47 protein-coding genes, 1 tRNA gene and 2 pseudogenes (1 of these 50 cut by a window edge) are annotated in these 57,472 nt (G+C 72.2%); 25 read left to right on the top strand and 25 right to left on the bottom strand.

Annotated features, from left to right (window positions below; all coding sequences use genetic code 11):
• A protein-coding gene (locus ABZ154_RS14165; protein WP_356832297.1) for a beta-N-acetylglucosaminidase domain-containing protein crosses the window boundary here: on the top strand, positions 1–1,636 show its 3' portion. 1,376 nt of this gene lie to the left of the window's left edge; the window shows 1,636 of its 3,012 coding nt (coding positions 1,377–3,012); the start codon falls outside the window, past its left edge; it ends in the stop codon at positions 1,634–1,636.
• 116 nt (positions 1,637–1,752) lie between these two features.
• Here ABZ154_RS14165 and ABZ154_RS14160 read toward each other — a convergent pair whose 3' ends face one another.
• Positions 1,753–2,289, bottom strand: coding sequence for an HNH endonuclease (locus ABZ154_RS14160; RefSeq protein ID WP_356832295.1), 537 nt, complete (start codon positions 2,287–2,289; stop codon positions 1,753–1,755).
• Positions 2,290–2,603: 314 nt separating this feature from the next.
• Here ABZ154_RS14160 and ABZ154_RS14155 point away from each other — a divergent pair, with 314 nt between their 5' ends.
• The 14 genes from ABZ154_RS14155 to ABZ154_RS14090 all read left to right on the top strand — a co-directional run bounded on the left by ABZ154_RS14155 (position 2,604) and on the right by ABZ154_RS14090 (position 22,262).
• A complete protein-coding gene (locus tag ABZ154_RS14155; RefSeq protein ID WP_356832293.1) occupies positions 2,604–3,671 on the top strand; it encodes a mechanosensitive ion channel family protein in 1,068 nt (355 codons plus the stop codon).
• Positions 3,672–3,864: 193 nt separating this feature from the next.
• Positions 3,865–5,070, top strand: a complete 1,206-nt coding sequence (locus ABZ154_RS14150) for an ROK family transcriptional regulator (protein WP_356832291.1) — start codon at positions 3,865–3,867, stop codon at positions 5,068–5,070.
• Positions 5,071–5,148: 78 nt separating this feature from the next.
• Positions 5,149–6,480 (top strand): ABC transporter substrate-binding protein, encoded by a 1,332-nt coding sequence (locus tag ABZ154_RS14145; protein WP_356832289.1) that lies wholly within the window; start codon positions 5,149–5,151, stop codon positions 6,478–6,480.
• A 6-nt stretch (positions 6,481–6,486) separates the two neighbouring features.
• A complete protein-coding gene (locus ABZ154_RS14140; protein ID WP_356832287.1) occupies positions 6,487–7,428 on the top strand; it encodes a sugar ABC transporter permease in 942 nt (313 codons plus the stop codon).
• A gap of 3 nt (positions 7,429–7,431) precedes the next feature.
• Complete coding sequence (locus ABZ154_RS14135) at positions 7,432–8,334, top strand: carbohydrate ABC transporter permease (protein ID WP_356832285.1); 903 nt, start codon at positions 7,432–7,434, stop codon at positions 8,332–8,334.
• Positions 8,335–8,336: 2 nt separating this feature from the next.
• Entirely contained in the window at positions 8,337–9,602 is a 1,266-nt protein-coding gene (locus ABZ154_RS14130; RefSeq protein WP_356832283.1) for a 6-phospho-beta-glucosidase, read from the top strand.
• Positions 9,593–10,567 (top strand): BadF/BadG/BcrA/BcrD ATPase family protein, encoded by a 975-nt coding sequence (locus ABZ154_RS14125; RefSeq protein ID WP_356832281.1) that lies wholly within the window; start codon positions 9,593–9,595, stop codon positions 10,565–10,567. Before ABZ154_RS14130 ends, ABZ154_RS14125 begins: the two co-directional genes overlap by 10 nt.
• Positions 10,568–10,981: 414 nt before the next feature.
• Positions 10,982–12,370: a hypothetical protein gene (locus ABZ154_RS14120; protein WP_356832279.1), complete on the top strand. Its 1,389-nt coding sequence runs from the start codon at positions 10,982–10,984 to the stop codon at positions 12,368–12,370.
• 86 nt (positions 12,371–12,456) lie between these two features.
• Positions 12,457–13,431: a glutamate ABC transporter substrate-binding protein gene (locus ABZ154_RS14115; RefSeq protein ID WP_356832390.1), complete on the top strand. Its 975-nt coding sequence runs from the start codon at positions 12,457–12,459 to the stop codon at positions 13,429–13,431.
• 122 nt (positions 13,432–13,553) lie between these two features.
• Positions 13,554–14,924 carry a hypothetical protein gene (locus ABZ154_RS14110; RefSeq protein WP_356832277.1) on the top strand — a complete coding sequence of 457 codons (1,371 nt, stop codon included), beginning with the start codon at positions 13,554–13,556 and terminating at the stop codon, positions 14,922–14,924.
• Positions 14,921–17,848 carry a tetratricopeptide repeat protein gene (locus ABZ154_RS14105; protein ID WP_356832275.1) on the top strand — a complete coding sequence of 976 codons (2,928 nt, stop codon included), beginning with the start codon at positions 14,921–14,923 and terminating at the stop codon, positions 17,846–17,848. The genes ABZ154_RS14110 and ABZ154_RS14105 overlap by 4 nt, the downstream gene beginning before the upstream one ends.
• 2 nt (positions 17,849–17,850) lie before the next feature.
• Positions 17,851–19,293: a protein phosphatase 2C domain-containing protein gene (locus ABZ154_RS14100; protein ID WP_356832273.1), complete on the top strand. Its 1,443-nt coding sequence runs from the start codon at positions 17,851–17,853 to the stop codon at positions 19,291–19,293.
• A gap of 19 nt (positions 19,294–19,312) precedes the next feature.
• Positions 19,313–20,692 carry a VWA domain-containing protein gene (locus ABZ154_RS14095; RefSeq protein WP_356832271.1) on the top strand — a complete coding sequence of 460 codons (1,380 nt, stop codon included), beginning with the start codon at positions 19,313–19,315 and terminating at the stop codon, positions 20,690–20,692.
• An 82-nt stretch (positions 20,693–20,774) separates the two neighbouring features.
• A complete protein-coding gene (locus ABZ154_RS14090; protein WP_356832269.1) occupies positions 20,775–22,262 on the top strand; it encodes an FHA domain-containing protein in 1,488 nt (495 codons plus the stop codon).
• 29 nt (positions 22,263–22,291) lie between these two features.
• On the opposite strand, the gene ABZ154_RS14085 is transcribed toward ABZ154_RS14090, so the two are convergent.
• Positions 22,292–23,290: a methyltransferase domain-containing protein gene (locus tag ABZ154_RS14085; protein WP_356832267.1), complete on the bottom strand. Its 999-nt coding sequence runs from the start codon at positions 23,288–23,290 to the stop codon at positions 22,292–22,294.
• A 129-nt stretch (positions 23,291–23,419) separates the two neighbouring features.
• On the opposite strand from ABZ154_RS14085, the gene ABZ154_RS14080 reads away from it, so the two are divergent.
• Positions 23,420–23,824, top strand: coding sequence for a globin (locus ABZ154_RS14080; RefSeq protein WP_356832265.1), 405 nt, complete (start codon positions 23,420–23,422; stop codon positions 23,822–23,824).
• A 30-nt stretch (positions 23,825–23,854) separates the two neighbouring features.
• On the opposite strand, the gene ABZ154_RS14075 is transcribed toward ABZ154_RS14080, so the two are convergent.
• The 7 genes from ABZ154_RS14075 to ABZ154_RS14045 form a co-directional block, all read right to left on the bottom strand.
• A complete protein-coding gene (locus tag ABZ154_RS14075; protein WP_356832263.1) occupies positions 23,855–24,556 on the bottom strand; it encodes a hypothetical protein in 702 nt (233 codons plus the stop codon).
• Positions 24,553–24,975, bottom strand: coding sequence for a thioesterase family protein (locus tag ABZ154_RS14070; RefSeq protein ID WP_356832261.1), 423 nt, complete (start codon positions 24,973–24,975; stop codon positions 24,553–24,555). Before ABZ154_RS14070 ends, ABZ154_RS14075 begins: the two co-directional genes overlap by 4 nt.
• A 5-nt stretch (positions 24,976–24,980) precedes the next feature.
• Positions 24,981–26,645 carry an energy-dependent translational throttle protein EttA gene (gene ettA, locus ABZ154_RS14065; protein WP_356832259.1) on the bottom strand — a complete coding sequence of 555 codons (1,665 nt, stop codon included), beginning with the start codon at positions 26,643–26,645 and terminating at the stop codon, positions 24,981–24,983.
• Positions 26,646–26,771: 126 nt separating this feature from the next.
• Positions 26,772–28,322 (bottom strand): Cys-Gln thioester bond-forming surface protein, encoded by a 1,551-nt coding sequence (locus ABZ154_RS14060; protein WP_356832257.1) that lies wholly within the window; start codon positions 28,320–28,322, stop codon positions 26,772–26,774.
• 207 nt (positions 28,323–28,529) lie between these two features.
• Complete coding sequence (locus ABZ154_RS14055) at positions 28,530–29,003, bottom strand: single-stranded DNA-binding protein (RefSeq protein ID WP_356832255.1); 474 nt, start codon at positions 29,001–29,003, stop codon at positions 28,530–28,532.
• 110 nt (positions 29,004–29,113) lie between these two features.
• A complete protein-coding gene (locus ABZ154_RS14050) occupies positions 29,114–31,069 on the bottom strand; it encodes a GTP-binding protein (protein ID WP_356832253.1) in 1,956 nt (651 codons plus the stop codon).
• A complete protein-coding gene (locus ABZ154_RS14045) occupies positions 31,066–32,709 on the bottom strand; it encodes a dynamin family protein (protein WP_356832251.1) in 1,644 nt (547 codons plus the stop codon). Before ABZ154_RS14045 ends, ABZ154_RS14050 begins: the two co-directional genes overlap by 4 nt.
• A gap of 329 nt (positions 32,710–33,038) precedes the next feature.
• Between ABZ154_RS14045 and ABZ154_RS14040 the strand changes: the two genes are divergently transcribed.
• Positions 33,039–33,111 (top strand) — tRNA-Arg (locus tag ABZ154_RS14040).
• A 302-nt stretch (positions 33,112–33,413) separates the two neighbouring features.
• On the opposite strand, the gene ABZ154_RS14035 is transcribed toward ABZ154_RS14040, so the two are convergent.
• Complete coding sequence (locus tag ABZ154_RS14035; RefSeq protein ID WP_356832249.1) at positions 33,414–33,599, bottom strand: hypothetical protein; 186 nt, start codon at positions 33,597–33,599, stop codon at positions 33,414–33,416.
• Between the two features lie 352 nt (positions 33,600–33,951).
• On the opposite strand from ABZ154_RS14035, the gene ABZ154_RS14030 reads away from it, so the two are divergent.
• Entirely contained in the window at positions 33,952–34,827 is an 876-nt protein-coding gene (locus tag ABZ154_RS14030; RefSeq protein ID WP_356832247.1) for a peptidoglycan-binding protein, read from the top strand.
• A 102-nt stretch (positions 34,828–34,929) separates the two neighbouring features.
• Here ABZ154_RS14030 and ABZ154_RS14025 read toward each other — a convergent pair whose 3' ends face one another.
• The 5 genes from ABZ154_RS14025 to ABZ154_RS14005 all read right to left on the bottom strand — a co-directional run bounded on the left by ABZ154_RS14025 (position 34,930) and on the right by ABZ154_RS14005 (position 41,696).
• The gene (locus ABZ154_RS14025) at positions 34,930–35,397 is read right to left on the bottom strand and encodes an anthrone oxygenase family protein (RefSeq protein WP_356832245.1); all 468 of its coding nucleotides are present in this window, start codon (positions 35,395–35,397) and stop codon (positions 34,930–34,932) included.
• 78 nt (positions 35,398–35,475) lie between these two features.
• Positions 35,476–37,044 carry a von Willebrand factor type A domain-containing protein gene (locus ABZ154_RS14020; RefSeq protein WP_356832388.1) on the bottom strand — a complete coding sequence of 523 codons (1,569 nt, stop codon included), beginning with the start codon at positions 37,042–37,044 and terminating at the stop codon, positions 35,476–35,478.
• Positions 37,045–37,306: 262 nt separating this feature from the next.
• On the bottom strand, positions 37,307–38,218 hold the full coding sequence (locus ABZ154_RS14015) for an ABC transporter permease (RefSeq protein WP_356832243.1): 912 nt from the start codon (positions 38,216–38,218) through the stop codon (positions 37,307–37,309).
• On the bottom strand, positions 38,215–40,920 hold the full coding sequence (locus tag ABZ154_RS14010; protein WP_356832241.1) for an alpha/beta fold hydrolase: 2,706 nt from the start codon (positions 40,918–40,920) through the stop codon (positions 38,215–38,217). Before ABZ154_RS14010 ends, ABZ154_RS14015 begins: the two co-directional genes overlap by 4 nt.
• A 170-nt stretch (positions 40,921–41,090) precedes the next feature.
• Complete coding sequence (locus ABZ154_RS14005; protein WP_356832239.1) at positions 41,091–41,696, bottom strand: DUF4291 domain-containing protein; 606 nt, start codon at positions 41,694–41,696, stop codon at positions 41,091–41,093.
• A gap of 244 nt (positions 41,697–41,940) precedes the next feature.
• On the opposite strand from ABZ154_RS14005, the gene ABZ154_RS14000 reads away from it, so the two are divergent.
• Positions 41,941–42,117, top strand: coding sequence for a hypothetical protein (locus tag ABZ154_RS14000; RefSeq protein WP_356832236.1), 177 nt, complete (start codon positions 41,941–41,943; stop codon positions 42,115–42,117).
• Positions 42,118–42,119: 2 nt separating this feature from the next.
• Positions 42,120–42,344 (top strand): DUF2283 domain-containing protein, encoded by a 225-nt coding sequence (locus tag ABZ154_RS13995; protein ID WP_356832386.1) that lies wholly within the window; start codon positions 42,120–42,122, stop codon positions 42,342–42,344.
• Positions 42,345–42,374: 30 nt separating this feature from the next.
• Here ABZ154_RS13995 and ABZ154_RS13990 read toward each other — a convergent pair.
• The 7 genes and pseudogenes from ABZ154_RS13990 to iolC form a co-directional block, all read right to left on the bottom strand.
• A pseudogene (locus ABZ154_RS13990) lies at positions 42,375–42,656 on the bottom strand (ATP-binding protein); the annotation flags it as partial.
• A 67-nt stretch (positions 42,657–42,723) separates the two neighbouring features.
• Positions 42,724–42,911, bottom strand: a pseudogene (locus ABZ154_RS13985) (response regulator); the annotation flags it as partial.
• 114 nt (positions 42,912–43,025) lie between these two features.
• On the bottom strand, positions 43,026–44,528 hold the full coding sequence (mmsA, locus tag ABZ154_RS13980) for a CoA-acylating methylmalonate-semialdehyde dehydrogenase (RefSeq protein ID WP_356832234.1): 1,503 nt from the start codon (positions 44,526–44,528) through the stop codon (positions 43,026–43,028).
• Between the two features lie 40 nt (positions 44,529–44,568).
• Complete coding sequence (gene iolD / locus ABZ154_RS13975) at positions 44,569–46,464, bottom strand: 3D-(3,5/4)-trihydroxycyclohexane-1,2-dione acylhydrolase (decyclizing) (RefSeq protein WP_356832384.1); 1,896 nt, start codon at positions 46,462–46,464, stop codon at positions 44,569–44,571.
• Between the two features lie 131 nt (positions 46,465–46,595).
• Positions 46,596–47,534, bottom strand: a complete 939-nt coding sequence (gene iolB, locus ABZ154_RS13970) for a 5-deoxy-glucuronate isomerase (RefSeq protein ID WP_356832232.1) — start codon at positions 47,532–47,534, stop codon at positions 46,596–46,598.
• 9 nt (positions 47,535–47,543) lie between these two features.
• Positions 47,544–48,485: a deoxyribose-phosphate aldolase gene (locus ABZ154_RS13965; protein WP_356832230.1), complete on the bottom strand. Its 942-nt coding sequence runs from the start codon at positions 48,483–48,485 to the stop codon at positions 47,544–47,546.
• Positions 48,482–49,501 (bottom strand): 5-dehydro-2-deoxygluconokinase, encoded by a 1,020-nt coding sequence (iolC, locus tag ABZ154_RS13960; protein WP_356832228.1) that lies wholly within the window; start codon positions 49,499–49,501, stop codon positions 48,482–48,484. The genes ABZ154_RS13965 and iolC overlap by 4 nt, the downstream gene beginning before the upstream one ends.
• 132 nt (positions 49,502–49,633) lie before the next feature.
• On the opposite strand from iolC, the gene ABZ154_RS13955 reads away from it, so the two are divergent.
• The gene (locus ABZ154_RS13955) at positions 49,634–50,569 is read left to right on the top strand and encodes a sugar phosphate isomerase/epimerase (RefSeq protein ID WP_356832226.1); all 936 of its coding nucleotides are present in this window, start codon (positions 49,634–49,636) and stop codon (positions 50,567–50,569) included.
• Positions 50,570–50,579: 10 nt separating this feature from the next.
• On the opposite strand, the gene ABZ154_RS13950 is transcribed toward ABZ154_RS13955, so the two are convergent.
• Complete coding sequence (locus ABZ154_RS13950) at positions 50,580–51,104, bottom strand: DinB family protein (protein WP_356832224.1); 525 nt, start codon at positions 51,102–51,104, stop codon at positions 50,580–50,582.
• A 266-nt stretch (positions 51,105–51,370) separates the two neighbouring features.
• Here ABZ154_RS13950 and ABZ154_RS13945 point away from each other — a divergent pair, with 266 nt between their 5' ends.
• Positions 51,371–51,562, top strand: a complete 192-nt coding sequence (locus tag ABZ154_RS13945; RefSeq protein WP_356832222.1) for a MerR family transcriptional regulator — start codon at positions 51,371–51,373, stop codon at positions 51,560–51,562.
• A gap of 24 nt (positions 51,563–51,586) precedes the next feature.
• On the opposite strand, the gene ABZ154_RS13940 is transcribed toward ABZ154_RS13945, so the two are convergent.
• Together ABZ154_RS13940 and ABZ154_RS13935 are read right to left on the bottom strand one after the other, a co-directional pair.
• Positions 51,587–52,336, bottom strand: coding sequence for a class I SAM-dependent methyltransferase (locus ABZ154_RS13940; protein ID WP_356832382.1), 750 nt, complete (start codon positions 52,334–52,336; stop codon positions 51,587–51,589).
• A gap of 244 nt (positions 52,337–52,580) precedes the next feature.
• Complete coding sequence (locus ABZ154_RS13935) at positions 52,581–54,944, bottom strand: MMPL family transporter (protein ID WP_356832220.1); 2,364 nt, start codon at positions 54,942–54,944, stop codon at positions 52,581–52,583.
• A gap of 157 nt (positions 54,945–55,101) precedes the next feature.
• Between ABZ154_RS13935 and ABZ154_RS13930 the strand changes: the two genes are divergently transcribed.
• The 3 genes from ABZ154_RS13930 to ABZ154_RS13920 all read left to right on the top strand — a co-directional run.
• Positions 55,102–55,857, top strand: a complete 756-nt coding sequence (locus tag ABZ154_RS13930) for a TetR/AcrR family transcriptional regulator (protein WP_356832218.1) — start codon at positions 55,102–55,104, stop codon at positions 55,855–55,857.
• A gap of 177 nt (positions 55,858–56,034) precedes the next feature.
• Positions 56,035–56,358 carry a heavy-metal-associated domain-containing protein gene (locus tag ABZ154_RS13925; protein WP_356832216.1) on the top strand — a complete coding sequence of 108 codons (324 nt, stop codon included), beginning with the start codon at positions 56,035–56,037 and terminating at the stop codon, positions 56,356–56,358.
• Between the two features lie 92 nt (positions 56,359–56,450).
• Positions 56,451–57,472 (top strand): cation transporter (locus tag ABZ154_RS13920; RefSeq protein ID WP_356832214.1); only part of this gene is annotated, 1,022 nt, incomplete at its 3' end.

Raw genomic sequence — 57,472 nt, 5'->3', positions numbered from 1 at the left:
GCTCTTCACCGCCGCCGACTTCGCCTGGAACCCGAAGGGATACCGGGCGGACGAGTCCTGGCAGGCGGCCATCGACGATCTGGCGGGCGGGGACGCGGGGGCCCGGGAGGCGCTGCGGGCGCTCGCGGGCAACAGCGCGGACTCGGTGCTCGGCTCGGCGGAGTCCGCCTACCTGCAGCCCCTGTTCGCCGCGTTCTGGCAGTCCCGGGCGGCCGCCGCTCCGGTACGGGACCGGGCGGCGCGCGAGCTGCGGGCGGCCTTCACCGCGATGCGGCAGGCCCCCGACCGGCTCGCCACCCCCGCCGAAGGGCGCCTCGCCGACGAGGTGCGCCCGTGGACCGAGCAGCTGGCCCGCTACGGCCACGCCGGTGAGCTCGTCCTGGACCTGCTCCAGGCCCAGGCGGCCGGCGACGGGGCGGGCGCCTGGCGGGACCGGCTGGCCCTGGAGCCGCTGCGGCAGGAGATCGCGGCGGCCAGGGCCACGGTCGGCAAGGGGGTGCTCGACCCCTTCCTGGACCGGGCCGAGAAGACCGCCGACGGCTGGAACGGGGTCGACCGGTCCAGCGGCAGGGTCACCAAGGACACCCACAGCTACACGGTCCGCCTGGACCGGACCCGCCCGGTGGAAGCCGTGACGGCGCTCGCCGAGCCCGGATCCGGCCTGACCGGCGCGGTCGTCGAGGCCCATGTGCCGGGCGAGGGGTGGCGGGCGCTGGGGCAGCTGTCCCCGACCGGCTGGACCCAGACCGCCGCGAAGGGGCTGCGCGCCGACGCCGTACGGGTCACCGTGCCCGAGGCGGCCCGGACCACGCCCCCGTCGTACCTGAGCCCCAGCCTGCCGCCGGCCCCCGCGATCCCGGCGGGGACCCCGCGGCTGCGTGCCCTGGTGCCGTGGTTCGGGGACGAGCCGGACGCCGTGCTCGACCTGGCGCACGGCGAGACGGACGCGGAGATCGGCGGCGGGCCGAAGCGGGTGGCGGCGCGGCTGGCCGGGCGGCGTCCGGCCGAGGTGAAGGGCGCGCTGACCGCGAAGGCACCCAAGGGCATCGAGGTGCGGGTCCCGAAGCAGACGACCGTGCCGCGTGGATCCCGTACGGAGGTGCCCGTGGACATCACCGTTCCGGCGGACACCCCGGCAGGTGAGTACGAGGTCCCGCTGACCTTCGGCGGCCAGGAGTCCACGCTGACCGTGCGGGCCTTCCCGCGTACGGGCGGCCCGGATCTGGCGCGTACGGCCACGGCCTCCTCCTCCGCCGACGAGACCCCGGACTTCCCCGCGTCCGCCGCGTCGGACGGCGACCCGGAGACCCGGTGGTCCTCGCCCGCGGAGGACGGGGCGTGGTGGCAGGCCGAACTCCCGCAGCCGGTGCGGCTGGGGCAGGTGGTGCTGTCATGGCAGGACGCGTACGCCTCCGGCTACCGCATACAGGTCTCCGCCGACGGCCGCACCTGGCGCACCGCGGCGACCGTCCGGGAGGGCCGGGGCGGGCGCGAGTCGGTGCGGATGGACGCGAAGGACACCCGGTTCATCCGGGTGCAGGGCGACGCCCGGGCGACGCAGTACGGCTACTCGCTGTGGTCGGTTGAGGCGTACGCGGTCGCGGAGCAGGCCTCCCCACGTGGGGACACGGAGTAGGCCTCCCCACGTGGGGACACGGAGTAGGCCTCCCCACGTGGGGACACGGAGTAGGCCTCCCCACGTGGGAACACGTAGTAGGCGCCTCCTCACGTGGGGACGGCAGAAGCCCGGTCTCAGGCGGAGACGCCGTCGATCCGGGCCATCACGTCGTCCGCGCCGAACGGTTGCAAGTACGGCAGCCAGCGCGGGTCGCGGTGTCCGGTCCCGATGATCCGCCAGGCCAGGCCGGTCGGCGGGGCGGGCGGGTGGCGCAGCCGCCAGCCGAGCTCGGGGAGGTGGCGGTCGGCCTTCACGTGGTTGCAGCGGCGGCAGGCCGCCACCACGTTGTCCCACGCGTGCTGTCCACCGCGGCTGCGTGGAATGACGTGGTCGACGCTGGTGGCGGCGGCCCCGCAGTACATGCAGCGTCCCCCGTCCCGGGCGAAGAGCGCCCGGCGCGTCAGGGGAACGGGCCCCCGGTAGGGGACCCGGACGAAACGCTTGAGCCGGACCACGCTGGGCGCGGGCACGGCGCGGGTGGCACTGTGCAGGAAGGCGCCGGTCTCCTCGAGGCAGATCGCCTTGTTCTCGAGGACGAGGACGAGCGCGCGGCGGAGCGGTACGACGCCGAGCGGCTCGTACGACGCGTTGAGAACCAGGACGTGCGGCACGGTGGATGCCTCCTTGTACGCCGGCGGCGCGTGGCTCGCGCCGGGACGATCCGATCTCAGTCTCTCCTCATGCCTGGTCGAAGCGCCACCACGTAGGGGTAACGGGCCGGGAGGATTTTTCTCACCCTCCGGCGGGCGGGCGCCCGCCCCACTCCGGAGAGGTGTCTCACCAGGGCGGCCGTACGGACTGTGCGATCGGCCACAGCACACGTATCCCCGGTGAGACCTGTCTCTCCTCCGAAGACGGCAACGATCCACTCCCCCGGCTTCGTTAGTGTTATCGGTCAACCGTCGTCCCTCTGGAGGTCCTCACCGTGCACCTGTCCGTCCTGTTGGCCGCAGCCCCGTCACCCGAGCCGGGCGGCTCGCTGGAGGAAGCCGCCGAGCAGGCCGGGAACGCCGCGGGGTGGGTCGAGGAGAACTGGTCCACCTGGCTGAGCACCGGTCTGCGGATCCTGCTGATCGTGGCCGTCGCGGTCACGCTGCGCTACCTGATCCGGCGTGCCCTGACCAACCTCATCGACCGGATGAACCGCAGCGCCCAGGCGGTGGAGGGCACGGCGCTGGGCGGTCTCCTGGTGAACGCGGAGCGAAGACGCCAGCGCTCGGAGGCGATCGGCTCGGTCCTGCGGTCGGTGGCCTCCTTCATGATCATGGGAACGGCCGCCCTGATGGTCCTGGGCGCCTTCAAGATCAACCTGGCCCCTCTCCTCGCCTCCGCGGGTGTCGCGGGTGTGGCGCTCGGCTTCGGCGCCCGCAACCTGGTCACGGACTTCCTCTCAGGCGTCTTCATGATCCTGGAGGACCAGTACGGGGTCGGGGACACGATCGACGCGGGTGTGGCCTCCGGTGAGGTCATCGAGGTGGGCCTGCGGGTCACCAAGCTGCGCGGCGACAACGGCGAGATCTGGTACGTCCGCAACGGCGAGGTGAAGCGGATCGGCAACCTCAGTCAGGGCTGGTCCACGGCCGGGGTCGACGTCACGGTGCGCCCGACGGAGAAGCTGGAGCACGTCCGCGAGGCGATCACCACGGCCGCCGAGACCATGACGAAGGAAGAGCCCTGGTCGGAGCGGCTGTGGGGCCCGGTGGAGGTGCTCGGGCTGGACGCGGTCCTGCTGGACTCCATGACGGTCAGGGTCACCGCGAAGACGATGCCGGGCAAGTCGGTGGGCGTGGAGCGCGAGCTGCGCTGGCGCGTCAAGCAGGCCTTGGACGACGCGGGCATCTCGATGATCGGCGCGGTGCCGCTCCAGACGCGGACCGAGTCCACGGCGGACCCGACGGCTGCGATGGCGGCCCCCTCGGCGTACGCCTCGGCGACCTCCCCGCAGTCACTGGCGGCGACGCCGATACCGCCGCCGACCAGCCTGAGCAAGTAGACCCTTGCCGTCACGCCCCCGGCCGCCCCTGGAATCCAGGCAGGCGGCCGGGGGCGTTCGCGTACCACTCCGTCCGAGGTAACGCTTTGATTGCCGGACGGGCGGTCCCCATTGACGCCCCGGCAACCCGCGTCTTACGGTCTCCCGGAATAGGAAACTTTCCTAACAGAGTCGACGAGGGTGGGCATCCACGATGACGGGAACCACACCGGGCACCCCCCGGGTGCTGCGGGCCATGAACGACCGGGCCGCCCTCGATCTGCTGCTGGAACACGGCCCCCTCTCCCGGACCCGGATCGGCAAGCTGACCGGCCTGTCCAAGCCCACCGCCTCCCAGCTCCTGGCCCGGCTGGAGGCCGCCGGGCTGGTCGTCGCCACCGGGACCAGTGAGGGGCGGCCGGGGCCCAACGCGCAGCTGTACACCGTGAACGCGCGCGCCGCCCATGTGGCCGGGCTCGATGTGAACGAGCGGCGCGTCATCGCCGCCGTCGCGGACGTGACCGGGGCGAGCGTCGGGGAGTTCGAGCTCGCGACCCCGGGGCGCCGCGCCGCCGGCGTGGTGCGCCAGGTCGCCGACGCGCTGGACGGGGCGGTCAAGGAGGCCGGCCTCACCCGCGCCGACATCCACCGGGTCGTCATCGGCACCCCGGGCGCCTTCGACCCGGGCACCGGGCGGCTGCGGTACGCCTCGCACCTGCCCGGCTGGCACTCCCCCACCCTCCTGGACGAGCTGGCCGCGTTCCTGCCGATGCCGGTGGAGTACGAGAACGACGTCAACCTGGTCGCCGTGGCCGAGCAGCGCCTGGGCGCGGCCCGCGGCCACGAGGACTTCGTGCTGCTGTGGAACGAGGAGGGGCTCGGCGCCGCCCTCGTCATCAACGGGCGCCTGCACCGCGGCTTCACCGGCGGCGCGGGCGAGGTCGGCTTCCTGCCGGTGCCCGGAACCCCCCTCGTACGCCAGGTCGTCAAGGCCAACAGCGGCGGCTTCCAGGAGCTGGCGGGCGCCCAGGCGGTGCCCCGGATCGCCAAGGCGCTCGGCATCGACCCTCCGCAGCAGCCGTACGCCAAGGCCGCCGCGATCCTGCTGGAGCGGGCGGCCGCCGCGTACGAGCAGGACGAGGCGCTGACCGAGCTTCTCCGCCAGTACGCGCACCGGCTCGCCACCGGCCTCGCTTCCGTCACCGCCGTCCTTGACCCGGGGCTGATCGTGCTCTCCGGCGGCGCGGTCGCCGCGGGCGGCGAGGTCCTGCGCTCCCTGATCCAGTCCGAGCTGGCCGAACTGGCCGCCTCCCGGCCCCGCCTGGTCGTCGGCGAGATCGACCGCACCCCCGTCCTGCGCGGCGCCCTGGAGAGGGCGCTCGCCGACACCCGCGACGAAGTGTTCGACACCTCGCGCTGAGCCCGTCTCTTTCCCGTCCCTGCCGCTCACCCCCGTCCCTGCCGTCTGCTTCTCTTCCCCGTCCCTGGGAGCTTTGTCATGCGCACAAGCCGTCTCACCACCACCGCTGTCGCCGTCGCCGCGATATCGGTGCTCGCCACCGCGTGTACCGGCCAGTCCGAGGCCGGGGCCACCGACGACCCGAAGGCGAAGACCACGATCAACTTCTGGCACGGCTGGAGCTCGCCCGCCGAGGTCAAGGCCGTTCAGGACAACATCGACCGGTTCGAGAAGGCCCACCCGAACATCACGGTGAAGGTCTCCGGCAACATCAACGACGACAAGCTCAACCAGGCGCTGCGCGCGGGCGGTTCGAACGGGCCCGACGTGGTCTCCTCCTTCACCACCGCCAATGTCGGCAAGTTCTGCTCGTCCGGCGCCTTCGCCGACCTGAAGCCGTTCATCGAGAAGTCGAAGCTCGACCTGGAGAAGACGTTCCCGAAGGTCCTCCTCGACTACACCCAGTTCGAGGGAGACCGCTGCGCCCTGCCGCTGCTCACGGACGCCTATGGCCTCTACTACAACAAGGACGCCTTCAAGAAGGCGGGTATCACCGCGCCGCCGAAGACGATGTCCGAACTGTCCGGCGCTGCCAAGAAGCTGACCGTGGAGAAGGGCGACACCTACCAGCAGCTCGGCTTCATGCCGAACTTCCACGGTTACGAGACCGTCGCCGACCACTACCTGTCCTCGTGGGACCACACGTACTTCGACGAGAACGGCAAGTCCAACATCGCCAAGGACCCGGCGTTCGCGAAGATGTTCACGTACCAGAAGAAGCTCGTGGAGGACCTCGGCGGCTACGCGAAGCTGGAGAAGTACCGCGGCACCTTCGGTGACGAGTGGGGCGCCAAGCACCCCTTCCACACCGGCCAGGTGGCCATGCAGCTGGACGGCGAGTGGCGACTCGGGATGGCCGAGGACGCCGGGGCCGGTTTCGAGATCGGCGTCGCGCCGATGCCCGTCGCCGACGACGAAGTCGACAGCTACGGCAAGGGGTTCCTCTCCGGCACCATCGTCGGCATCGCCCCGGCCAGCAAGAAGCAGAACGCCGCCTGGGAGCTGGTGAAGTACATGACCAGCGACACGGAGGCGGTCGTCAACTTCGCCAACGGCATCCGCAACGTGCCCTCGACCTTCGAGGCGCTGAAGTCGCCCGACCTGAAGTTCGACCCGCGCTTCAAGACGTTCCTGGACATCGCCCAGCACCCGAAGTCCAGCACCCCGGACGGGGCCGTCAACGGCTCCACGTACCAGCAGACGCTCCAGGACTTCGGCTACCAGTACGAGAAGGGTGCGGTGAAGGACCTCCAGGCCGGCCTGGAGAAGACCGCGAAGCAGATCGACACCGATATCGCCAAGGCCAAGTAGCCGACGATGACGACGCATACTCTCCGCTCCAAGCGCCGCAGGTCGGCGCTGCGGAACGCGGCCTTCATGTCGCCGTGGCTGATCGGGTTCTCGGTCTTCTTCGCGTACCCGATGGTCTCGACGGTCTACTTCTCCTTCACGGAGTACGACGGGTTCGGGGCGCCTGTCCTCAACGGGCTGACGAACTGGACGTACGTCTTCCGCGACTACCCGATGTTCTGGCCGTCGCTGTGGAACACGCTCTGGCTGGTGGTCGTCATGGTCACCTGCCGGGTGGTCTTCGGGCTCGGGATCGGGCTGCTGATCACCAGGATCAAGACGGGGACGGGCGTCTTCCGGACGCTGTTCTACCTGCCGTATCTGGCCCCGCCCGTCGCCGCGACGCTCGCCTTCGTCTTCCTGCTCAACCCCGGCACGGGGCCGGTCAACGCGATCCTCGGGGAACTGGGGCTGCCGACGCCCGGCTGGTTCAACGACGCCACCTGGTCCAAGCCGGCCCTCACCATGCTCGCGGTCTGGGGCATCGGGGACCTGATGGTCATCTTCATGGCCTCGCTGCTGGACGTGCCGGCCGAGCAGTACGAGGCGGCCGAGCTGGACGGCGCCTCCGCCTGGCAGAAGTTCCGCTTCGTGACCCTGCCGAACATCGCGCCGATCGTGCTCTTCGCCGTGGTGACGGGCGTCATCCAGGCGATGCAGTACTACACCCAGCCACTGGTCGCCGGAAAGGTCGCCTCCGGGGTCATCGGGGGCTCGGGACAGTCCTTCGAACCCGGCTATCCCGACAAGTCGACACTCACGCTCCCCCAGCTCGTCTACAACCTCGGCTTCCAGCGCTTCGACTACGGCGCCGCCTGTGTCGTCGCCCTCGTCCTGTTCGCCCTGGCCATGGCCTTCACCGCGCTGCTCATGCGGGGCCGCAACAGCCTGATCCAGGCCGGTGACTGAGCCATGACCCAGACTCTCGGCAAGCCCGCCTCCGCCTCCCCGGCGAAGGTCCCGTCCACGCCCGCCGCGCGCACCGCACGCCGCAAGGCGCTGCTGCACTGGATAGCCGTCCACTCGCTCGGGATCGCCGCCGCGCTCTTCTTCGTGCTGCCGTTCGTCTTCGTGGTGCTCACCTCGCTGATGAACGACCAGCAGGCGCTGACCCGCGACCTCACCCCCAACACCTGGGAGTGGGGCAACTACAGCCAGGTCTTCGAGACGCCCGGCTTCCTTGTCTGGTGGCGCAACACCCTCCTGTACGCGGGACTCGGCACCGTACTCACGGTCGTGTCGTCCATCCCCGTGGCGTACGCGCTGGCGAAGTTCCGCTTCCGGGGCCGCAAGCTGTCGCTGATGCTCGTCATCTCGATGATGATGCTGCCGCCGCAGGTCGTCATCATCCCCATGTACCTGTTCTGGGCGAAGCAGATGGACCTGTCCGGCACCCTGTGGCCGCTGATCATCCCGATGGCCTTCGGTGACGCGTTCTCCATCTTCCTGCTGCGGCAGTTTCTCCTGACCATCCCGAACGAGTACCTGGACGCCGCCAAGGTGGACGGCTGCGGTGAGTTCCGTACGCTGATCAAGGTCGTCCTGCCGATGGCCAAGCCCGGTATCGCGGCCATCGCCCTCTTCCAGTTCTTCGCCGCCTGGAACGACTACTTCGGACCACAGATCTACGCCTCCGAGAACCCGGCCGCCTGGACGCTCAGTTACGGCCTGGAATCCTTCAAGGGCGCACACCACACCGACTGGAACCTGACCATGGCCGCGACCGTTCTGGTCATGGCCCCTGTGATCGCCGTCTTCTTCTTCGCTCAGAAGGCATTCGTCGAGGGCGTCACACTCACCGGAGTGAAGGGCTGACAATGAAGCTCGCAGTAGTTGGTGGCGGGTCCACCTACACCCCTGAACTGATCGACGGCTTCGCCCGGCTGCGGGACACGCTGCCGGTCGAGGAGCTGGTGCTCGTCGACCCGGCGGCCGACCGGCTCGAACTGGTCGGCGGCCTCGCCCGGCGGATCTTCGCCAGGCAGGACCACGCCGGGAAGATCACCACCACCACCGACCTGGACGCGGGCGTGGACGGCGCCGACGCGGTCCTGCTCCAGCTGCGCGTCGGCGGACAGGCCGCGCGGAACAAGGACGAGACCTGGCCGCTGGAGTGCGGCTGCATCGGCCAGGAGACCACCGGCGCCGGCGGCCTCGCCAAGGCCCTGCGCACCGTGCCGGTCGTCCTGGACATCGCCGAGCGGGTGCGCCGCACCAACCCGGACGCCTGGATCATCGACTTCACCAACCCGGTCGGCATCGTCACCCGGGCCCTGCTCCAGGCCGGGCACAAGGCGGTCGGCCTGTGCAACGTGGCGATCGGCTTCCAGCGCAAGTTCGCCCGGCTGCTGGACGTGAGCCCCTCCGAGGTCCACCTGGACCACGTGGGGCTCAACCACCTCACCTGGGAGCTGGGCGTGCGCCTGGGCGGCCCGGACGGCGAGAACGTGCTGCCGAAGCTGCTGGCCGAGCACGGTGACGCGATCGCCGACGACCTGCACATGCCGCGCCAGATCGTGGACCGGCTCGGCGTGGTCCCCTCGTACTACCTGCGCTACTTCTACGCCCACGACGAGGTCGTACGGGAGCTCGGCACCAAGCTGTCCCGGGCCGCCGAGGTCGCGGCGATGGAGAAGGAGCTGCTGGCGATGTACGGCGACCCGACGCTGGACACGAAGCCCGAGCTGCTCGCCAAGCGCGGCGGCGCGTTCTACTCCGAGGCGGCCGTGGACCTCGCGGCCTCCCTGCTGGGCGGCGGCGGTTCGCCGGTCCAGGTGGTGAACACGTACAACGACGGGACGCTGCCGTTCCTCCCGGACGACGCGGTCATCGAGGTGCAGGCCCGGGTCGGCCACGACGGGGCGACCCCGCTGGCCGTGCCCGCGCTGGACCCGCTGTACGCCGGTCTGATCGCCAACGTGACGGCGTACGAGGACCTCGCCCTGGAAGCCGCGCTGCGCGGCGGCCGGGACCGGGTCTTCAAGGCGCTGCTCTCCCATCCGCTGATCGGCCAGTACGACTACGCCGAGCAGCTCACCGACCGGCTGATCGCGCACAACCGGGAGCACCTGGCGTGGGCGTGAACGTCTCGGTCGTCGCCGTCGACGCGGGCAACAGCAAGACCGATGTGGCGTTGATCGGTGAAGACGGAACGGTTCTCTCGAGAGCCCGGGGCGGGGGCTTCCAGCCGCCCTACGTGGGGGTGGAGGCGGCGCTCGACGTGCTGGCCGCGGCACTGGACGAGGCCTTCGCGGCGCTGCCCGGCCCCGTCGGCTCCGTCGGCCATGTCTCCGCGTGCCTGGCCAACGCCGACCTGCCGGTCGAGGAGGCCGAGCTGGCCGAGGCCCTGGAGGCCCGTGGCTGGGGAAGGTCGGTCCAGGTGCGCAACGACACCTTCGCGATCCTGCGCGCGGGGGTGGACGAGCCCCGGGGCGTCGCGGTGGTCTGCGGGGCCGGGATCAACTGCGTGGGCATGGTGCCGGACGGGCGGACGGCCCGCTTCCCCGCGATCGGCCGGATATCCGGTGACTGGGGCGGCGGTGCGGGGCTCGCGGAGGAGGCGTTGTGGTTCGCCGCGCGCGCCGAGGACGGGCGCGGTGAGCCGACCGAGCTGGTCCGTGCGCTGCCGGGGCACTTCGGGCTCGACTCGATGTACGCCCTGATCGAGGCGCTGCACCGGGGCACGATTCCCCTGGCCCGGCGGCACGAGCTGACGCCGGTGCTGTTCGCCACCGCCGTCGCCGGGGACCCGGTGGCGGGCGCGCTGGTGGAGCGGCTGGCGCAGGAGGTGGTGGCGATGGCGTCGGTGGCGCTGACCCGCCTCGGGCTGCTGGAGGAGGAGGCTCCGGTGCTGCTGGGCGGCAGCGTGCTGGCCGCGCGCCATGCGCAGCTGAACGACCGGATCGCCGGACTGCTCTCGGCCCGCGCCCCGAAGGCCGTGGTGCGGGTGGTGTCCGAGCCACCGGTGCTGGGGGCCGCGCTGCTGGGCCTGGACGTCACGGGGGCGGTACCGGAGGTCCACCGGCGGCTGCGGGCGCAGTACGCCTGATCTCCCGGAAGACCGGAACGAGGGGCGTCCTGTCGCGTTCGACGCGGTGGGGCGCCCCCTCCCTCGTTCGGGGGAACGCGGACGGGCGAGGGAACCGATCGCGCGCCCCACACGTGTACCTGATGGGGAGTCCGCAACGCACGGGGATGGCTGGGCGGTCGGGGAGGCTCGGGGCGGATCCGGAGCGGTGTGAAGAGGCCGGCGGGACCGCCGGTTCGCTTATGGGGATGTTTCGGGGCACGTTGCGCCGATCGCCTTGATCGGCCGCGTCCGCCCTGATCGAATGCGTTGACCGGTGCGGGATCCAGGCGTTCGTGATGTGCGGGTCCGTCCCCGCGGCCATACTTCTGGCCGTGCGCCCGCCCCCGATCGGCCGGGGTCCGGGACACCGTCAGTGACCGAGGGGGAGGTCGAGTGACACAGCTGCCGCAGGGCGGCCCGCAGACGCAGCGCGCGCCGGAGCAGGCGCCCGCGCCCGTCGGCCTGCCCGCTCGGCGACCGAGCTCCTGGGCCGTGCAGAGCCGCCGGCTGCGCGCCGTGGCGACGACCGAGCCCGGCCGCCTCCAGATCATCGGGGCCGTGTTGGCGCTGCTGGTCGTGGCGTTCGGAGCGGTGACGGCCCTGGAGATCTCGCACCGCGCCTCCGCCGCCGACGACGTGGTGGGGCGCAGCCAGCCGCTCAGCGCGGACGCGGCGAACATCTACCGCTCGCTCGCCGACGCGGACACGATGGCGGCCAGTGGCTTCCTCGCGGGGGGGCAGGAGCCGAAGGCCGTACAGGACCAGTACCGCAAGGACATCGAGGAAGCGGCCCGGCTGCTGGTGAAGGCGTCGGCGAACACCGACTCCTCGACCAGCTCCTGGCAGGAGATCACCACCCTCAACGAGCTGCTGCCCGTCTACACCGGTCTGATCGAGCGGGCCCGCGCCAACAACCGGCAGGGCCTGCCCCTGGGCGGCGCCTATCTCCGGTACGCCAACCAGAAGATGACCAACGAGCTGCTGCCGGCGGCCGAGCGGCTGTACGCGGCGGAGACGGGCCGGCTCGACCGGGACTCCGCCGACGCCCGGCGGTGGCCCTTCCTCTCACTCACCGCCGGACTCGTGGTGCTGGGTGCGCTGGCGTGGACGCAGCGCCGCAACTACCGCCGCACCAACCGGGTGTTCAACCACGGTCTGCTGGTGGCGACGGCCGCCGCCTCGGTGGTGCTGCTCTGGCTGGCGGTCGGGCACACGGTGGCCCGCACGGAGCTGCGGTCCGCGATGACGCACGGTCAGGCGTCACTCGATGTGCTCAACAACGCGAGGATCAACTCCCTGAAGGCACGCGCCAACGAGAACCTGACGCTGGTCGCGCGCGGCGCCGTGCTGACCGCCGACGGTTCGGCCGACCAGTACGAGACGGACTACACCACGGGTATGAAGGCCCTTCGATCACAGCTGAAGAAGGCCGAACGGCTCGCCGACGACGAGAGCGGCAGGACCCCGGTGGCCAAGGCCGCCAAGAGCGTCACCGAGTGGCAGGACCGCCACCGCAAGGCGCGTGCCACGGACGACAAGGGCGACTACGACGGCGCTCTGAAGCAGATCATCGGGGCGGAGGACTCAACGGGGCAGGCCTTCCAGCAGGTGGACACCGCGCTGCGGACGGCACTCGCCCATGAGCAGGGTGAGTTCACCGCAGCCGCCGAGGACGGGCGCGGAGCGCTGCGCGGCCTGCCGACAGGAGCCGCCGCGCTGGCGGTACTGGGAGCGGTCGCCGCGATCCTCGGGATCAACCGCAGGCTCTCGGAGTACCGGTGAGAGGGGCAGCGATGGCCAGGGCGAGGGCATGGGCACGGCGCTGCACCCCACGGGGCGGGCTGCGCGGCTGGGGCGGCGTGACGGCGATGGCCCTGGCGTGCGTGATCACCGCCGCGCTCACCCTGCTGCCGCTCTCCCAGCACGGCGGGCGGACCTCCGGGGCGGACACGGTGGGCGGTGGGGCGACGGCGACCGTGCCGGTGCGGGCCGAGGTGTGCACCGATCCCGAGGCGAGCCTGCCGCCCTCGTCGGCGGACGGGCCCGGCATCGCGAAGATCAAGGCACGCGGCAAGCTGGTCGCGGGCGTCGACCAGAACAGCTACCGCTGGGGCTACCGCAACCCGTACAGCGGCGAGCTCGAAGGGTTCGACATCGACCTCGTGCGGGCGCTGGCCAAGGACATCCTCGGCGACCCGGACGCGGTGATCTTCCGGGCCATTCCCACCAACCAGCGCATCGCCGCCCTGGAGAGGGACCGGGTCGACGTAGTCGTGCGGACGATGACCATCAACTGCAAGCGGCTGGAGCAGGTCTCCTTCTCCACCGCCTACTTCCGGACCGGGCAGCAGATCCTGGCCCCCAAGGGCTCCCCCATCACGGGGTACGACGATTCGCTGAAGGGCAAGCGAGTCTGCTCCGGCGAGGGCACGACCGCGTACGAGGCGCTGGAGAAGGAGTCGTACGGGGCGATATTCAGGGACGAGTTCGACGGTTCCGAGCGGGACCCGGACCGGCTGACCGTCCCCAACCAGCTGGACTGCCTGGTGCGGCTGCAGCTCGGCGAGGTCGACGCCGTCCTCACGGACAACGCCCTCGGCGCCGGGCAGGCGGCGCAGGACCCGGCGGTGGCCCTCAAGGGCGCGGGACCGTTCACCACCGAGTTCTACGGCGTGGCGGCGAAGAAGGGTGCCGACGATCTGGTGGCCCGGGTCAACAAGGTCCTGGTCGACTATCGCGCGGGCGGGAAGGACAGCGCCTGGATGGTGTCGTACCGCAAGTGGCTGGCGGCCGGACTGCCCGGCATCACGGCGCCGCCGGCCCCGAAGTACCGCAGCGAGTGAACCCGGCGCGCCGGAACACGTACGTACCTGAGGGGACGCGTGCCGGAGTGCACGCGTACCTACCGGAGCAACTGACCCCGTCCGGGCCCATCGGCCCGGCGGCGAGAGCGGAGAGGTGATCGATGGGCGTCGCGGGATCCTTCCCCAGCTTCGCGGGGAGGCCCCCCGGCCCGGTCATGGACCGGGAAGAGGCGGACCGTGCGCTGGCCCGGCTCGGCGCGGAGCACGAGGCCATCGAGACCTCGCTCCTCGCCCTGCAGGACCATGCGGGCCGCCGTCTCCTGGAGGGCGCCGAGCTGACCGGTCTCACCCGGGAGCGCTGGGCCACGACCGAGCAGTCGATCACGCTGCTGTGGGGGTACTTCGACGCCTACGCGGGCGCGCTGGAGGAGGCCAGGGACATACGGGCCCGCCGCCGCTACCCGAGCCGGGAGGATCTGGCCGCCCTGACCGAGCTGCTGCGCGGCGACGCGGTCACCGTGGCCAACCCGGGCGCGGTGCCGCCCTCCCCGGCGACGGGCCCGGCCCGGCTCTCGGAGCGGTTCTCGCTCCAGGAGCTGGTCGCCCGGATGAACGAGCTGTACGCCAGGTCGCTGGACATGGTCGTCGCCTCGGACTCCGTCTGGTCGGCGCTGCCCGCCCGGATCGACCTGCTCGCCGCCGAGCTGCACCGCACCCGTTCGCTGGCCCACTCGGTCGGCGTGCGGCCCGGTGAGCACCCGGCCGGGGACGACCTGGAGGAGATCACCGAGGAGCTCACCACGCTGCGCGTACAGGTGATCTCCGATCCGCTGGCGTTCTGGCTGCCGGGCCCCGGCAGCGCCGCGCCCGGCGGGGGACGCCCGGACACCTCCCGCTACGACCGGGCGGCCCGCGCCCTGGAGGACGTGCGGCGGGAGATCGAGGCGGTGCTCGCGGTGCGGCAGGACGCCGAGGCGCGGCTGATGCGGCTGCGGGACGTGCTCTCGCGGGCCGACCGCACGCTGACCGAGGCGCGGGCGGCGCGCGGCGAGGTGCTGGCCAAGATCGCCGCATCCGAGGTACCCGCCGTCAGCGGACCGGCGACCGCCCTCCAGGAGCGGCTGGACATCGCCGCCGAGTACCGCAGACGCGCCCAGTGGAACCGGCTCTCCCCGCTCCTGGAGTCCCTGGAGCGGGAGGCCGAGGAGGAGCTGCTGCGCGCCCGGGAGTCGCTGACCTCGGTGACTGCCCCGCTGGCGGTCCGCGCCGAGCTGCGCGGCCGGCTCGACGCGTACAAGGCGAAGGTGGCCCGGCACGGTCTGGCGGAGGACCCGCTGCTGATCGAGCGGTACGACGCGGCGCGCCGGATGCTGTGGAGCGCCCCGTGCGATCTGCGGGTCGCCGAGCAGAACGTGCTGCGCTACCAGCAGGCGGCCGCCGAGCTGCTGACACCGCGCCCGCCCGAGGGGTCCGACGGGCCCGAGGACCGGCGGGGCGGGGCCGGGCCGGGCGATCAGGGGGAGACACGATGAGTACGCAGTGCCAGCGCCCGGCGTGCGAGGGCGCCTACGAGGACATGGGCGGCGGTGAGCTGTACTGCGACACCTGCGGTCTGGCCCCGGTCGTCTCGCCGACGGGCATGGTCTCCTCACCGCCCACCGGGATCACGGGCGGCGCCAGGGCGAGCAGCCGGCCGAGCAACCGCAACAGCTCCTCGCAGCGCTCCGGCTCCCGTGCCTCCGCACGTTCCTCGTCGCGTTCGTCGACCTCCCGGCGCTCGGTGTCGGGGCGGCTCTCGCGCTCGCTCTCCGGCTCCTCCGCCTCCCGTTCGGTCTCGGTGCGCTCCTCGGGCTCGTCGGCCGCCTCCTCCGCCCGGGGCCGGCTCGGCGTCGGCCTGGTGCAGGTCCCGGACGTCCCCCGGCCCGACCCGCGCACGGCGGTGATGGAGAACCCGGAGGTGCCCGAGCGCAAGCGGTTCTGCTCCCGCTCGGACTGCGGGACCCCGGTGGGCCGTTCGCGCGGGGACCGGCCGGGCCGCACCGAGGGGTTCTGCACGAAGTGCGGCCACCCCTACTCCTTCGTGCCGAAGCTGACCGGCGGCGACATCGTGCACGGCCAGTACGAGGTCGTGGGCTGCCTGGCCCACGGCGGGCTCGGCTGGGTCTACCTCGCGGTGGACCGGGCCGTCTCGGACCGCTGGGTGGTCCTCAAAGGCCTGCTGGACACCGGCGACCAGGACGCGATGGCGGCGGCCATCTCCGAGCGCCGCTTCCTGGCCGAGATCGAGCACGCCAACATCGTGCGGATCTACAACTTCGTGGAGCACCTGGACCAGCGGACCGGTTCGCTCGACGGGTACATCGTCATGGAGTACGTCGGCGGCAAGGCGCTCAAGGAGATCGCCAACCAGCGCCGCACCCCGGCCGGGAAGCGCGACCCGCTCCCGGTCGAGCAGGCCTGCGCGTACGGGATCGAGGCGCTGGAGGCGCTCGGCCACCTGCACAGCCGCAACCTGCTCTACTGCGACTTCAAGGTCGACAACGCGATCCAGACCGAGGGCCAGCTCAAGCTGATCGACATGGGCGCGGTGCGCCGGATGGACGACGACGAGTCCGCCATCTACGGCACCGTCGGCTACCAGGCACCCGAGGTCGCCGAGGCCGGTCCGTCGGTCGCCTCCGACCTGTACACGGTGGCGCGGACGCTGGCGGTCCTCACGTTCGACTTCCAGGGGTACACGAACGTCTTCGTGGACTCGCTGCCGGACCCGGACAACATCGAGGTGTTCCGCACCTACGAGTCCTTCTACCGGCTGCTGGTCCGGGCGACCGACCCGGACCCGGGCCGGCGGTTCGCCTCCGCCTCCGAGATGGCCGAGCAGCTGACCGGGGTGCTGCGCGAGGTCGTGGCGCTCCAGACGGGGCGGCCGAGACCGGCGCTGTCCACGCTGTTCGGTACGGAACCGCGGGTGACCGACACGGAGTTGTTCGCCGAGCAGGTGGACGATGTGTCGCGGCTGGGCACCCGGTCGACGGCCTCGGGGCGCGGTGGCCGCTTCGGGCGCCGCAAGGGCGGTACGGGTCCGCTGCCGGGCATTCCGGCGCAGGGCGGTGACCGCGCGGGCCGGGGCGGTGCGATGCCGGTGGCTCCGGGAGCCGTGACGTCGGCGGTGGCGGGCGCGCTGCCGGTGGGTGCGCAGCCCGCCGGCCCGGGCGGCGTGGCCGCGTGGCCCGCCGCTGGGGCGGCTCCGCTGACGGCGGCGGCGACCCATGTGCGGGGCGGCCCGCAGGGCGGTACGGGCACCGGTTCGTACGCCGGTCCGCAGGGCGGCGTCCCGGCGGCGTACGCGCCTCGGGCACCTGCCCCCGCACCGGCGCACACCCCCACCCACCCCCGCCCGTACGCCCCCGTGCCGGCGCCGCGGGAGGCCTCGCCCGCCGCCGCGCAGCCCGGCCCGGCCGGCCCGTACGGCCCCTTCGGGGTGACGGCCGGGGGTGTCCGGCTCGCCCTGTTCGACGCCCGGGCCACCTCCCTGGCGCTGCCGGTCCCCCGGGTCGACGCGACCGACCCGAACGCCGGTTTCCTGGCCGGACTGATGGCCTCCGCCCCCGCTGAGCTGATCGCGGCCCTGCAGGCGGTGCCCGCCGCCTCGCTGGAGACCCGGCTGCGGGAGCTGCGGGCCCGGCTGGAGATGCGCGATGCGGACTCCGCGCTCGCCGCGCTGACCGCCCTGGAGGCCCGGCACCCGGACGACTGGCGGGTCGTCTGGTACCGGGGCATCACCTCGCTGGTGACCGGTGACCACGAGGTCGCGGCGCTCTCCTTCGACGCGGTGTACGACGCGTTCCCCGGGGAGCCCGCGCCCAAGCTGGCGCTGGGGATCTGCGCGGAGGTGCTGGGCCAGCTGGACAACGCCGCCGAGTACTACCGCCTGGTGTGGGCGACCGATCCGAGCTTCGTGAGCGCCGCGTTCGGTCTGGCCCGGGTGCAGATCGCCGCCGGGGAGCGGGCGGAGGCGGCGCGCACCCTGGAGTCCGTACCGGAGGCGTCGATCCACTACACCGCGGCCCGGGTCGCCGCCGTCCGCGCCCGGCTCCGTGAGCGGGACCCCGCCGAGCCCCTGCTGACCGACCTGACGGCCGCCGCCGTCCAGGTGGCGGCGCTGACCGGGTTCGGCCTTGACCCGATGCGGCGCGAGCAGTTGACGACCGAGGTACTGGGCAAGGCGCTGGACTGGGTACTCTCCGGTGGTCCCGGCGCCCCGCCGCCGGGCGGATCGGCAGTCGCCGGAGCTTCGGGCTCCCGGAAGCTCCTCGACGCCGAACTGGACGAGAAGGGGCTGCGGTTGGGCCTGGAACGCTCGTACCGCATGCTCGCCCGGCTCGCACAGCGGGGCGACGAGAGGATCGAACTGGTGGAGCGGGCCAACCGTTTCCGCCCCCGGACGTGGGTGTGAAGATGTCAGAGAGCCACCAGCAGCCCGCCTTGGCGAGGTGCCCCGGCTGCGAGGAGCCGCCGGCGTCCGGCGACCTGTTCTGCGGTGCGTGCGGCTACGACCTCTCGGCCGTGCCGGCCCGCCCCGACGACCGGCCGACGATGGCCATCACCGTGCCCCCGGCGGCCCCGCCCGCACCTGCCGTACCGCCGGTGCCACCGCCCGCGCCCGACGCACCCGCGCCGCCCGTGGCGGCCGTGCAGTGGCCCGCGGCCTCCGAGACGGACAGCTCCGACGTGCCTGTACCCGTGCACCGGGCGACGGACCTCCCCGGCACGGACCCGGGCGGCGAGCCGCTGCCGGCGTCGCCTCCGGTGCGCCACGACGACCGGGCGGTGAAGGGAGGCCCCGCCGCTGCCGAGCCCGCTGCCGTACCCGTCGAATCCGTCGAACCCTCGGACCACTCGGGCGACTTCGCGCTCCCCGCCCCCGACCCCCGTACGGCGGAGCCCGCCCCGGCACCCGCCGCCGGGACGAAGGTCTGTGTGGCCTGCCGTTCCGGCCGGGTCGACCCCGACGGGTACTGCGAGAACTGCGGGCACGCCCAGCCCCGCGAGCGCGACCACATGGAGCAGGAGCTCGGCTCGGTGGCCGCCGTCAGCGACCGGGGCCTGCGCCACCACCGTAACGAGGACTCCTTCGCCATCTCCTCGACCGCGCTGCCGGACGGTTCGCCCGCCGTCGTCGCGATCGTCTGCGACGGCGTCTCCTCGGCGAGCCGGCCCGACGAGGCGTCGGCCGCCGCGGCGGTCGCCGCCAACGAGGCGCTGCTGGAGTCCCTGCCACGCGGTACGCACCCGCAGCAGGCGATGCACGAGGCGATCGTCGCCGCGTCCGAGGCGGTCAACGCGCTGGCCCAGGACCCGCCCGGGTCGGCCGAGCACGAGGCGCACCGCCATCAGAACGCCCCGGCCTGCACCCTGGTCGGAGCGGTCATGGCGGGCGGTCTGCTGGTCGTCGGCTGGGTCGGCGACAGCCGGGTCTACTGGGTGCCGGACGACCGGACGGGCCCGCCCGCCCGGCTCACCGAGGACGACTCCTGGGCCGCGCAGATGGTGGCGGCGGGCCTGATGAACGAAGCCGAGGCGTACGCGGACGAGCGCGCCCACGCCATCACCGGCTGGCTCGGCGCCGACTCCTACGAACTGGAGCCGCACACCGCCTCCTTCAAGCCGGACCGCCCCGGCCTCGTCGTGGTCTGCACGGACGGCCTGTGGAACTACGCGGAATCCGCCGAGGAGATGGCCGCGGCCGTGCCCCCGGAGGCCCACCGGCGACCGCTGCACGGCGCACAGGTGCTCGTCGGCCACGCACTCGACGGCGGGGGCCACGACAACGTAACAGTGGCTCTGCTGCCGTTCGCCGTGGAGCCGCAAGGGGCAGGATCGGCCTGCATCACCGTTTGAGTCTCAGGGAGCAGACCGGATGGCCAACTTCTCGAAGTCGAACGTGCCGCAGTTCTCCGTCGAGGTGTACCAGAACGCGTTCCTGCCCGAGGGCGGCCGCGAGGTCAACGCGATCGTCACCGTCACCTCGACCGGCGGCGGCACCACCGGCGGCATCCCGCTGCCCGGTGCGGCGGCCTCGCCCGGACACGTGCCCGGGTACGGGCCTGGGCCGGGGCGGGGGGCGAGCGCCGCGGTGGTGCTGATGGTCGACTGTTCCGGTTCGATGGACTATCCGCCCACGAAGATGCGCAACGCGCGCGACGCGACGGCGGCGGCCATCGACACCCTGCGCGAGGGCACACGGTTCTCGGTGGTCGCCGGTACGCATGTGGCCAAGGACGTCTATCCCGGCAACGGGCAGCTCGCGGTCGCCGACGCGCAGACCAAGGCCCAGGCCAAGGAGGCGCTGCGGAGGCTGAGCGCGGGCGGCGGGACCGCGATCGGCACCTGGCTGCGGCTGGCCGACCGGCTGCTGGGCGCCGCCGACGTGGACATACGGCACGGCATCCTGCTGACCGACGGCCGCAACGAGCACGAGGCGCCCGAAGATCTGCGGGCCGCGCTGGACTCCTGCGCGGGGCGGTTCACCTGTGACGCCCGGGGCGTCGGCACCGACTGGGAGGTGAAGGAGGTCACCTCCATCGCCTCCGCGCTGCTCGGCACCGCCGACATCGTCGCCGACCCTGCCGGTCTCGCCGCCGACTTCACGCAGATGATGGAGAACGCGATGGGCAAGGAGGTCGCGGACGTGGCGCTGCGGCTCTGGACGCCCGTCGGGGTGGAGATCCGGTTCGTGAAGCAGGTGGCGCCGACGGTCGAGGACCTGACCGGCCGGCGCACCGAGGCGGGCCCGCGCGCCGGGGACTACCCGACCGGTTCCTGGGGCGACGAGTCCCGCGACTACCACGTCTGCGTCCTGGTCCCCGAGGCCGGGATCGGCCAGGAGATGCTGGCGGCCCGGGTCTCGCTGATGCTGCCCGACCCCTCGGGCGCGGACGCCCCGCAGGTCCTCTCCCAGGGGCTCGTACGGGCGGTGTGGACGGACGACATGGTCGCGTCGACCTCGATCAATCCGCAGGTCGCGCACTATACGGGCCAGGCGGAACTGGCACAGGTCATCCAGCAGGGGCTGGATGCCCGGAAATCGGGCGACTTCGACGGCGCTACGGCGAAACTGGGCCGTGCGGTGCAATTGGCATCGGCGTCCGGGAACCAGGACACTGCGAAACTGCTTTCGAAGGTGGTCGACGTCGTCGATGCGGCGACCGGTACTGTGCGACTGAAAGCGAAGGTCGCGGAAGCGGACGAGATGACCCTCGAAACGCGCTCGACAAAGACTGTTCGCGTCAAGAAGTAGCAGCACCGGTGGCCGAACGGTCACGACCGATCGACAGCATGACGGCCCCCGGGGCCGGACGAGGAGAGGGGGAAGCGCCGACATGCCGACCTGCCCGAACGGACACCAGTCGGGTTCCGAGGACTGGTGCGAGGTCTGCGGACACCGCATGACCGGAACGGGCGCCCCCGCCGGCGCCGTCCCCCCACCGCCTCCTCCGCCCCCCGCGCCCGGTTACGGCTACCCGCCGCCCGCCGCCGACGACGGCGGTCCGGCGACGATGCAGGCCGAGCTCTGCCCGCAGTGCCGCACGCCCCGCGAGGCGAACGCGCCGTACTGCGAGGAGTGCCGGTGGAACTTCCTCACCAACACGGCGACCTCGTACACACCGCTGGCCCCGCAGCCCGGTGCGCCCAGCGGCCCCCCGCCCGGTCTCAACCTGCCGCCCGGCTTCCTGGCCCAGCAGGGCCCCGGAGGACAGGGCGGACAGGGCGGACAGGGTGGTGGACAGAGCGGTCCTGGGGGCCAGGGTGGCCCTGCCGGTCCCGGTGGTCCCGGTGGTCCTGGTGGTCCTGGTGGTCCTGGTGGTCCTGGTGGTGCGCCGCGGCCCCAGCAGCATGACCCGTTCGAGTTCCAGGCTTCGCGGCCCTCACAGGTGAACCGTCCCGCCGAGCCGCTCGCTCCGGAGCAGACCGGTCACGGCGGTCACGGCGGCCAGACCGGTCACGGCGACCAAGGCGGTCACGGCGGCCAGGACGAGCGCGGTGGCCAGGGCGGCCCTCCGCCGAACGCGTTCCAGCAGGGCCCGCCGCCTCCGCCGGTCTTCCAGCAGGGGCCGCCGCCCTCGCACCAGCAGCAGTCGGCGCCCTCACCGTTCGAGCCGCAGCAGCCCTCGCCCTTCGCGCCGCCCCAGCAGCACCAGTCGGCGCCGCCGCAGCAGCCCCCGCACGGTGGCGGGGGCGACGACTGGGTCCTGTCGCCGCCTTCCCAGGCGCAGGCACAGCAGGCACAGCAGCCGCCCCAGGCGTTCCAGCAGCAGGCCCCCTACCAGGGCCAGAGCCAGCAGCAGGGCCAGGGCCAGGGCCAGGGCCAGGGCCAGGGCCAGCAGCAGGGTGGGCACCCCGAGCAGCATCAGGGGAATCAGGGGTACGGCCAGGTCCCCGGCCAGGGGCAGCCGCAGCAGGCCACGTCCTGGACCGCCGTCATCGCGCCGGACCGCGCGTACTTCCTGGCGATGATGCAGCGCAGCGGCCCCGAGGCGACCGGGCTGAACCTGCCCGCGTACTCCCCCGAGCAGCGACTGCCGCTCACCGGGAGCCAGGTCACCATCGGCCGCCGCCGGCACAGCACCGGGGAGTCCCCGGACATCGACCTGTCGGTGCCGCCGGAGGACCCGGGCGTCTCCCATCAGCACGCGGTGCTCGTGCAGCAGCCCGACGGCGGCTGGTCCGTGGTCGACCAGAAGTCCACGAACGGCACCACGCTCAACGGCGCCGATGAGCCGATCCAGCCGTACGTCCCCGTCCCCCTCCAGGACGGCGACCAGGTGCACGTCGGGGCCTGGACGACGATCACGATCCGCCGGGACTAGACGGGACCGGACGGGCGTCCTTGCGGTTCTCACCCCGCCAGGGACCAGGTGTACGGCCCCTCCGGGTCGTCCAGCCAGGCCCACTGCCGGCCCTGCGCCACCGTGACGCCGTACCTCTCCCGCTGCGGGTGCTCCTCGCGCTCCCAGAGGGAGAGGGCGTCGCGCGGGTCGAGGCTGCCCGCCGTCAGGGTCAGCAGGAACCGGAAGAGCTCGTTCCCTATCGCGCGCCGCGGCACACCACCGGGGCGCGCGACCGGTTCCGGAAGTGGTGAGGCTCCGCGTAGGGGCACGAAGTACGCCGGGGTGTGCAGGAAGTGCCCTTCGGCGCGTGGGCCGTGCGCCGTCGCGCGTACCTCCAGCGAGACGAGCCCGGTCGCGACCGGTGCCAGGATCCGCGCCCCTGGAGAGCACTGTTCCGGCCACGCGGACGGCACGAAGGGCAGCGTGCAGGTCGCGATGATCCTGTCGTACGGGGCTCGCTGCGGGCTACCCCGGGCCCCGTCGCCGGTGATGACCGTCGGGCGGTATCCGGCCGCGGCGAGATGGCTGCGGGCCGCGTCCGTGATCTCCGGGTCCAGATCGACGCTGGTCACCGCCGCGTCGCCGAGCCGGTGGGAGAGCAACGCCGCGTTGTAACCGGGGCCGGTGCCGATCTCCAGGACCGTGTGCCCGTCCCGCACGTCGAGGGCGTCGAGCATCAGGGCCATCAGTGAGGGCTGGCTGGAGGACGAGACGAGCTCGCCGTCGCGCATCCGGGTGGCCAGCGCCTGGTCCCCGTACACCCCGCGGATCCACCGCCGACGTCGTACGGGATCGGGGTCCTCGCCCCAGAGCCGCTCGTAACCCCGGCTGCCGTGCACGTAGTAGTACGGAACGAACAGGTGGCGCTCCACCTCCTCGAAGGCTTCACGCCAGGCGGGGTCGGTGAGTCCGCCCTGCGCGACGATGTCCCGCACCAGGGCCTGGCGCGCCTCGTCGGCCTCGGGGTCGGTCTCGGCCTCTGGTGGGACTTCCCGGTGTGCGCCCATGCCTCCACTGTCCTGCGGCGGGACGGCGGGGGCGACTGCGGGCGACCTCGGGCGAGTGGGCGGCAGGCGGTCCCGGCCATTGGTCCTAGGACCCCTGACCCCGGCCGGTGCGTCTGCGACCATGGACGGGTGACAGAGATTCCGCGCGACACGCTTCAGGAGCAGACCTTTTACGAGCAGGTCGGCGGCGAGGAGACCTTCCGGCGCCTGGTCCACCGCTTCTACGAGGGGGTCGCGGGCGACGAGCTGCTGCGGCCGATGTACCCGGAGCAGGACCTGGGCCCGGCCGAGGAGCGCTTCGCCCTCTTCCTGATGCAGTACTGGGGCGGCCCGCGCACCTACAGCGATCACCGCGGCCACCCGAGGCTGCGGATGCGGCACGCCCCGTTCCGGGTGGACCGGGCGGCCCATGACGCGTGGCTGGCCCATATGCGGGTGGCGCTGGACGAGCTGGGTCTCGCGCCCGAGCACGAGAAGCAGCTGTGGGACTACCTGACGTACGCGGCGGCCTCGATGGTCAACACCGCCGACTGACGGCTGGGGCGGGCAAGCGGCCCTACCGGCTCAGCGGTGCCCGACGGTCAGGTCCAGCGAGCCCAGCCCGCCGACCGGGTCGCGGCGCAGGGCGACCGACCCGAACGGGGTCCGCAGCCGCAGCCAGCCGCCCGAGGCGAAGAGCGAGACGGGGAAGCCGGGGTCGGCACGCAGGAAGCCGAGGGACTGGGCGGCGTGGACCGCGCGCAGCGGCAGTTCGGTGGCGCCGACCGGGCGGGCCCAGATCTCCCGGCCGATACGGTCACGTTCGGCGCGGGTGCGCAGCTCTTCGGGCAGCGCCTCGTCCCGCGTACGGAATTCGGCGACGGCCGCGTCGAGAGCAGCGCGCAGGACGTCCGGCCGGGGCAGACCGTCCTGTTCCCGCCAGGGTCCACGGGGCGGCAGGACGCCGGTCCAGGGCGGCCCGGTGACGGGGGCGGGCAGTGCACCGCCACGCTCCCCCGGCCCTTCCCCGTCCACGTCCAGGGACTCCAGCAGCTCACCGGCCGACACCGTGACGTCGAGCGTCCCGGGGCGGGCCAGGCGGGCCGTGCGGATCGCGAGGACCTCGAAGGAGGGCGGGCGGCCGAAGACGGCCAGTGCGTCGCCGCCGCCCGCCTGCAGCCGGACCGCTGCGGCCCGGTCGTAGTGGAGCAGCCGACCGAGGAAGGCGGCGAGATCCGCCGCCTCCCCCGGGTCGGCGAACAGCAGCGACTGCACAGGCACCGTCATGCCGCGGCGGGCTCCTCTGCCAGGTACTTCTGGAGGAAGAGCTTCTCCTCGGCGGAGATCCGCCGGGGCCGCTCAGCCTCCAGGTTGTACGGGACGACGACGGTCGAGGCCCGTACGTACACCTGCTCGGGGTCCTTGATCTCATAGGCGATCGTCAGCGAAGCGGCGCCTATCTTCGTGACCCACGACTCGACGGTGACGGGCTCGTGCCGGTGCACCAGCGGCCGTACGTAGTCGATCTCGTGCCGGGCCACGACGGACCCGCCCGAGAACGACGGCGAGCCGTCCCCCGGCGCCAGCCGGAACATGAAGTCGATGCGCGCCTCCTCCAGGTAGCGGAGGAAGACCACGTTGTTGACGTGGCCGAAGGCATCCATGTCCGACCAGCGCAGGGGGCAGCTGTAGATATGACGAGCCAAAACGATCAGCCTCGCGTGAGCTTCTTGTACGTGGCGCGGTGCGGGCGGGCCGCGTCGGCACCGAGACGCTCGACCTTGTTCTTCTCGTACGACTCGAAGTTGCCCTCGAACCAGTACCACTTGGAGTCACCCTCGTAGGCGAGGATGTGCGTGGCGACGCGGTCCAGGAACCAGCGGTCGTGGGAGATGACCACGGCCGCACCGGGGAACTCCAGCAGCGCGTTCTCGAGCGAGGACAGGGTCTCGACGTCGAGGTCGTTGGTGGGCTCGTCGAGGAGCAGCAGGTTGCCGCCCTCCTTGAGCGTGAGCGCCAGGTTGAGGCGGTTGCGCTCACCACCGGAGAGGACACCGGCCGGCTTCTGCTGGTCCGGGCCCTTGAAGCCGAACGCGGAGACGTAGGCGCGGGACGGCATCTCGACCTGGCCGACGTTGATGTAGTCCAGCTCGTCCGAGACGACGGCCCAGAGGGTCTTCTTCGGGTCGATGTTGGCGCGGGACTGGTCGACGTAGGAGATCTTGACCGTGTCGCCGACCTTGATGGCGCCGCTGTCAGGCGTCTCCAGGCCCTGGATCATCTTGAACAGCGTCGTCTTGCCGGCGCCGTTCGGGCCGATGATGCCGACGATGCCGTTACGCGGCAGCGTGAAGGACAGGTCGTCGATGAGGACCTTGTCGCCGAAGGCCTTCGAGAGGTTCTCGACCTCGACGACGATGGAACCGAGGCGCGGGCCCGGCGGAATCTGGATCTCCTCGAAGTCCAGCTTCCGCATCTTGTCGGCCTCGGCCGCCATCTCCTCGTACCGGGCGAGACGGGCCTTGGACTTGGTCTGGCGCCCCTTGGCGTTGGACCGCACCCACTCGAGCTCTTCCTTGAGCCGCTTCTGGCGCTTCTCGTCCTTGCGGCCCTCGACCTTGAGGCGGGTGGCCTTGCGCTCCAGGTACGTGGAGTAGTTGCCCTCGTAGGGGATCGCGCGGCCGCGGTCGAGCTCGAGGATCCACTCGGCGACGTTGTTCAGGAAGTACCGGTCGTGGGTGACGGCGACGACGGCACCCGGGTACTTCGAGAGGTGCTGCTCCAGCCAGTTCACCGACTCGGCGTCGAGGTGGTTGGTGGGCTCGTCGAGGAGGAGCAGGTCCGGGGCCTCGATGAGGAGCTTGCACAGCGCCACGCGGCGCTTCTCGCCACCGGAGAGGTTGGTGACCGGCCAGTCGCCGGGCGGGCAGCCCAGGGCGTCCATGGCCTGCTCCAGCTGGGCGTCCAGGTCCCAGGCGTTGGCGTGGTCCAGGTCCTCCTGGAGCTTGCCCATCTCGTCCATGAGCGCGTCGGAGTAGTCGGTCGCCATGAGCTCGGCGACCTCGTTGAAGCGCTTGAGCTTGCCCATGATCTCGGCGGCGCCGTCCTGGACGTTCTCCAGGACGGTCTTCGACTCGTCCAGCTTCGGCTCCTGCATGAGGATGCCGACGCTGAACCCCGGCGACAGGAACGCGTCACCGTTGGACGGCTGCTCCAGGCCCGCCATGATCTTCAGCACCGTGGACTTACCGGCGCCGTTGGGCCCCACGACACCGATCTTCGCACCGGGCAGGAAGTTCAAGGTGACGTCATCAAGGATCACCTTGTCGCCGTGCGCCTTGCGCGTCTTGCGCATGGTGTAGATGAACTCAGCCAAGAGAAACCGTCCGGCAGCAATAGAGGTGTGGGCAGATACACCCCATCTTGCCTGACGTCCATCCCCGGACGGAAACCCGTCCAGGGATCGGCCACCCGTCACGGCTCACGTACGCGCAACCCGGAACTACTCAGCGTGCTGCTGTGCTTCCTTCCGGCGCATGACGAGCAGGGCGCCGCCGCCGATGACGAGGAAGCCGACGGCGAGGGCGGCGATCATCGGCGTGGTGCTGGAGCCGCCGGTCGCGGCGAGGTCGCCCTCCAGGCCGGAGGTGGTGGTGCCGGTCGAGGCGGGCACGGACCGGCGGGCGCTCTGGGTGCCGACCCCGGTGTCGTCGGCGCCCTGCCGGTCCTTCTCGGCCGCGATGACGCTGCCGCTGGTGGCACAGTCCAGTACGCCGGTGAAGCTCTTCCGGAAGCCGCCGGGGCCGGTGATGGTGAAGTCGTACGCCTGGTCCTCGGCGACCGGGATCGTCACCGTCTCGGTGGCTCCGGCGGCCACGGTGTGCTCGGCGCCGCCCAGCTCGAAGGTGAAGGGCTCATCGCCCTGGTTGGCGGCCGTGATGTCCACGCCGCCCGCCACGCAGTTCTTCCGGGCGGTCAGGGCCGGGGCGGCGCCCGTCTCGGCCCAGGTGGCGGTGGCCCGTGCGGAGACCGTGGACTCGCTGGATCCGGCCAGGATCTGGGTCTGGGTGCGGGTGGTCCCGGCGAAGGCGCGGCCGACCGGTACGGAGGTGGTGGTCTGGACGGACAGCGAGGCGGAGCCGTCGGCGCTGGCCTTCGGCACGGCGAAGTAGAGGCGGGCGCCGTCGGCGGCGGAGGTGACGGGCACGCCCTCCTCGTCGGTCACCGTGATACCGCTCGCCGCCGCGTCCACCGGGGGCGACACGGAGACCTGGTCCGCGTCCGTACGGACGGTCACCGGGCCCAGCCACTCCCCCGCCCGGCCGGAGACCGCCGCGGGCTCCAGCGTCAGCGACGCCCGGGGTTCGGCGACGTTGCGCGCGCGCTTGTGCAGCCAGTCGGCGAGCTTCTCGGCCTGCTTGTCCGACGCGGTGACATCGGCGCCGTCCGAGTAGCGCCAGATGGCGACCTGGGTGCCCGCGGCGGCGGTCCGCTCGGTGAGCGGCCCGGTGCCCGCCGCCTCGGCCAGCGCGGCGAGGTCGTCGACCTGGGGGTAGGAGTGCTGGAGGATCCACCGGATCTTCCCCGCGTTCCCGTTGGCGCCGAGGGAGGTCTCGGCCCAGGGGGTCTCCAGGTACTTCGCCTGGTCCTGGGTGGGGTTGTGGAGGTCGATGCAGTACGTCTTGAGCTTGCCGCCGCCGTCCACGGTCATCTCGAAGAGGCCGGCGGGCAGCTCCTGCGTACGGGCGGGCGCGCCGTTCTCACCCGGCATGCGGAGCACGGCGCTGTCGAAGGTCTTCAGCCCGTCGAGCACCGCGGCCGCGCCGCCGTGGTGCCGGCCCGGGTCGTCGGCAGCCGCGGTGCCCGTCCCGGCGAGGGTCGCCGCCGTGACGAGACCGGAGAGCAGCAGCGCGGTCACCGGCCGGAGGAAGGCGCGGCCGCGCCCCCTCCGCCCGGTCTCCCCGGCGTGCCCCGCTCTGCCGGTTTCCCCGCTGCGCGCTGTTCCGCCGCGGACGGCGTGCACCGCCTTCGCGTCGGATTGCGAAGCGGACACTGAAGACGCAGAAAACACAGAATTCCCCTCCGGGCGAGACCCTCGCGCGTGGTGCGCGTGTGGGGAATGCCCCGCCAGCAGACTCAAGTGACCCATGAGCTCTGGGAATCCTAAGGACCGGGCGAACCGCAGTCCCCCGTACTGCCCCCGGCCAACCATTCCGAATCGGAATCGTTATCGCCGGGGCTGCCCCCCCGACCAGCCCTTTCAGGACACAGCGACCCTTTCGGCAGTTCCTTCCCGCAGAGCTTGTGACGCGGCGGAATCACCTTCCGACTCTCCGTCAGCCCTGCTGCGCCCGGATGCCGTCAGCGCCGGTTCGGTCCGGACGGCCCGGCGGAAGGCGGCGGTCCCCCGACTCAGATCGTGGCCGACCGCGACCGCCTCGACGTCGACGAACGTCCGCCGTCCACCTTCCCGTTCCTCCTCGCGGACCTTCAAGCGGCCGTGCACCAGCAGCGGTTCACCGATCGCGACCGAACCGGCCAGGTTCGCGGCGAGCGTCCGCCAGGCCCACACCGTGTAGAAGCTGGTGGGCCCGTCCGTCCACAGTTGCGTCTCGCGGTCCCGGCGCCTCGGTGTCACGGCGAAGCGAAATCGCGCCATTCCCCCCGTGGCCGTCTCGCGAAAGTCCACCGCCGTGGCGGCGTTTCCCACCAGCGTCACCATCGTCTCGTTCATTTCCCGCCCCGTTTCCGTCGTACCGCTCGTTCCGTCGCTCCGTCGTTCCGTCCACCGGTGCAACAACCTCATGGTGGACGCCGGAAGCGAATGGCGCCGGAGCCTGTGGACTACTGGCCGGTTGTGGAAAACTCCGTCACCGCCGCGTACCGCTCGCGCACCTCCCGGTACCGCACCAGCTCCGCCGAGACCGGGTCCAGGACCCTCGCCCGGCCGCACCCGGCCGCCGCCTCGCGCAGCCGGCGTTCGGCGTCCTGCCCGTAGCGCCGCGCGGGGCCCCGGATCGCCGCCGCGCAGGACCACTCCACCAGCGGCCCGCCGACGACGCCGGCCAGCATGATCAGGGCGGGCGTGACGAGCCCCGGCTCCAGGACCCCGACGATCTGGCCGAGCAGCCACAGACCGCCGAAGACCTGAAGCAGCGTCATGGACACCTGGGCGAGCACCGCGGCGGGCCACCACTTCGGCCGGGGCGGTCTGGCCGGCCGCCCGCCGAGCGCCACGCCCGTGGCCGGCCCCCGGCCCGCCGCCGTGCCGAACCGCTCGGAGCCACCCGACCCCTTGGAGGCACCGCCCCCCGCTGCCAGCTCGTCCAGCGCCTCCGGCAACCCCTTCGCCCCGTTGAAGGCCGCCTCGCGCACCGCCTGCGCCCAGGGGGCGGGCAGCCCGGCGGCGGCGTCGTCCGCGACGATCCGGACCGCCTGCTCGACCCGCTGCCGGGCGGTCGGCTCCTCCTCCGGCGGGGCGAGCGCCTGGCCCATCCGGTCCAGGCTGCCCGGCAGCCCCCGGGACTCGTACCAGCGCCACAGCCGCAGCCACGGCGTCCCGCAGGCCCGCCCCGCGTTCCTGCGCCACTCCCGCTCGGCGGCCTGCCCGGCGGCGGCCGCACCGACCGCCTCGGCCAGCCGGTCGGTGAACTCCTCCCGGGCCCGCTCCCCGAGACCGGGCCGCCCCTCCGCCACGTACACGGGACGCAGCCGCGCCGCCGCCGCGTCCACGTCGGCGGAGAGCCGGCGGGTGGCGGCCGTGCGGTCCTGGACGAACCGGCCGACCATCTCCCGCAGTTCGGGCACCCCGTCGCCGGTCAGCGCGGAGAGGGACATGACGGTGGCGCCGGGTTCGCCGTGCTCGCCCAGCGCCATGCCGTCCTCGTCGAGGAGCCTGCGCAGGTCGTCCAGGACGAGGTCGGCGGCCTCGCCGGGCAGCCGGTCGATCTGGTTGAGGACGACGAAGGTGATCTCCGCGTGTCCGGCGAGCGGGCGCAGGTAGCGCTCGTGCAGGGCGGCGTCGGCGTACTTCTCCGGGTCGACGACCCAGATCACCGCGTCGACCAGCGCCAGCACCCGGTCCACCTGGTCCCGGTGGGCCGTCGCGGCGGAGTCGTGGTCGGGCAGGTCGATCAGGACGAGCCCTTGGAGCGCCTCGTCGAAGGCGGCGGGCCCGGGGTGGGGCCTGCGGCGGAGCCGGCCGGGGATGGCCAGGCGGTCGAGCAGGCCGGCGGCCCCGTCGGTCCAGCTGCACGCGATGGGCTGGGAGGTGGTGGGGCGGCGCAGCCCGGTGTCGGAGATCTGGGCGCCGGCGAGGGCGTTGAACAGGGTCGACTTGCCGCTCCCGGTGGCCCCCGCGACGGCGACGACCGTGTGCCGCGAGGAGAGCCGCTGCCGGGCGGCCGCCTCGTCCAGTACGCGCCCGGCCTCGGTGAGAGTGTCCCGGTCGAGCCGGGCGCGGGAGAGGCCGACGAGTTCGCGCAGGGCGTCGAGGCGGGCGGGGAGAGGGCCGCCGGAGGACCCGTACGCCTCGACCTGCGGCCGTACGTCGTCGTCCTCGGAAGCGGAGTCGGCGGACCCTTCGGAATCGGCGGAGCGATCGCCGGTACGGGTATCACCAGTTCCGGAACCGCCGGTGCCGAAGTCGCCGCTTTGGGCATCGACCGCCGCGGCACGCCGCGCGATGAGCCCGTCGTCCCAGCACCCGACGTCCTTGCCCGGACCCTCTGGAGCCTCCTCCTTCCGCTCGCCCGTCCCCGCCGTGCCGTTGCCCTGGTCCTCATCCGTGACGGCAGTCATCGCTGCCACCTCTCCTTCTGCAGTACGGAAAGCGCGGCGATCAGCGCGGCCTGCGGCTCGGGGGCGACGTCGAGCGCGTCGAGCGGAGCGAGCCTGCGGTCGCGTTCGCCGCCGAGCACCTGGTCCAGATAGGCCGTCAGCAGTTCGCCGCCCTTGTCGCGGAGGCGCAGCGCGCCCTGGGCCCCGATGCGTTCGGCGAGCTGCTCCCCCGCCGTACGGGCCCGCCGCCCGCCCAGCAGAGCAGCCGCGAGCAGGGCGGCGACGGTCTCGGGGTCGGGCGCCACGCTGCGTTCGAGCTGGCTCACCTCTTCCTCGGCGAGCTCCTCGATGACCCGCCGCCACCGCCGTACGGCCACGGCGATCCGGCCGTCGATGTCCTCGGCGGGCCCCCATCCCCCGGCTTCCCGCCCAGCGCCCTCGAACCGGAACACTCCGGCGGCCGGCTCGCGGCTCCACTCCGTGCGGATCTGTTCGTCGGCGGCGGAGACGGCGCACTCGAGGAGGGCGGTCAGGCTGTCCACCAGGGCTTCGAGGAGTTCGCCGGGAGCGCTGTAGAGGGGGTAGCCGCGCCACCGGGTCCGCGCGTCCCCCGAGAGGACCGCCCCGCTCTGGAGCCTGCGCCGGATCCGGGCGGCCTCCTTGCCGTACGCCTCCTCGACCACGCCGGTGAGCCGTACGGACGCCGCGTACTGCGCGGCGACTGCCGACGCGAGCTCGGGCATCCGTACATTGAGCGATTCGATGAGCCCGGAGGCCGTGCGCCCCACCGCCTGCTGCCGGGCGGCGGGGTCCTGGACCCGGTGGGTGAGCCAGGCGCGCAGCGGGGCGACGGCGGTGGTGGGGAGCAGCCCGCTGCCGCCGCCCGCGGACTCGGGGAGCTCGGGGATGGTGAACCGGGGCACGTCCCCGAGACCGGCGCGGGTCAGGAGCGCCGCGTACTGCCGGGAGACCTCGGCGATCACCTGGTGGGGGACCCGGTCGAGGACGGTGACGAGGGCGGCGTCGTACTCCTTCGCCGTACGCAGCAGATGCCAGGGGACCGCGTCGGCGTACCGGGACGCCGTGGTGACCATCACCCAGACGTCGGCGGCGCAGATGAGTTCGGCGGCCAGGACCCGGTTGCGTACGACGAGGGAGTCGATGTCAGGGGCGTCGAGGATCGCGAGCCCGCGGGGCAGGCTGACGGCGGTCTCCACCCGCAGAATGTTCGCGTCGTCGTCCGCGCCCGCCCCGAGGTCGTCGAGCCCGTCGGGGTCCCGGGCCTGACCCGGCGGCAGCCAGATGCGGGTGAGCTGCGGCAGCACCCGTACGCCGGCGAACCAGTGGTGGTCGTCGGGGTGACACACCAGCACCGGTGTGCGCGTGGTGGGCCGCAGTACCCCGGCCTCGCTGACCCGGCACCCCACGAGCGAGTTGACCAGCGTGGACTTCCCGGCCCCGGTGGATCCGCCGATCACGGCGAGCAGTGGGGCCTCGGGGTCCTTGAGCCGGGGCAGGAGGTAGTCGTCGAGCTGTGCGAGGAGTTCGACCCTCGTCTGCCGGGCGCGTTCGGCCCCCGGCAGCGGGAGTGGAAGGCGCACGGCGGCGACACGGTCGCGCAGGGCGGAAAGTGCGTCGATGAGCTGAGGCCGTACGTCCATGGTCACCACATGCGAAGAATGCCCAATTTTGGCGCCTTTTTGAAGCGTATAGGCCCCTCTGCGCGGCGGTTCCACCCTCTGGACAGGGCCCGGGCGGAGTCGGGACACAGTCCGGACAAGAGGGACGAGTGGGGCGCAGGCATAACGAGTGCACAACACCCGGGCCGCGCAGCGCGAAAAGCGGTGCAGGTTCCGCACTCACCTGCGATTATCGGTTCGCTTCACCGAACCTCCACATCGTGCCACGCAGGTGAAGCAACCGGGTCCAGGCGATCGGAGCCCTATCCTTGTCCCGGCACGGCCACGGAACCACCCGATCAGGGCTCCCGGCCCCCGTAGCTCAGTGGATAGAGCAGGCGCCTTCTAAGCGCTTGGCCGCAGGTTCGAGTCCTGCCGGGGGCGCCTCGTTGTAGCAGGCCGGAAGATGCCTGCAACCCGCCGCAAGATCGATTGCGGCGGGTTTTCCGTGCCCCGGAATGGTGCTTTCGGCGAGGTCCGCCAGCCCACGGAGCCGTACACGGCTCCCTACAGGCCGGAGCGGTGACCCCATCGGCGATTGCGCGACCAGGGGGGCCGATGCGTCCTGCACCTCGCCGAGTCACTGCCCCAGCCCTTGCTCTTGACTAAGCGGGAGCGGGGTAGTGGCGGCGCAAGAGCCGCAGCGCACCGGATCCTCCTTCACGCGTCCCCTTTCACGCGTCCTGTCACCGGAGCAGCAGGGCGGCGGCCGTGACGCCGCCGTCGGTGAACAGGCCTGCCACCGCCACCACCGCCGGATCCGCGGCGAGCGGCGGCAGCGCGCGCCCGCGTGCGGCGAGGCGGCCGAAGGCCGTCGCCCCCTCGCCGTAGAAGCCGAGGGCCGCGAGCGCATACGGCGACGGGAGTACCACGGGAGCGACGACGGGAGTACGGGGAAGCGGCGCGTTTCCTCCTTGCCGTACCGCGCACCGGCGCCGGAACTCCCGCCCCCTCCACCCCTTCGGTCCCCCTAAGCGGAATCCGCAGCACAAGAGTGGCGGGCCGAGGAAACGTTCGGTACGGGATGACGTTCAGGGCGGCGCAAGAACGGGCAAATCGATCCTGTACGGCCCGTAGGCGGAATCCCGTCGCTGGGCGCCCCCCACCTCTCCGCAACCCCGCTCGGGCGCGCGCAACTTCGTTGTGCCGTCCGGCATCCAAGCCTGTCCTCCACCCTCCGAACACCCCTGCGAACCGACGCACCACCTGGAAAGGAGCGCCACGATGGCGACGCCGCTGTCCGCCGACAAGCTGCTCAAAGCCCTCCGCGACGAAGGCCTCCACGTCGTCGAGCACCGGAGCTGGCGTACGAACAACCGGAATCACAAGGGACCCTGGGGCCCGACGCACGGCGTCATGATCCACCACACCGTCACATCGGGCACCGCCTCCTCCGTCGAGCTCTGCTACAACGGCCACTCCGCCCTCCCCGGCCCCCTCTGCCACGGGGTGATCGCCAAGGACGGGACCGTCCACCTCGTGGGGAACGGGCGCGCCAACCACGCCGGGCTCGGCGACGACGACGTCCTGCGTGCCGTCATCGCGGAGAAGGCCCTGCCGCCGGACAACGAGGCCAACACCGACGGCAACCGGTACTTCTACGGCTTCGAGTGCGTCAACCTCGGCGACGGCAAGGACCCGTGGCCGGCCGCCCAGCTGCTGGCGATCGAGCGGGCCGCCGCGGCCGTCTGCCGGGCGCACGGCTGGGGCGAGCGATCGGTGATCGGGCACCTGGAGTGGCAGCCGGGCAAGGTCGATCCGCGCGGCTTCACCATGAGCTCGATGCGCACCAGGATCGGCAAGCGGCTGGGCGGCTCGCCGGACGGGCCATCCCAGCCGCCTCCGAGACCGACGTACGAGCCGTTCCCCGGGGCATCCTTCTTCAAGGCCGGCCGCAACAGCCCGATCGTGACGGCGATGGGCAAACGGCTGGTGGCCGAGGGCTGCGGTCGGTACGCGGTGGGCCCCGGCCCGGCCTGGTCGACGGCGGACCGGAACTCGTACGCGGCCTGGCAGCGCAAGCTGGGCTACACGGGCACGGACGCGGACGGCGTCCCGGGGAAGACCAGCTGGGACCGGCTCAAGGTGCCCAACGTGTGAGCCGGCGCCGGAGCCGGAACCGTACCGCCGACGGGCCTGCAGCTCGACGGGCTACAGCTCGACGGGCCTCCATCGCGATCGGGTCCTCCATCGCGATCGGGCCTACAGCGCGATGGCCAGCAGGACGCACGCAGCCAGCACGAAGGCGGTGCGGAGCTGGTGGAAGGTGTTCCAGCGGGGTTCGAAGGCCTGACGTGCGGCGCTGTCGTCGCCGCCCTCCAACTTCGCGAGGGCGTTGTTGAGCGGGATGTTCCCGGCGATCGTGACCAGGTGACCGGCGACCACACAGACGAGCGCCCCCACGAGTGCGGGGCCCTCCACCGAGTCGTGCTCGCCGAGTCCGGTGAAGAGCGCGGCGGCGGGCAGGGCGACGACGCCGAGGAAGAGGACGAGGAAGAGGGGTCCGGGGACCTTCTCGTTGAAGCGGCGCATCGCCGCCGTGAACTGCTCGTCCGTCAGTACGGCGAGGCCGGGCATGATCGCGATCAGGAACGACAGCATGAAGCCCGCGTAGAGGCCGGTGACGATCACGGAGAGCACCAGGAACAGGGAGGTCATGGCGGTCATCATGACCGGCGACAGCCGTTCGCACAGCCATATTCCGCATGACTGTGCGAACGTCGTGCGCCGGCGGCGGTGCCGGCCGGATCAGCCGATCTCCCCCTCGCCCGTGTCTCCCCCGTCCTCCGGCCCGGTCCCGTTCCTGAGCGCCTCCGCCTGTCCGATCGCCGTCGCCAGCTTCCGTACGGAACTGTCCTCGGTCTCGTCCGCCAGCTTCGTGGCCCGGGAGGCCAGTTCCCCCAGGGCGGGCGTGCCGGGCAGGTCACCGCCCCGCAGGGTGTCCGCGAAGTACGCCGCCACTGCCGCCACTTGGAGCCGCTGCGCATCTCCGCCCCACAGCTTGCCGTCGATCGTCCCGGTCCGCGCGGAGCCGCTCTCCTCGTACGCCTTGCGGGTCTTGGGGTCGAGCCAGCGCACGGTCGCCTCGGCCACCGGGCCCGACGCGCCCTCGCGCAGCCGGACGGCGTAGAGCGCGGTCACCGTGTGACCGGGGCCGACCTCGCCGCCGTCGACGCCGTCGTCGCGGAAATCCTCGTCGGCGACCTTGCGGTTCTCGTAGCCGATCAGCCGGAACTGCTTCACCGTCTTGCGGTCGAAGGCCACCTGGGCCTTGGCGTCGCGCGCCCGGAGTTCGATGTGGGCGGGCAGCTGGTCGACGAAGACCTTGCGGGCCTGCTCCTCGTCACCGACGTACGTGGTGTGGCCGTCGCCCCGGTTGGTGAGCCGCTCCATGAACGCGTCGCCGTAGTCGCTGCCGACGCCGACCCCGAAGAGGGTGATGCCGTACTCGCGGCGGGCGGCGTCGATCTTCTCCAGGATGCCGTCGGCGTTGGTGTCGCCGGTGTTGGCGAGGGCGTCGGAGAGCAGCACCACCCGGTTGTTCACGCCCTTGCGGTGGCCCTTGACGGACTCCTCGTAGCCCCGCCTGATTCCCGCCTCCACATTGGTGGACTGGGCGGCCTCCATCTCGGCCACCGCGTCCCGGATCTTGTTCCGGTTGCCCTTGAGGCGGGTCATCGGCAGTCGTGTCTCGGCCTCGTCGCTGAAGGTGACCAGGGAGACGGAGTCGTCGTCGCGCAGTTCGTCGGTCAGGATGTTCAGGGACTTCTTGGCCAGCCCCAGGCGGCCGGGGCCGGCCATGGAACCGGAGATGTCGACGACGAACGTGAGCGAGGCGGGCGGGCGTTCGCTGCTCGGCGGGGCGGCCTTGGTGGCCAGCCCCACCCTCAGCAGCGACCAGTCGGAGGCGCCGGAGCCCCCGCCGATGCGCGCTCCGTCGACCGTGACGGAGAACCCGTTGCCCCTGGGCCGCTCGTACCCCTGGCGGAAGCTGTTGACGAACTCCTCCGGCCGTACGTCCGCCGCGTCGGGCAGCCTGCCGTCACCGAGGGTGCGGCGCGCGTAGCCGTAGCTGGCGGTGTCCACGTCCAGGGCGAAGGTGGAGAGGTAGTCCGGCGCGGCGATGTCCGGCTTGGCCGTGTCCCCCTTCTCCCCGCCTTCCCCGGACCCGGACGCGGGCTGCCTGCCCTTCTCCGGGGCCGCCGCGCCCGGTGCGGGCTGCGCGCCGGTCGTGCCCTCCGCCGGGCGTGCGCCGGAGCGCTTGTCCGCGGTGGCGCCGCCCGACGAGCCGTCGGCGCTGCACGCGGTGAGCAGCATCCCGGCGGCGAGCAGGAGCGCCACCGCCCCGGGCCTGCCCCCCGCCCAGCCCCCTGCCCGCGCCTCTGTTCGCCTGCCGTTTCGCTGGTCCATCCGTAACCCCCCACGTCATCACGGTGTCGCGTTCCTTCTCCGACACCTGTGAATGTGACGTACGGGGCCGCCGACCGGAGTCGACGAAAGCGTTGCGGAACCATCTCGATGCGGCAACAGAGGCCGGGCAGGGCACCTTTGCGCCCGCCAAACCCGCGGAACATCAGGTTCAGGACACGATGTCCTTACGACTGAACCCGCGGAACGCCAGAGCGAACAGGATCAGGGCGTACGTCACCGAGATCGCCGCCCCCTTGATCATGCCGCCCCACTCCAGTTCCGGCTGGAGCGCGTCGGCCCACGCGAACTGCCAGTGCGCGGGCAGGAAGTCGCGCCAGGAGCCGAGCGCGGTGACCGCGTCGAGCACGTTGCCGACGATGGTGAGGCCGACCGCTCCGCCGACCGCGCCGAGCGGGGCGTCCGTCTTCGTCGAGAGCCAGAACGCCAGCCCCGCCGTGACGAGTTGGGAGACGAAGATGAACGCGACGACGAGCGCGAGGCGCGGAACGGTGTCCCCGGCGGCCAGCGCTCCCCCGGTGGGCAGTTTCAACGGGCCCCACCCGTAGGCCGCCGTGCCCGCCGCCAGGGCGACGAGCGGCAGCAGCACCATCGCGGCGAGGCTGAAGCCGAGGGCGACGACGAGCTTGGACCACAGCAGCCGGGTCCGGGGCACGGGCGCGGCGAGCAGGTAGCGCAGTGAGGACCAGCTCGCCTCGGAGGCGACGGTGTCCCCGCAGAACAGGGCCACCGGCACCACCAGCAGGAAGCCGGCCGAGACGAAGAGGGAGGTGGCGGCGAAGTTCGCGGCGGACTCCGTCGCCACGTCCATCAGGTTGATCCGGCCCCCGCCCCGGCCTCCACCGCCGCCGTCCTCGCCGTCCGGCGTGCCGCCGATCGCGAAGGCGACGATCAGGATGAAGGGGAGGGCGGCGAGGATCCCGCCCATGAGCAGGGTGCGGCGGCGGCGCAGCTGCCGCATGGCCTCGACGCGGAGGGGGAGCGTGCGCCCGGCGCGGTAGCCGGCGGCTTCCGGGTGCTCGGCCTCCACCCGGGTCTCGGGGGGCTGTACGGGGGCGCTCATGCTGCTCCTCCGGAGATCAGGGTGAGGAAGGCGTCCTCCAGGCGGCGGTGCGGGCCGACGCCGGTGACCGGGACGTCGAGCCGGACCAGATCGGCGACGAGCCGCGAGGTGGTCGCCCCGTCGAGGCGGACGAGGAGCCCGCGCCCTTCGTCGGTGCGGACGGCTGAGCCGATGCCGGGCAGCGACGCGACCTTCTCGACGAGCGGCTCGGACACCTCGTCGGCCGTGGTCACCAGGATCATGTCGCCGGATCCGGTGATCTCGGCGACCGGCCCGGCCTGCACGAGCCGGCCCCGGTCCATGACGACCAGGTGGGTGCAGGACTGCTCCACCTCGGAGAGGAGGTGGCTGGAGACGATGACGGTCCGGCCCCCGGCCGCGTAACGGATCATCACGTCCCGCATCTCGCGGATCTGCGGCGGGTCGAGCCCGTTGGTCGGCTCGTCGAGGATGAGCAGGTCCGGCATGCCGAGCATGGCCTGCGCGATGGCGAGCCGCTGCCGCATGCCCTGGGAGTACGTCCGTACGGCACGGGCGAGCGCGTCCCCGAGGCCGGCGATCTCCAGGGCCTCCTCGATGTGGGCGTCCTCGGCGGGACGGCCGGTGGCCTGCCAGTACAGGTCCAGGTTGGCGCGCCCGGAGAGGTGCGGCAGGAAGCCCGCGCCCTCGACGAAGGCGCCCACGCGGGAGAGGACCGGGGCACCGGGGCGGATGGCCTGCCCGAAGACGCGGATCTCGCCCTCGTCGGGGGTGATGAGCCCCATGAGCATGCGCAGGGTGGTGGTCTTGCCCGCGCCGTTGGGGCCCAGCAGCCCGAGCACCTGGCCCTTCTCCACGCGGAAGGAGAGCTCGCGCACGGCGTACCGGTCGACGGACTTCGCGTACTTCTTCGAGAGCCCGGTGATCTGGAGCGGTACGTCGGTGAGCGCGGGGTCCGGCGCCGGGGTCGCGGTGCGGCGGCGCGCGGTGAGCAGGAGGGCGGCCGCGACGACGAGGGCGGCGGCCGGGAGGCCCCAGGTCCACCAGGGGAGGGCGGCCGCCGCGGTGGTGACGGCGGGTGCGGTGGGGACGGTCAGCGGTCCGTGGGCCGTCACGGTGTACGTGGCGGGCTCGGCGGGGGACGCGTAGCCGAGGTCGGTCGCGGAGAAGACGAGCCGCATCCGGTGCCCGGCGTCGAACTCGTGGTCCACGGCGGGCAGTGCCAGCTCGATCGGCTTGCCCTGCTGGTCGGGGGTGATCCGGTAGGGGGCGACGAGCTGGGAGGGCAGCACCTGCTGCCTGCCGTCCGGCGACACGTCGTACACCTTGCCGAAGAGCACCGCGTCGCGGCCCTCGGTCGCCTTGACGTGCACGCGGACGGTGGGGGTGCCGGTGACGTGTACGGAAGTGGCCAGCGGGGCCGACTCGAAGCGGCCGAACTGCCCGGGGAAGTCGAGCGAGAGCCCGACGCCGAGCGAGGAGAGCTGGGAGAGGCCGCCGCCGACACCGGGGACGGCGGAGATGGCGGGCGGTGCGGAGCCGGCGGGGTTGCGGAAGGTTTCCGTGGAGCCGGTGGATGTGGTGGCGGTGCCGGTTCCGGCGGACGCGCCTGCGCCTCGGGCCTGGAGCGGGATCTCCCGGCCGCCGCTGCGCAGCCCCGGGTAGGTGTCGCTGCTCGCGCCGCGTTTGAGGGCGGTGCCGTCGGTGGAGTCGATGCCTCCGGTACGGGTGACGCGGAAGGCGGGTCCGGTGTCGGTAGCGGTCTCCTCCTTCAGGTAGCGGTCGAACCAGGAGCCGACGCGCCCTTCGACGCGCCCGGTCTCGTTGTCGCCGCCGTCGTGACCGCCGGAGATCCAGTCGACGGAGACGGGTGCGCCGTTGGCGCTGATCGCCTTCTGCATCGCGTCGGCGTGGCCGAGCGGGAAGAGGGAGTCGGACTGTCCCTGGAGGAGGAGCGAGGGCACCTTGATGCGGTCGGCGACGGCGGAGGGCGACCGCTCGGTGAGCAGGGCGCGGGCCTCGGCGTCGGGCTTGCCGCTGACCGCGACCCGCTCGTACATCTCGCAGAGCCGCTTCTCGAACTTCTCGCAGCCTCCGCCGGAGGTCACGAAGATCCCGGCCCAGAGCTTCTTGAAGACCCCGTCCGGGAAGAGGGCGTCGGCCAGGTTCCAGTACGTGATCACGGGCGCGATGGCGTCGACCCGCTGGTCGTGCCCGGCGGCGAGCAAAGAGACGGCCCCGCCGTAGGAGGCACCGGTGAGGCCGACCCGGGGGTCGCCCTTCTTGTCCAGCTCGACCTCGGGCCGCTCGGCCAGCCAGTCGATGAGCCCGGAGACGTCCTTGACCTCGCGGCCGGGGTCGTTGAGGGAGATCTCTCCGCCGGACTTGCCGAACCCGCGCGCCGACCAGGTCAGCACCGCGTACCCGTCGGCGGCCAGCTTCTCGGCCTGGGCCCGTACGTCGTTCTTGCTGCCGCCGAAGCCGTGGCCGATGAGCACGGCCGGCCGCCGACCGGAACCTCCGGCGGTGAAGTACGAGGTGTCGATCGGCACACCGCCCGGCCGCAGCATCCGGTCCTCGCGCTGCACGGCGGGCGGGCCGTCGTCGGCGACGGCGGTCCAGGTGCCGCCGCCCACGAGCACGGCGAGCGCGGCGAGCGCCGCGGCCCACCGGCCAGGTGTTTGGGGCAGCAGGCGCCGCCATCGAACAGTAGGGGTCTCCATCCCTCGACCCTAAACGGAGGATGCCACCGGCCGAAGTGCCGCCAGGGTGAGGTGGGCGGCCTCCCTGAGAGGTACGGTGCGCCCTCCCCGTACTCCGGATGCGGTAGGGGCTTTATCCCGGCCGAAGCCCATTGCGGACATTGGCCGCGCAACGACCGCGGCGGGTCCGGCTACCGCCCGGCCGGCGCCGGCCGCGGAGCGTCGAGTTCGAGCGGCGTCTCCACCGGCAGCAGGGCGGCGGCCCGCTCCCGCTCCCCCGCACGCACCGCCGCGTGCACCTCGCGGGCGAGCGGGGTGACATCGCGTACGGAGACGGTCCACTCGTCCGCGTAACGCCGGGCCGCCTCCCCGCTCAGCCCCAGCTGGAGGGATCGGTACGGGAGCGGGTTCAGGTCGAGGTCGCGCTCTGGGTCCCACTGCACCCGGGCGGGGGCGGCGCGCAGGCGCTGCTTCCAGGACGCCTCGTCGGGGTGCACATCGCGTACATAGTGGGAGAGTTCGGCGTGCGCGAGGGCCCACTCCAGGCCGCTCCGGGCGATCTCGACGGCGAGGACGACCTCCTGGCCCTCCTTGGTGCCCCAGCCGCAGCGGTACATCATCCACAGGAAGCTGGGCTTGATCCACGTCATCCGGTCCCGCTTCCACTCGGCGGGGAACCGCCCGTCGCGCGCGGCGGGGATGCCGATGGCGGGCCGGTACGCCTGGTAGACGGTGACCGTGGTGGCGGTGTGCAGCGCGCGGATCTCGTAACGGGGCGGGAGCGCGGGGGTGTTCATGGGCCCCACAATGCGGTACGGGTCCGCGGCCCGGCATCCCGTTTTCCGCAGCCGCCCCTCTGTACGTCCCTCCGCGCCGTCCCTCCACGGACCGCCGCCGTCCCTTCCGACCGGTTCGCCCCCCGCCGACCGGCGGGGGTCATCCACCGCCGCCGGGCGGATTCCCCGGGCGGGGCCCGCTGCCAGGCTGCTGGGCGTTGTTGTTCACCAGGGGCCCGTTCCCGGGCCGTCAGCAAGGACGCACATGTCTCGCACCACCGACCGATCCATCCGCCGCCACCGCGGCGCCGCCCGGATACTCGTCGCCGCCTGCACCGCCGGTGCCGTACTCCTCACCGCGACGGCCGCCGAGGCCGACAGCGTCTCCACCGCCCGTCGGCCGTACCTGACCCGAACCCTCCCGGAGCGGAACGAAGCGTGACCATGCACATCGAATACGACCACGAGAACGACCTCGCGTACGTCGCCCTCGTCGCGCGCATCGCCGATGGAACCGCCGTCCGGCAGTTCACTCTGGAGACCCCCAGCGGCGCGGACCTGAACCTCGACTTCGACGAGGCGGGGCGGCTGCTCGGCATCGAGGTCGTCGGAGCCCGGGCCGGGCTGCCGGAACAGCTCCTCCGCCGGGCCTCGGGCCCTGACGCGTAGGCAGTACGGAACCGGCCGCGCGGGCCAGAGGGGGAACGCGGCGCGGACGAGGAATCCGCCGCCGGGCAGCGGGGCCGCGGTGAACGAGCCGCCGAGGAGCTGTGCCCTCTCCCGCAGGCCGACCAGGCCCATCCCGCCGGCGGGCAGCCCCGGTTGACCGGCGCTCCCGTCGGGGGCGGTGTTGCGCACCTCCACGTGCAGCCGCCCGTCGGCGGGTCCCACCCCCACCTGGGCCGAGGCCCCGGGGGCGTGCTTGCGTACGTTGGTGAGCGCTTCCTGCACCGTCCGGTACGCGGCCCGCTCCACGGCCTCGGGGAGCGGGCCGGCGAGGTCGCCGAGGTGCAGCTCCACCGGCAGCGCGCTCTCCTCGACCAGCCTGCGTCAGACCGTCCACGTCGGGCATCCGGATGTCCAGCAGCAGCACGTCCGGCGGTGGCGCGCGACCGTCTCCGCCGCGCCCGCTCCGCCGCAGTCGGCGACCACGGCGATGTCCGCGGCCGTACCGAGGATCGCCCGCAGGCCCGAACGGACCAGCGGCTCGTCATCCACGACGACGACCCGAATCACCTGTGCTCCCCTCGCCCCGTACACCACAAGTCCACGAAGGGTACGACAATCACGAAAACGCCCGCCCGTGGCGTCATCGTCGCTACGGGCGGGCGGGAACCTGCGTCGGGGCGGTCAGTGGTTGCGCGGGAAGCCCAGGTCGACGCCGGCCGGGGCGTCCGCCGGGTCCGGCCAGCGGGTGGTGACGACCTTGCCGCGGGTGTAGAAGTGCACGCCGTCGTTGCCGTAGATGTGGTGGTCCCCGAAGAGGGAGTCCTTCCAGCCTCCGAAGGAGTGGTAGCCCACCGGGACCGGGATCGGCACGTTGACGCCGACCATGCCGGCCTCGACCTCCAGCTGGAAGCGGCGGGCCGCGCCGCCGTCACGGGTGAAGATCGCGGTGCCGTTGCCGAACGGCGAGGCGTTCATGAGGGCGACGCCGTCGTCGTACGTCTCCACGCGGAGCACGCACAGGACCGGGCCGAAGATCTCGTCCTTGTACGCGTCGGAGTCGGTGGAGACCTTGTCCAGCAGGGAGAGGCCGATCCAGTGGCCGTCCTCGAAGCCCTCCACCGTGTGGCCCGTGCCGTCGAGGACGACCTCCGCGCCCTGGGCGGCCGCGCCCGTGACGTAGGAGGCGACCTTGTCGCGGTGGGCGGCGGTGATCAGGGGGCCCATCTCGGAGGTGGGGTCGTTGCCGGGGCCGATCTTGATCTTCTCGGCGCGCTCGCGGATCTTGGCGACCAGCTCGTCGCCGATCGCGCCGACCGCGACGACCGCCGAGATCGCCATGCAGCGTTCACCGGCGGAGCCGTACGCCGCCGAGACCGCCGCGTCGGCCGCCGCGTCCAGGTCGGCGTCCGGGAGGACGAGCATGTGGTTCTTCGCGCCGCCGAGGGCCTGGACGCGCTTGCCGTTGGCGGAGGCCGTGGCGTGGATGTAGCGGGCGATGGGGGTGGAGCCGACGAAGGAGACGGCCGCCACGTCGGGGTGGTTGAGCAGGCCGTCGACCGCGACCTTGTCACCGTGCAGGACGTTGAGGACGCCGTCCGGAAGGCCGGCCTCCGCTGCCAGCTCGGCCAGCAGGCTGGCGGCTGACGGGTCCTTCTCGCTCGGCTTGAGCACGAACGTGTTACCGCACGCGATCGCCAGCGGGAACATCCACATCGGCACCATGGCCGGGAAGTTGAACGGGGTGATGCCCGCGACCACGCCGATGGACTGACGGATCGAGGAGACGTCGACCCGGTTGGAGACCTGGGTGGAGAGCTCACCCTTGAGCTGGGTGGTGATCCCGCACGCCAGCTCGACGATCTCCAGACCCCGGGCGACCTCGCCCAGCGCGTCCGAGTGCACCTTGCCGTGCTCGGCGGTGATCAGCGCGGCGATGTCGTCGCGGTGGGCGTCCAGCAGCGCGCGGTAACGGAAGAGGATCGTGGTGCGCTGGGCGAGGGAGGACGTGCCCCAGGTCGCGTACGCGGCCTTCGCCGCGGCCACCGCGGCGTCGACCTCTTCCGTCGAGGCGAGCGCCACCTGCGTGGTCACCGCGCCGGTGGCCGGGTCCGTGACCGGACCGTACCTGCCCGACGTGCCCTCCACTGTCTTGCCGCCGATCCAGTGGTTGACGGTCTTCGTCATGACGTACTCCTTCAGGCTTCAGGCAGGCGCAGGGGTGGTTTCACAGGTGGCGGCGTCGGGCGGCGACCTGCCGGTCGTACTCCTCCCGGGCCTTGACCGCCGCCGGACGGCTCGCGGTTTCGGCTACCGGAACATTCCACCACGCCTGTGCCGGAGGGGGGCCCGACACAGTGTCGGGCGTTTCGGTCTCGACGTAGACACAAGTGGGGCCCTCCGCGCCGCGGGCCTCGGCGAGGGCTTTGCGCAGGTCGTCGACGGTGGTGGCGCGCAGGACACGCACGCCGAGGGAGGCCGCGTTGGCGGCGAGGTCGACGGGGAGCGGCGGGCCGGTGAAGCCGCCGTCGGGGTCGCGGTGGCGGTAGGCCGTACCGAAGCGCTCGCCGCCGACCGCCTCGGAGAGGCCGCCGATGGAGGCGTATCCGTGGTTCTGGAGGACCAGCAGTTTCAGGGGCAGGTTCTCCTGGACGGCGGTGACGATCTCGGTGGGGTTCATCAGGTACGTGCCGTCGCCGACGAGCGCCCAGACGGGGCGCGGACGCCCATGGGTTCTGGTGGCGAGCATGACGCCGATCGCGGCCGGGATCTCGTAGCCCATACAGGAGTAGCCGTACTCGACGTGGTACTGGTCGCGGGAGCGGGTGCGCCAGAGCCTGTGCAGGTCGCCGGGGAGAGAACCGGCGGCGTTGATGAGGATGTCCTCCTCCGTGACCAGGGTGTCGAGGAGGCCGAGGACCTGGGTCTGGGTGGGGCGTGCGGTGGGGTCGGTGGTGGTGAAGGATGCCTCGACCTGTTCCTCCCACGCCTCCTTCGCGCCGGTGTACTCCGTCTCGTACGCCGGGTCGACCCGGTACCTCCAGCCGGCGAGCGCCGCCGTGAGCGCCTCCAGGCCGGTGCGGGCGTCGGCGACCAGGGGGCGGGCGGCGAGCTTGTGGGCGTCGGAGCCGGTGATGTTGAGGTTGAGGAAGCGGACGGCCGGGTTCCCGAAAAGGGTGCCGGAGGCGGTGGTGAAGTCCGTGTACCGGGTGCCGATGCCGATCACCAGGTCGGCGGTGCGGGCCAGCTCGTCGGCGGTGGCGGTGCCGGTGTGGCCGATGCCGCCCACGTCCGCCGGGTGGTCGTGGCGCAGGGCCCCCTTGCCCGCCTGGGTGAAGGCGGCCGGGATGCGGGTGGCGGCGGTGAAGGCGGCGAGCGTCTCCTCGGCAGCGCTGTGGCGGACCCCGCCGCCCGCCACGATCAGGGGGCGGCGGGCGGAGCGCACCGCCCGTACCGCCGCTTCCAGCTCGGACGCGTCGGGCGCCGGCCTGCGGACCCGCCAGACCCGCTCGGCGAAGAACGCCTCCGGCCAGTCGTACGCCTCCGCCTGCACGTCCTGCGGCAGCGCGAGCGTGACCGCACCCGTCTCGGCGGGGTCGGCAAGGACCCGCATCGCCTGGAGGGCCGCCGGAATCAGTGCTTCCGGGCGGGTGACCCGGTCGAAGTAGCGCGAGACGGGGCGCAGGCAGTCGTTGACCGATACGTCACCGGCGTACGGGACTTCGAGCTGCTGGAGTACGGGGTCGGCGGGCCGGGTCGCGAAGGTGTCGCCGGGGAGGAGGAGGACGGGGAGGTGGTTGATGGTGGCGAGGGCGGCGCCGGTGACGAGGTTGGTGGCGCCCGGGCCGATGGAGGTGGTCACCGCGTGCGCGGAGAGCCGGCCGGACTGGCGCGCGTATCCCACGGCCGCGTGCACCATGGCCTGTTCGTTGCGGCCCTGGAGGTACGGCATGCGGGGCGCGTTCCGGTTCCCGTTGCCCGCCTCCACGAGCGCCTGGCCGATCCCGGCGACGTTGCCGTGGCCGAAGATGCCCCAGGTGGCGTTGATCAGGCGGTGGCGGCGGCCGTCGCGCTCGGTGTACTGGCGGGCGAGGAAGGCGACCAGGGCCTGAGCGGTGGTCAGGCGGCGGGTGGGGGCGGGGGCCGGCCGTGCGTTCGGGGGTCTCGCTCCGTCGGTGTGACTCGCGGGACTCGGCCCGTCGGTGTCGCTCGCGGGACTCGCTCCGTCGGTGTGACTCGCGGGACTCGTCGGGCTCAAGGCGTTACCTCCGGGCCGGGCGACGGATGCGCCGTGTCCGGGCGGGCCGTCTGCGGATGCGCCGTGTACAGCGGCAGTCTGGCGTCGACCGGCTCGTTTCGCCAGGTGTCGCGGATCCATCCGTGGTCCGGATGGTCGCGGATCAGCCAGGCCCGCTCCTCCCCCGGCCCGGCCATGACGTTCAGGTAGTACAGCGTGCGGCCGGGCGGGGCGATGGACGGCCCGTGCCAGCCGTCGGGGATGAGGACCGCGTCGCCGCTGCCGACCTCGGCGAGGACATCCGTACCGCCCTCGCGCGACGGCGAGACCCGGTGGTAGCCGAGGCCGCCGCCCTCCACCTCGAAGTAGTAGATCTCCTCCAGCTCGCACTCCTCGCCCGGCACGTGCTCGTCGTGCTTGTGGGGCGGGTAGGAGGACCAGTTGCCGCCGGGCGTGAGGACCTCGACGGCGATCAGGCGGTCGCAGTCGAAGGTGCCGGCGGCGGCGAAGTTGTTGACCTGGCGCGAACAGGTACCGGTGCCGCGCAGCTCGACGGGTACCTCCGGCGCGGGGCCGTAGCGAGCGGGGAGTCGTCGCTCGCACTTCGCTCCTGCCAGGGCGAAGCGGCCTCCTGCGCCGGAGGCGATCTGTGCCCGGTCGCCGCGCGGCACGTAGGCGAAATCGCTCACCCCGCTGAACACGCTTTCCCGGCCCAGCAGTTCAAAGGTGTCACCTGCCGTATGCACCGTACAGCCACCGGCCAACGGCAGGATGATCCATTCGCACTCCCCGGTGACGAGCGTATGAACTCCGCCCGGCTCCAGCTCCAGAACGCGCAGACTGGACCGGTCCCATCCGGCCGTTTCGGGGTCGATGTCCAAGGCATAGGGTCCGCGCCCCGCGCTGCCGGAGGGCAGGTGGTGGCGTGCGCCGCGGCGCTCCTTGTGCGTGTACATACCCACTCCCTACCCGTCCTTCCCCGGCTGCAGCAGCGATACGGCCGTGTCGACGGCTGCCGCCACGTCCCCGTCGACCGGGTAGAGCAGCGAACGCCCCACGACCAGCCCCCGTACGGTCGGCAGCCGCAGCGCCTCGCGCCACTTCCCGTACGCCCCGTCCAGGTCGTCGCCCACCTCGCCGCCGAGCAGGACTGCGGGCAGCGTGGACGTCTCCATGACCTGGGCCATGTCGTCCGGGTCCTCGGTGACGGGGACCTTGAGCCAGGTGTACGCGGAGGTCCCGGCCAGGCCCGACGCGATGGCGATGGAGGTGGCGACGGCGGTGGCGCCCAGGTCGTTGCGCAGGCGGCCGTCGACGCGCCGGCAGAGGAACGGTTCGACGAAGACCGGCAGCCGGTACGCGGCCATCGCGTCGATGGTGCGGGCGGCGGCGTGCAGGGTGTCCAGGGACCCCGGGTCGTCGTGGTCGATGCGGAGCAGCAGCTTCCCCGCGTCGAACCCGTGGCGGACCAGGTCCTCGGGCCGGTGCCCGGTGAACCGGTCGTCCAGCTCGAAGGCGGCGCCCGCGAGCCCGCCCCGGTTCATGGAGCCCATGACGACCTTGTTCTCCAGGGCGCCGAGGAGGAGCAGGTCGTCCAGGACGTCGGCGGAGGCGAGGACGCCGTCGACTCCGGGGCGGGAGAGGGCGAGGCACAGCCGCTGGAGGAGCTCGAACCGGTTGGCCATGGCGAGCGCCCGGTCCCCGACGGCGAGGGCGCCGCGCGCGGGGTGGTCGGCGGCGATGATCATCAGTCGGCCGGGGTGGGGTGCGCTCTCGCGGACGGTGGAGGTGTCTGTCGTACGGAGCAGGGGGCGCCGCTTCCGTCGGGCGGCGGCTTCGGCAACGGCTTCGGGGTGCTCGGCGCGGAGCCGGACGAGGTCGCGGACGGAGGGTGCGGCGGGGGTCATGAGCCCGCTCCGGAGGGCCCGGAGGTGATGTCTTCCGTGACCGCGCCCTCCGCGAGAGCCCGCTCCACCTCGTCCGGGAAGGGCATCGCGGAGGAGCAGGCGAGGCGGGAGGCGACGATGGCCCCGGCGGCGTTCGCGTACCGCATGATCCGGGCGACGTCCCAGCCGGCGAGCAGCCCGTGGCAGAGCGCCCCGCCGAACGCGTCCCCGGCGCCGAGCCCGTTGACCACCTCCACCGGCAGGGGCGGCACATCGGCGGTGGAACCGTCGCGGTGGACGGCGAGGACGCCCCTCGGCCCCTGCTTGACGACGGCGAGCTCCACCCCGGCCGCGAGCAGGGCGCGGGCGGCGGCGTGCGGTTCGCGCTCGCCGGTCGCGATCTCGCACTCGTCGATGTTGCCGACGGCGACGGTGGCGTGGGCGAGCGCTTCCCGGTAGCGGGCGGACGCCACCGAGCTGTGGTCTCCGCCGTCCCAGAACATCGGCCGCCAGTCGAGGTCGAACACGGTCGCGGTGGGGGGCGCCTCGGCCAGGCTCTCGCTGCGGGCTCGGAGAGCGGCCAGCGTCGCGGTCCGGCTCGGCTCGGCACTGAGTCCGGTACCGGTCATCCAGAAGATCCGCGCCTCGCGCACCGCGTCGAGGTCGAGGTCCGGCGGGTGGATCTCCAGATCGGGCGCCTTGGGCTGCCGGTAGAAGTAGAGGGGGAAGTCGTCCGGCGGGAAGATCTCGCAGAAGGTGACCGGGGTCGGATACTCCTCGACCTCCGTCACCCACCGGTCGTCCACGCCGAAGCCCTTGAGCTCCTGGTGAAGGTACTCCCCGAAGGCGTCCCGGCCGGTCCGGGTGATCAGCGCCGTCCGCCGTCCCAGCCGCGCCGCCGCCACCGCGACGTTCGCCGGGGAGCCGCCGAGGAACTTGCCGAACGTCTCGACCCTGGCGAGCGGCACCCCGATGGCCAGGGGGTAGAGGTCCACCCCGATGCGCCCCATGGTGATCACGTCGTACGGCTCAGGCATACGCATCCCTTCGGCCCCCGATGGCCTGCTGATCCCAGGTCTAGTCCCCTCCCGGGAACCCTGTCAATATTTTGTCCGGACATTCGGACGAACTCTTGACACTCGTCCGTACGGGCCGCGACGCTGGGCGATATGACCCCCTCCGCACCCTCTTCGGCCCGCATCCGCATCGGCTCGGCACCCGATTCGTGGGGGGTGTGGTTCCCCGAGGACCCGCAGCAGGTGCCCTGGCAGCGCTTCCTCGACGAGGTGGCCGAGGCCGGGTACGCGTGGATCGAGCTCGGTCCGTACGGCTACCTGCCCACCGACCCTGCCCGACTGGCGGACGAGACCCGCAGCCGTGGGCTGACCGTCTCCGCCGGCACCGTCTTCACTGGATTGCACCACGGTCCTGATGTCTGGGACCGGACCTGGGCGCATGTCGCGGACATCGCCGAACTGACCCGGGCCATGGGCGCCGAACACCTGGTCGTCATCCCCTCCTTCTGGCGCGACGACAAGACGGGCGAGGTGCTGGAGGGCCGCACGCTCACGCCCGCGCAGTGGCGGGACCTGACGACCCAGACCGAGCGGCTCGGCCGGGAGGTCCGCGAGCGCTACGGGCTCGGCATCGTCGTCCACCCGCACGCGGACACCCACATCGACAGCGAGGAGAACGTCAACCGCTTCCTCGACGCCACCGACCCCTCCCTGGTCTCGCTCTGTCTGGACACCGGGCACTACGCCTACTGCGGCGGCGACAGCGTCAAGCTCATCGAGACCTACGGGGAGCGCATCGGCTACCTCCACCTCAAGCAGGTCGACCCCGAGATCCTGGCGGCGGTGGTGGCCGACGGGATCCCGTTCGGCCCGGCCGTGGCGCGGGGCGTCATGTGCGAACCGCCTGGCGGCGTGCCCGCCCTGGAACCCGTCCTGGACGCTGCGCGCGCCCTGGATATCGACCTGTTCGCGATCGTGGAACAGGACATGTACCCGTGCGACCCGGACAGGCCGCTCCCGATCGCGCGCCGCACCCGCGAGTTCCTCCGCTCCTGCGGACGGCCCCGAACGCCCGGCGCGGCGAGCTGAATCCGCCCGGTCACACCCCCGTACGCCCGTCGATACGCTCGCGGATCAGGTCGGCGTGCCCGCAGTGGCGCGCGTACTCGCCGATCATGTGCGTGTAGATCCAGCGCAGCGTCACCTCCCCGCCCATGAACGGGCTGGTGTCGTCGAGTCCCCGGCCCGCGCAGTTCTCCCGTCCCCGCCGGACCTCCCCTTCCCACACCGCCACCGCGCTCTCGTACGTGGCGTCCTCGGCGAGCTCGAACCCGCCGTCGTGCCCACCGCCCCCGCCCGCGCCCCCGTCGGCGGGGGCGAACAACGGCGGGACGTCCTCCTGCACAAGGACCCGCCGGAACCAGTTCCGCTCCACGGCAGCGGCGTGCTGGACCAGGCCGAGCAACGTGATCGACGAGGGCGTCGCGGACGCCTCACGGAGCCGTTCCTCCGGCAACTCCGCGCACTTCTGGGCGAGAGTGGCGCGGTAGAAGTCGAGCCAGCTCTCCAGCGAGGTCCTCTCATCGGCGACCAAAGGGGGCATCGGACGTTCGGAAGTGCTCATGGTCGTCATCGTGACATCCGGGTCTGACATCGCCCGGGCTCCGCACCACAGTTGGCTGTTCGCCCCTTCTGTCACAGCAGTCACTGTTTCGCCACACATATCTCCGTTACGCGGGTTTTCCGTCACAGGCGCACAACAGCCCCACCCCGCCTGCCGTTCGACGTCGTTCAACCGGGCGCAGGCCGCGTGAACACCGGCGCAGAACCGGCGGACAGAACCGGCAGACAGAAGCGGTCAGAACAGAGCAGCACAGAGAGGTGTCACGGATGACGGACAGAGCACTCTGGTCCTACAAGGACATTGCCGCGCACATCCAGGTCCAGCCGGACACCGTCCGCTCCTACCGCAAACACGGCCTCCTTCCCCCGCCCGACCAGGTGAAGAACGGGAAGCCCTATTGGTACGGCGACACCGTCCGCGCCTGGGTCGCCTCCCGCCCGCGCAACCGGGGCCGCTGACCCCGGTCCGCCGGCACCCGGCCCCTACTGCTGGGGCTCCTTGCGGAACAACGCCGTCCAGAGAAAGGACTCACCGAAGACCGGGGACCCGGGCGCCTCGTCGCGCATGCGACGCAGCTCGATCTCCGTCAGGTCCGAGAAGATGCCGCGCAACTCCTCGGAGGTGTAGGCGAGCCCGCCGCCCAGACTCCCCCGCCGGTAGAGCTCCTCGTCCGGCAGTTCGGAGCCCATGCCGCCCTCCCCCGCCGCGAAGCAGGTGAGAGCGAAACGGCCGCCGGGGGCGAGGCAGCGGTCGAGGAGAGCGAGGTAGCTGATACGCCGGTGGGGCGGCAGGTGGTGGAAGCATCCGGAGTCGTGGATCAGGTCGTACGGACCGGCCAACTCCGCCCCGCCCGACGTCAGGGCGAAGGCGTCCCCGCAGTGGAACCGGGCCTCGGCCCCCGACGCTTCCGCGCGCTCCTCGGCCCAGGCGATCGCCGCCGGGGAGAGGTCGATCGCGTCGACGTCGAAGCCGAGCGAGGCCAGTGCGTGCGTGTTACGTCCGGGGCCGCACCCCAGGTCGAGCGCCCGGCCCGGGGTGATCAGTCCCCGGTCGACGTACGAGACGAGGCTCTCGTCGGGCTTGTCCACGAAGAAGGGCACCGGCTTCGAGCGGTCCCCGTAGAAGTCGTCCCACCACGAGGCGGCGTCGGCGGACCAGCGGTGCGCCTCGGGTGCGAACAGGTCGTCCATGAGCGTCAATACGTCCTCCGTCGTGCGGATGTTCCGGTCCATCCCGTCCCCTTTCCTCATGCGCCCAATTTTACGGATCAGACGGGAGAAAGCCCAGGTCACAGCCGGTCCGACGATCACGCTGGGGGCGCTGGGCGGGGGTGCGGCCGAGCGGGCGACCCCGCACCCCGCCCGCCGGCGGCCAGGGCGTCCGCATGCCCGTCACGGCCCGTCAGGGGGCCTTCCGGGGGCTGCCCGAGGTCCCTTTCCGAACAGATCCCGGGCCGCCCACGGCGCCGTCATGCGCCTACGCCCCCATGGTGACCTTCTCCCCGTCCCGGTCCGCCTCGGTTATCTCGCCGTCGGCTGGCGGCTTCCCCGGGCCGCCGGGTGCACCCTTCGTACCGGAGCCGACCGGGGCCGATCCCCCTTCGCTGAGACCGAACCGCTGATGGAAGGCGCGCAGCGGCCTGGGGGCCCACCAGGTGGCGTGGCCCGTCAGCTTCATCACGGCGGGGACCAGCAGGCTGCGGACCACCATGGCGTCCATCAGGACGGCGAGGGCGATCCCGAGCCCCAGCATCTTGGTGTTGGTGACCCGTGAGGTGCCTATGGCGACCATCACGACCGCGAGGATCACGGCGGCCGCGGTGATCAGACCGCCGGTGCGGGACAGGCCGAAGGCGACCGAGCGTTCGTGGTCGCCGGTCCGGTCGTACTCCTCCTTGATGCGGGAGAGCAGGAAGACCCCGTAGTCCATGGAGAGGCCGAAGGCCACGCAGAACATCAGGACGGGCAGCGTCGTCTCGATGTCCCCCGTACTGGTGAAGGCCAGGATCCCGGCGAGGTTCCCGTCCTGGAAGACCCAGACCACCGCACCGAACATCGCCGTCAGGCTGAGGGCGTTGAGCACGACCGCCTGGATCGGTATGAGCACGCTGCCGGTGAGCAGGAAGACCAGGAGCAGCGTCACCACGACGATGATTCCGATCGCCCAGGGCAACCGGTCCGCGATGGCGTCCTTGGAGTCGACCAGGACCGCCGCCGTGCCCGTCACCGAGGTGTCGAAGGAGCCGGCGGGCATCGCGCGCAGGTCCCGTACGAGCTGCTGCGTCTCCTCCCCGACCGTTTCGCCGTCCGGCAGGACGCTGAAGTACGCGGCCGAGTCCGCCCTGACCGGGCCCTCGACCCGCAGCACGCCCGGGACCTTCTCGATCCGGTCCTTCAGGGCCGCGTACGCGGCGGGCGTCCCCTCCCCTTCGACCAGCAGCTCCAGGCCGCCGCCGGGGCTGCCGGGGAAGCCCTCACGGATGTGCTCCTGGACCACCCGGGATGCGGCGCCGGCGGGGAGCTGGCGGTCGTCCGCCGTACCGAACTTGACGCCGAGGAAGGGCAGTCCGAGGAGGACGAGCCCCACCGTGGTGACGATGGCGAAGACCGGCGCCCTGCGCATCACCAGCTCGGCGAAGCGCGCCCACCCCTTTCCGGTCTCCGGGACGGGGGCCTCTGCGGCTGCCGCGCTCCTTCTGCGGCGCAGCAGACGGCGCAGGTCGAGCGCGTTGACCCGGGGCCCCAGCAGCATGAGCGCGGCGGGCAGCAGGATCAGTGCGGCGGCCGCGGCCAGCAGGACCACGGCGATCCCGGCGTAGGCGAAGGACCGCAGGAAGTACTGCGGGAAGACGAGCATCGCCGAAAGGGACACGGCAACCGTCAGCGCGGAGAAGAGCACCGTGCGTCCGGCCGTGCGCAGCGTCGTGCCGACCGCCGTCCGGGTGTCGGCTCCGGCGTCCAGCTCCTCACGGAAGCGGCGGACGATGAACAGGGCATAGTCGATGGCCAGTCCGAGGCCGAGGGCCGTGGTGAGGTTCATGGCGAAGACGGAGACGTCGGTGAACTCGGTCAGTCCGCGCAGCACGGCGTTGGTGCCGAGGATGGCGACGATGCCGACGAGGAGCGGCAGCATGGCGGCGATCGCACTGCCGAAGACCATGACCAGCAGGACGAGCGTCACCGGCAGGGCGATGAGCTCCGCCCGCAGCAGGTCCTCCTGGATGATCGTCTGCATCTCGTGCTGGACGGCGACGGGCCCGCCGACCGAAACCTTCACCGGGCCGTTCTGCCCGGCGAAGGCGGGAGCGATCCGTTCGAGCGTCTCTCCCGCTTCCGTCTCGTCGCCTCCTATCCGGGCCGCGATGAGCGCTTCCCGGCCGTCCTCGGCGCGCAGGGCGGGCGCCTTGGTCTGCCAGTACGAGGTGATCCCGGATATGCCGTGCTCGGCGGCGAGCCGCTCGGTGAGCCGCGCGGCCTCGGCGGCCACCGCCGGATCGTCGACGGAGGCGGTGCCGCCGTCCACCAGCAGGAGCAGGTTGGGCTGCGAGGCGGGGAACTCCCGCTCCAGCGCCTCGGTGGCATAGGACGACTCGGCGTGGGGGGCCTGCCAGCCACCGCTGCCCATTCGGTCGGCCACGCCGCTCCCGGCGAACACGGCAAGAGCGGTGATCACCAGGGCGGCCAGCAGGGCGATCCGCGGCCTGGCGGTGACGAACCGGGTCCAGCCTCCGACACGCTGCGGGCCGGGGCCGACAGGCCGCGGACCGGGGCCGACACGCTGCGGACCGGGGCCGACACGCTGCGGACCGGACGAACCGGATGGACCGTTGACTTCGGACATGGTGCGGTGTCCCCTTCACCGAGACCCGGGCTGCACAAGGCAGCATGGGTCATTCGTTGCCACTTACACTGGCAAACACGAGTAGTCGCTCGCGTTTCACAAGAATGCGAGCGAGCACTCGCGTTTGTCAAACGCATCATGAAAGCTGGGGATCGTCGTGCCGGAGGCCAGAGCCAAGAAGGGTGCCGCAGGGAACGGCGCGGCCAGGGAACCCGCGGCCGAGGGGACGGCAGACGCGGCGGGAACGGGAAGCACGGCAGGAACGGCCCGCCCGCGCCGCCGCCAGGCCCGCGGCGAGGCGCGCATCGCCCAGCTGCTCCAGGCGGCGGCCAGCGTCTTCTGCACCAGCGGCTACACCGCGTCCAGCACCAACGCCATCGCCCGCGAGGCCGGCGTCTCACCGGGCACCCTGTACCAGTTCTTCCCGAACAAGGAGGCCATCGCCGTCGAGCTCGGCGACCAGCTGCTCCACCGCTGGCGCGACACGTACGGCGCCGCCTTCGACCAGAGCCATATCGAGCTGCCCCTAGACCAGATGCTGGACGCCGTCCTCGACCCGCTGATCGCGTTCAACTGCGAGAACCCGGCGTTCTTCGTGCTGATGCACGGTTCGGAGATCCCCGGCCGGATCACCGAGGAGCACGACACCCTGCACGCCACCATGCTGAGCCGGGTCGAAGAGATCCTCGCCGACTACCTCCCGGACGTCCCCGCCGTCCAGCTCCACCGGGTCGCCGAGATGGCCTTCATGGTGTTCAAGGCCGGACTCGACCTGGTCATGGCCAACGAGGGCGAGGAGCGCGAGGCCTACGTCCGGGAGATGAAGGCCGCCATGTACCGCTACCTGGACCCCCTGATCGGCGACGCCTCACCCCGCCCGGCCTCGCACGCCCGCCAGGACCGCACCCCTTAGAGCCGGAGTCCCGAAGGGCCGGAGTCCCGATCGGTGGCGCCGGGTGCGCCCACATCTCATCTATACCCCCTAGGGGTATAGTCTGGAGTGAGCGAGGGCGCCCCGGGTTCCCCTGTGACCCCCTGCGCCACACTCGTATGACTGACCACCTGTCTGTCCGCCGAAGAGGAGAACGCCATGACCGCCGAGACCGAGCCCACCACCCGTTCCACCGGCTCCTGCTGCTCGCCCACCGGTTCCTGCCACGGTGGCGGTGCCGCCGACGTGCAGATCGAGCCGACGGACTCGGTCACCGCGGTGTACGAGGTGAAGGGCATGACCTGCGGCCACTGCGAAGGCGCCGTGTCGGAGGAGATCTCCGCGCTCGGCGGCGTGACGTCCGTCGAGGCCGTCGCCGCCACCGGCCGGGTCACCGTGTCCTCCAAGGCCCCGCTGGCCGAGGACGCCGTACGCGCCGCCGTCGACGAGGCAGGTTACGAGCTCGTCGGCCGGGCCGCCTGAGCGCCGTCGCGCCACCTTCTCACCGTCGGGCCGGGCCCACCAGCAGATACTGGTGAGGTACGGCCCGACCTGCGTTACCCAGGAGTCCGGACATGGCCAGCACAGCAGCAGCCGGGACCCCGGCCGCGAACGCCTCCGAGGCCGAGCTCACGATCGGCGGGATGACGTGCGCCTCGTGCGCCGCCCGTGTCGAGAAGAAGCTCAACCGGATGGACGGCGTCACCGCCACGGTGAACTACTCGACCGAGAAGGCCCGCGTCACTTTCGCGGAAGGCCTGGAACTGGCGGACCTCGTCGCGACGGTCGAGAGGACCGGCTACACGGCCCGCCCCCTCGCACCCCCGAAGCAGGAGCCCGAGCCCGGCCCCGCGCCGGGGCAGGAGCCCGAGCAGAAGCCCGGGCACTCGTCCGCGCCGGCGCAGGAGCCCGGGCCCACCCCGCCCGACGCATCGGCCGAGGCCGCCGAGGCGGGACAGGCCGCCTCCCTCGCCGCCCTCCGGCAGCGGGTCGTCGTCTCCGCCGTCCTCAGCGTTCCCGTCGTCCTGCTCGCCATGGTGCCGGCGCTCCAGTTCGACAACTGGCAGTGGCTCTCCCTGACCCTCGCCGCCCCCGTCGTCATCTGGGGCGGCCTGCCCTTCCACCGCGCCACCTGGACCAACCTCCGGCACGGCGCGGCCACCATGGACACCCTTGTCTCGATGGGCACCCTCGCCGCCTTCGGCTGGTCGCTGTGGGCCCTGTTCCTCGGCGACGCGGGGATGCCCGGCATGCGGCACGGGTTCGGCCTCACCGTCTCGCGCGCCGACGCGGGCTCCACGATCTACCTGGAGGTCGCGGCCGGGGTCATCACCTTCATCCTGCTGGGCCGCTACCTGGAGGCGCGCGCGAAGCGGAAGTCCGGCGCCGCGCTGCGGGCGCTGATGCGTCTGGGCGCCAAGGACGTCGCCGTACTCAGGGGCGGTACGGAGGTACGCGTCCCGGCCGGCCGGCTCGTCGTCGGTGACCGCTTCGTCGTACGCCCCGGGGAGAAGATCGCCACCGACGGCAGGGTCGTCGAGGGAAGCTCGGCCGTCGACGCGTCGATGCTGACCGGCGAGTCCGTCCCCGCAGAGGT

Source organism: Streptomyces sp. NPDC006261 (assembly GCF_040613515.1).
In the GTDB taxonomy this organism is placed as follows: domain Bacteria; phylum Actinomycetota; class Actinomycetes; order Streptomycetales; family Streptomycetaceae; genus Streptomyces.
This window is presented reverse-complemented; position numbering and strand designations above follow the sequence as displayed.

Bases quoted from the DNA above. Each gene is read 5' to 3' on its own strand.
- iolC (WP_356832228.1), bottom strand. From the start codon at position 49,501: ATGCCTGAGCCGTACGACGTGATCACCATGGGGCGCATCGGGGTGGAC.
- ABZ154_RS14100 (WP_356832273.1), top strand. From the start codon at position 17,851: ATGTCAGAGAGCCACCAGCAGCCCGCCTTGGCGAGGTGCCCCGGCTGC.
- ABZ154_RS14055 (WP_356832255.1), bottom strand. From the start codon at position 29,003: ATGAACGAGACGATGGTGACGCTGGTGGGAAACGCCGCCACGGCGGTG.
- ABZ154_RS14115 (WP_356832390.1), top strand. From the start codon at position 12,457: ATGGCCCTGGCGTGCGTGATCACCGCCGCGCTCACCCTGCTGCCGCTC.
- ABZ154_RS13965 (WP_356832230.1), bottom strand. From the start codon at position 48,485: ATGACCCCCGCCGCACCCTCCGTCCGCGACCTCGTCCGGCTCCGCGCC.
- ABZ154_RS13935 (WP_356832220.1), bottom strand. From the start codon at position 54,944: ATGTCCGAAGTCAACGGTCCATCCGGTTCGTCCGGTCCGCAGCGTGTC.
- ABZ154_RS14145 (WP_356832289.1), top strand. From the start codon at position 5,149: ATGCGCACAAGCCGTCTCACCACCACCGCTGTCGCCGTCGCCGCGATA.
- ABZ154_RS14090 (WP_356832269.1), top strand. From the start codon at position 20,775: ATGCCGACCTGCCCGAACGGACACCAGTCGGGTTCCGAGGACTGGTGC.
- mmsA (WP_356832234.1), bottom strand. From the start codon at position 44,528: ATGACGAAGACCGTCAACCACTGGATCGGCGGCAAGACAGTGGAGGGC.
- ABZ154_RS14010 (WP_356832241.1), bottom strand. From the start codon at position 40,920: ATGGAGACCCCTACTGTTCGATGGCGGCGCCTGCTGCCCCAAACACCT.
- ABZ154_RS13995 (WP_356832386.1), top strand. From the start codon at position 42,120: ATGCACATCGAATACGACCACGAGAACGACCTCGCGTACGTCGCCCTC.
- ABZ154_RS14075 (WP_356832263.1), bottom strand. From the start codon at position 24,556: ATGACGGTGCCTGTGCAGTCGCTGCTGTTCGCCGACCCGGGGGAGGCG.
- ABZ154_RS14095 (WP_356832271.1), top strand. From the start codon at position 19,313: ATGGCCAACTTCTCGAAGTCGAACGTGCCGCAGTTCTCCGTCGAGGTG.
- ABZ154_RS14150 (WP_356832291.1), top strand. From the start codon at position 3,865: ATGACGGGAACCACACCGGGCACCCCCCGGGTGCTGCGGGCCATGAAC.
- ABZ154_RS14015 (WP_356832243.1), bottom strand. From the start codon at position 38,218: ATGAGCGCCCCCGTACAGCCCCCCGAGACCCGGGTGGAGGCCGAGCAC.
- ABZ154_RS14085 (WP_356832267.1), bottom strand. From the start codon at position 23,290: ATGGGCGCACACCGGGAAGTCCCACCAGAGGCCGAGACCGACCCCGAG.
- ABZ154_RS14045 (WP_356832251.1), bottom strand. From the start codon at position 32,709: ATGGACGTACGGCCTCAGCTCATCGACGCACTTTCCGCCCTGCGCGAC.
- ABZ154_RS14140 (WP_356832287.1), top strand. From the start codon at position 6,487: ATGACGACGCATACTCTCCGCTCCAAGCGCCGCAGGTCGGCGCTGCGG.
- ABZ154_RS14020 (WP_356832388.1), bottom strand. From the start codon at position 37,044: ATGCTGCTCACCGCGTGCAGCGCCGACGGCTCGTCGGGCGGCGCCACC.
- ABZ154_RS14005 (WP_356832239.1), bottom strand. From the start codon at position 41,696: ATGAACACCCCCGCGCTCCCGCCCCGTTACGAGATCCGCGCGCTGCAC.
- ABZ154_RS14135 (WP_356832285.1), top strand. From the start codon at position 7,432: ATGACCCAGACTCTCGGCAAGCCCGCCTCCGCCTCCCCGGCGAAGGTC.
- ABZ154_RS14030 (WP_356832247.1), top strand. From the start codon at position 33,952: ATGGCGACGCCGCTGTCCGCCGACAAGCTGCTCAAAGCCCTCCGCGAC.
- ABZ154_RS14000 (WP_356832236.1), top strand. From the start codon at position 41,941: ATGTCTCGCACCACCGACCGATCCATCCGCCGCCACCGCGGCGCCGCC.
- ABZ154_RS13955 (WP_356832226.1), top strand. From the start codon at position 49,634: ATGACCCCCTCCGCACCCTCTTCGGCCCGCATCCGCATCGGCTCGGCA.
- ABZ154_RS13950 (WP_356832224.1), bottom strand. From the start codon at position 51,104: ATGAGCACTTCCGAACGTCCGATGCCCCCTTTGGTCGCCGATGAGAGG.
- ABZ154_RS14130 (WP_356832283.1), top strand. From the start codon at position 8,337: ATGAAGCTCGCAGTAGTTGGTGGCGGGTCCACCTACACCCCTGAACTG.
- ABZ154_RS14050 (WP_356832253.1), bottom strand. From the start codon at position 31,069: ATGACTGCCGTCACGGATGAGGACCAGGGCAACGGCACGGCGGGGACG.
- ABZ154_RS14110 (WP_356832277.1), top strand. From the start codon at position 13,554: ATGGGCGTCGCGGGATCCTTCCCCAGCTTCGCGGGGAGGCCCCCCGGC.
- ABZ154_RS13925 (WP_356832216.1), top strand. From the start codon at position 56,035: ATGACCGCCGAGACCGAGCCCACCACCCGTTCCACCGGCTCCTGCTGC.
- ABZ154_RS14025 (WP_356832245.1), bottom strand. From the start codon at position 35,397: ATGATGACCGCCATGACCTCCCTGTTCCTGGTGCTCTCCGTGATCGTC.
- ABZ154_RS14105 (WP_356832275.1), top strand. From the start codon at position 14,921: ATGAGTACGCAGTGCCAGCGCCCGGCGTGCGAGGGCGCCTACGAGGAC.
- iolB (WP_356832232.1), bottom strand. From the start codon at position 47,534: ATGTACACGCACAAGGAGCGCCGCGGCGCACGCCACCACCTGCCCTCC.
- ABZ154_RS13945 (WP_356832222.1), top strand. From the start codon at position 51,371: ATGACGGACAGAGCACTCTGGTCCTACAAGGACATTGCCGCGCACATC.
- ABZ154_RS13940 (WP_356832382.1), bottom strand. From the start codon at position 52,336: ATGGACCGGAACATCCGCACGACGGAGGACGTATTGACGCTCATGGAC.